The sequence below is a fragment of the Shinella granuli genome (assembly GCF_004341885.1).
GTDB lineage: Bacteria > Pseudomonadota > Alphaproteobacteria > Rhizobiales > Rhizobiaceae > Shinella > Shinella granuli.
On record NZ_SLVX01000011.1, the window covers coordinates 114,452 to 170,268 of the forward strand.

A 55,817-nucleotide genomic window follows, 5' to 3' on the forward strand; every position below is an offset into this window, starting at 1 on the left:
GGGCATGGTCATCGTGGCATAGTCGTAGCCGGTCGTGCCCGACACGAAGCACCAGTTGCCCTGAACGACGGCGCGCGAATAGCCCGCCGTCGCTTCGAAGGGAGAGCCGGACGAGATCAGCCGGCGCATGCTCTTCAAGCCCAGGGGCGCGAGGTCGCGGCCTGCTTCTCGAAAGTGTCGATCGAGGCCGCCTTCTCCAGCGTCAGGCCGATGTCGTCGAGGCCGTTCAGCAGGCAGTGGCGGCGGAAGGCGTCGATCTCGAACGTGATGCGGCCGCCGTCGGGACCGGTGATTTCCTGGGCTTCCAGGTCGACGGTCAGGATGGCGTTGGAGCCGCGGCTGGCGTCGTCCATCAGCTTGTCGAGATCATCCTGGCTGACGACGATCGGCAGGATGCCGTTCTTGAAACAGTTGTTGTAGAAGATATCGGCGAAGCTGGTGGAGATGACGCAGCGGATGCCGAAGTCGAGCAGGGCCCAGGGCGCGTGTTCGCGCGAGGAGCCGCAGCCGAAATTGTCGCCGGCGACGAGAATCGAGGCGTTCTGGTAGGCCGGCTTGTTCAGCACGAAATCCGGGTTGACGCTGCCGTCCTCGTTGTAGCGCGCTTCGGCGAAAAGACCCTTGCCGAGGCCGGTGCGCTTGATCGTCTTGAGGTAATCCTTCGGAATGATCATGTCCGTGTCGATATTGACGACGGGAAGCGGCGCGGCGACGCCGGTCAGCTTGACGAACTTGTCCATGCGAAAATCCTCGAAATGCGATGATGTCGGTTGGCACAAGCGTTTAGATGAGTTTTCCGCGGATTTGAAGGAGAATCTTCCGGAAAGCCGGGCGTCAAACGCAAATGCCGGGCGCGCGAAAAGCGCCCGGGCGTCCCTTTCGGGAGCGAAACCTTCTTAAAGGTCGATGATCGTGCCGCGGCCGTCGTTCCAGATGCGCGGTTCGCGCTGACCGGGCGCCCGGCGGTCATTGCGCGCGGTGGCGCGGACCGGAGCCGGCTGGAGCTTGGCGGCGAGCATGGAACCGAGCATCAGCACGGCGACGATGCCGGCAATGGCAAGGCCCACGGAGGCGGCGAACAGGAAGGTCGCGCCTGCGACAAGCATGGTGAAGACGGTGAAGACGACGGAGCGGATGCGCTGCATTTTGATTTGCCCTTTCTCTATAAAGCAATGTGGGGGGCGAATTTGTTCATTGCAAGGCCGAATGCGCCGGATCCGGTGCGCCAAAGCGTCCTGCGTGCAAGAGCGATGTCGCGGCGCTTGCGGGCCGTGGCAAAGCGCGGCAAAAAGGGCGGATGAACAGGACACCGCATCACCATCCGCTTCGCCTGCGCCGCTCGGTGCTCAGCGTTCCCGCCGTCAACGCGCGGGCGCTCGCCAAGTCGGCCCTGCTTGATTGCGATGCCGTCATCTTCGACCTTGAGGATTCCGTGCTGCCGGAGAAGAAGGCGGAGGCGCGCGCCGCCCTCGTTGAGCACTTCAAGACGCTCGACCGCTCCTCCGGCCAGGAGCACGTCATCCGGATCAACGCGCTCGACGGGCCGGACGGCGTGCTCGACCTTGAGGCGGTGCTCGATTGCATGCCCGATGCGGTGCTGCTGCCGAAAGTCTCCGAACCGCAGGACGTGCTGACCGTCGCCGACTGGTTTTCCGAAGCGGGGGCGGATGACGGTCCGCGCCTCTGGGCGATGATCGAGACGGCGGCGTCCCTCCTCAACCTCGCCGCCATCGCCGAGACGGGCCGCACGCGTGGCGGGCGGCTGGATTGTTTCGTCGTCGGCCTCAACGACCTGCGCAAGGAAACCGGTATCGCGGATGTTCCCGGCCGCCCCTTCCTCGTGCCGCTGCTGTTGCAGGTCGTCGTGGCGGCGCGGGCCTGCGGCCTCGACGTCATCGACAGCGTCTTCAACGATTTTTCCGACGACGAGAATTTCGGGGCGGAATGCCGGCAGGGCCGGCAGATGGGCTTTGACGGCAAGATGCTGATCCATCCCGCGCAGATCGCTGCCGCCAATGAAGCCTATGGCGTCACGGAGGCCGAGGCGGCCGAGGCGCTCGCCATCGTCTCGGCCTTCGCTGCGCCCGACAATGCCGGCAAGGCTGTCGTCTCCCTTGCCGGCCGCATGGTCGAAAAGCTCCATGCCGACCAGGCCGGGCGCATTCTCGCCAAGGCCGACCTGATCAATGACAGAAAGAAGAAAGCATGAAAGTCTACCGCTTCCTCACCGGCCCTGATGATGCCTCGTTCTGCCACAAGGTGACGCTGGCGCTGAACAAGGGCTGGGACCTGCACGGTTCGCCGACCTATGCCTACAATGCCGAGACCAAGCTGATGCAGTGCGGCCAGGCGGTGGTGAAGGATGTGCCGGGCAAGGAATATACGCCCGATATCAAGCTTTCCGAGCAGTAAGCGGGAGAATACGCTCCCGTGCGCTCTATGCCGCCGACGTTCCGGCAGACCTCGCCTCCCTCATCTCCGTCATCCTCGGGTTTAATCCGAGGATGACGTGTGGATGGACGGGTCAAGCCCGACCATGACGAAAGAGACGGCTGCGGTTCGGTGATGGCGGCTCAGCCGGCCGCGATTTCCGCGCTCGCCTCGATGCGTTCCATGTCGTCGTCCGACAGGCCGAAATGGTGGCCGATCTCGTGGATGAGGACATGGGTGACGATGTCGCCCAGCGTTTCCTCGTTCTCCGCCCAATAGTCGAGGATGGGGCGGCGGTAGAGGGTGATGCGGTTCGGCATTTCGCCGGTCTCGACGGTGAAGCGCTCGGTGATGCCGCGGCCTTCGAAAAGGCCGAGCAGGTCGAACGGAGTCTCCAGCGCCATGTCCTCGAAGACGTCGTCGCTCGGGAACTCGGCGATCTCGATGATGAGGTTGCCGGTGAGCGCACGGAACTCTTCCGGCAGGTGGCCATAGGCTTCCACCGCCAGGGATTCGAAGGCGCTGATGGTCGGGGCGTGGCGCGTGCGCCAATCCTCGGTCTGGTCAATGCGGGCCATGGGCTCTCCTTTGCCCGTCATATAGACGATTTCCAGCGTTTTTCGAGGGATGAAATTGCATGTCCCGCGTGCATCGGCGCGCGAGCGCACCGCACTGCCGGTCGATTCGATCCTTCTCTGTCAGGAGCGGAGAACGGCCGGCGCGATGGAATCGGGTCCGGGGCGGTTCTGCAACAAAATGTGATCGGTCAGTTTGCCGCAGCCACGCCGTGTTTCGACGGCACGATCCGGGCCATAAGTCTATGAAAAGACGACATTTATAATCAAGATTAGAATGACTCTAAACTGATGAGTCAACAAGGCTGACCTGTTCATTCTTGACAGTCAGGGTCGTCTTTTGCTTAATCCCGGAAACTCAGTACTTTGCGTATGGCAGGCAAGACGAAATGCTGGTTTGCAGCTGTAACTTCATCACCGAAAAGGAAATCGTTGACGTGATCAACAGCCTCCTCGACGAGGACTGTTGGCAGCTCATCGTGCCCGCAAAAGTCTATCACGCCATGCAGAAGCGCGGCCGCTGCTGCGGCTGTTTCCCCAATGTCGTCGACATCATCATCCGCACGACCGAGCAGTATCACGCCGGCCGCCACTCGACGGATGACGAGATATTTGATTTCATGACCCGCCTCAAACAATTCCACGAAGAAAACAGGAGAGCGGACCTTGAAAGGCGACAAAAAAGTCATCGAGCAGCTTAACGAAGCGCTCTATCTCGAACTCGGTGCCGTCAACCAGTACTGGCTTCATTATCGCCTGCTGGAAGACTGGGGCTACACGCTGCTCGCCAAGAAGGAGCGCGCCGAGTCGATCGAAGAGATGCAGCACGCCGACAAGCTCGTCGCCCGCATCATCTTCCTCGAGGGCCATCCGAACCTCCAGACCGTCGCGCCGCTTCGCATCGGCCAGAACGTCAAGGAAGTGCTGGAAGCCGATCTTGCCGGCGAATACGACGCCCGCACGGCCTACAAGAAATCGCGCGACATCTGTCATGACGCCGGTGACTACGTCACCATGAAGCTGTTCGAGGAGCTGCTGGCCGACGAGGAAGGTCATATCGACTTCCTCGAAACCCAGCTGGAGCTGCTCGGCAAGCTCGGCGAGGAAAAGTACGGTCAGCTCAACGCGGCGCCGGCGAACGAAGCCGAATAAGGCGCAAGCCCTACGCCCGACACAGAAAACCCCGGTCTTGCGACCGGGGTTTTTGCATTTTTCCTGCCGCAATTCCGGAGCGGCTGTCGTCAGGGCGCCAGATGCGCGAAGGCCGCGACGACCTCCTCGTAGACCTTGCGCTTGAAGGGCACGATGAGGTCCGGCAGATCGCGCATCGGCTTCCATTCCCAGGCGTCGAATTCCGCGTCGTGACCGCCCGGCGGTGGATTGATGGCGATCTCGTCCTCCGCGCCCTCGAAGCGGAACGCGTACCAGCGCTGCGTCTGGCCGCGATACTTGCCCTTGAGGCCAACGCCGATCAGGTGGGCGGGCAGGTCGTAATTGATCCAGCGGCCGGCATCGGCGAGCAGCGAGACGTTGCGGATGCCGGTTTCCTCGTAGAGTTCGCGATAGGCGGCCTTCAGCGGGTCCTCGCCCTTGTCGATGCCGCCCTGCGGCATCTGCCAGAGCTGCGGCGAGCCGTCATATTCGGAATTGCCGACGGGAATCCGCCGGCCTGCCCAGACCTTGTTCTCGGCGTTCAGCACCATGATGCCGACACAGGGACGGTACGGCAGGTCCTCGGCCCTGATCCCCTTGTCCTTTTCCTTGCCCATCGAAATGTCCTATTGCTTGGCGGGAACGGCTGCGAGCGACGCGACGCCGACGATCTCGATGCCGCGGCCGCCTGCTTCCTCGCACCATTCGCGGATCGCGTCCACACTTTCATCGAAGGCCGAGGCCATGCCGATCGCCGTGCCGTTGCGCCGGGCGATGCGTTCGAGTTCGTCGAGCTTCCTCAAGATCGCCTCACGCGACAGATCGCCGTCGAGCTGGAGGTCGGCAAAGGCGTGCGGGGCCTCGACGGCGCCGGCAAGGGTGCCGGACAGCGACTGTGCCGAACTGCCGTCATCGAGGAAGAAAAGGCCGCGGCTCGAAATGTCGCGGATGACGGGCTCCAGCGCGTCGGCATCGGACAGGAAGCGGCCGCCCATGAAATTGACGATGCCGGTATAGTTGGTGATCTGCGCCATGGCGCGGTGCAGTTCCGCAAGATTCCCGGCCTCGCCGCGATCGGTGCGCAGCGTATAGGGGCCGGGGTCGTTCTGCGGATAGTCGAAGGGCTCCAGCGGCATCTGCAGCAGGATCTCGTGGCCGCCGCGGCGGGCCTCCTGCATCCAGCGCGACAGGCTGTTGCCGCTGGCGGCGAAGGCGAGTGTCACTTCGCCCGGCAGTTCGCGGATGGCGCGCTGCGTGCCCGTCTGGCTGAGGCCGAGCCCGCCGACGACGATGGCGATGCGCGTGCCGCGCGCGCCGGACCAGGGGCGGGCGTACTGGTCCATCGGCCGCGTGCCATCGAGGCCGATGATCGGGATCCTGCCGTCGGACGTCTCCTCCAGCAGATCCTCGTTCGGGAAGGCGGCGGAGCGTGCGTCCTGGCCGATGCGGTTGGCCTCGATGATGAGCGGGCCGGTGCCGCTGCGCGTGCCGGGCGTGTAGGTGCGCACGACATTGCCGTCGTCGGTCAGCGTTTCCTGGACGCGGGCGCCGGAAAGGCCGTTCGCGCGGCGCACGCCGTCCTTCGCCGCCGCCGTCTTCTGGTCGGCCTTGCCTTCGGCGGTCGTCTGCGCGGCGGTTTCTTCCGTCGGGGGGCTGTAAGGCGTGGTGTCAAGGCCGCTCGGGGCGGTCGCGGTCCAGCTCGAAAAGCCGATGAGACCGATGGCGGCAAGCGTGAACAGGATCGTGCCGGTGGAGAACCGCGACGGTCCCGCCGGTCGGGGCCTTGCCTTGCGGTTCTGGCCGAGAGGTGCGTGAATGTCTGTGCCCAAGGTCAGTCCGCGCCGGCCGCTAGAGCATTTCCAGCCGAAGCGGCACCGCTTCGGCGTCGGAGAATGCGGTAAAACAAGACTCCAGAGCATGTCACGCAAAAGCGTGCGGCGGTTCTGCGATCACGACATGCTTGTGGTGCATGGGGAAATCCGGGCCCGTGCGTCACGGGCCCGGCGGAGGCGGGTTACTTCTTCAGCTCGGCCTTTTCCGGATTGGCCGGGAAGGCCTTGTCGGTCTTCTCGCCGCGCAAGAGTTCCAGCGCGTATTGAAGCTGGAGGTCGTCCTTGGCTTCCGGCGGGACGTAGGCCGAGGAGCCCGAGCCTTCCTGCGTCTCGCTCTGGCCCTGGATGTGGCCGCGCAGGTTGGATTCGCCGGCGGCTTCCAGCTTGCCCTGCAATTCGGGCGGCAGCGGCTGCTCGACGGTGATGTCGGGCGTGATGCCGGTGCCCTGGATCGACTTGCCGGACGGCGTGTAGTAGAGCGCCGTCGTCAGGCGCAGCGCGCCGGCATCGCCCATCGGGATGATGGTCTGGACGGAACCCTTGCCGAAGGAGCGCGTGCCGAGCACGGTGGCGCGGCGCAGGTCCTGCAGTGCACCGGCGACGATTTCCGACGCCGAGGCCGAGCCGCCATTGACCATGACGATGACCGGCTTGCCGTCGGTGATGTCGCCCGGTGTCGCGTTGAAGCGGCGGGTCTCGTCCTCGTTGCGGCCGCGGGTCGAAACGACCTCGCCGCGCTCCAGGAAGGCGTCGGAGACGTTGATCGCCTGGTCGAGCAGGCCGCCCGGGTTGAGGCGCAGGTCGAGCACGTAGCCCTTCAGCTTGTCGGCCGGAACCTCTTCCTTGATCTTGGTGATCGCGGCTTCCAGGTCGTCGTAGGTCTTTTCCGTGAAGGAGATGACGCGGAGATAGCCGACATCGTTCTCGACGCGGGATTTCACCGCCCGCACGGCGATGATGTCGCGCATGATGGTCAGCTCGATCGGCTTGTCGGCGCCCTTGCGGATCAGCGTCAGCTTGATCGGCGTGTTGACGGCGCCGCGCATCTTCTCGACCGCTTCCTCCAGCTTCAGGCCGCGTACGTCCTGGCCGTCGATCTTGGAGATGAAGTCGCCCGCAAGCACGCCCGCGCGGGCGGCCGGCGTGTCGTCGATCGGCGTGATGACCTTGACGAGTTCGTCTTCCATCGTGACTTCGATGCCGAGGCCGCCGAATTCGCCGCGCGTCTGGGTGCGCATGTCCTCGGCGTCCTTGGCATTCATGTAGGAGGAATGCGGATCGAGCGAGGTGAGCATGCCGTTGATGGCATTCTCGATGAGCTGGTCTTCCTTGGGCGGCGTCACGTATTGCGCGCGCACGCGCTCGAAGACGTCGCCGAAGATGGAAAGCTCGCGATAGGTCGACGAGCCGGCGGCTTCGGCCGGCAATGTGGCCGTGTTGATGACGCTCATCGCCGTGGCACCCATCAGTGCACCGACGAGAACAAGAGAAGCCCTACGTATCATTGCGTGCCTTTCCAGAATTTTTAGCGGACCACCACGGCCGGGAATCAACCGGTTTTCCGTTCTTTCGGAATTCAATGTAAAGTGTCGGCTTGTCCGTTTCCAGCGTCAAAGCGTTGACACTCGCCACCCTTTTTTCGCCCATCACGGCGAGCGGTTCTCCCGCCACGACGAACTGACCCTCCCGCACGCTCACCCGGTCCATGCCGGCAAGGACGAGATGGTAGCCCTCCCCGGCGTTCAGGATGATCATGCGCCCATAACTGCGGAACGTGCCGGCAAAGACGATCCATCCATCGGCGGGGGCCGTGACCAGCGCGCCCGGATTGGCCGCCAGCGTCAGCCCCTGCGAATCATGGCCGGTGCCGTCCGCCTCGCCGAATTGGCGCAGAACGTCGCCCGCCACGGGAAAGTCCAGTTTCGCCTGCAGTTCGGAGAATTCATATGCCGGAGCAATGCGGTTTTTGTCGGGCACGCTGTCGCGGGCGAGCGCCCTCGCCTTCTCGCGGTCGGCCTCGCTCTGGCCCCGGCGTTCCTCTTCTTTGGCGCGGGCAAGCGCGGCGGCGTCGCGCACGGAGCCGATGTCGCGCTCCAGGCTGCCGATCAGGCCTTCGAGGCTGGTGGCGCGGGCGGCGAGTTCCTCGGCGCGGCGGCGTTCGGCGGCCAGCGTGCGGCTGTTGGTCTGCGCCAGCGCCTCGTTCTGGGCGACCAGCAGTTCGGAGCGCTTCTCCTCCTCGATGCGCCGCTGCATGGCATCGGTCAGTTCCGTGCGCTCGCGGTCGATGTCGCTCTTGATGTCCATCAGCGCCGTCAGGTCGTCGACGAGATCTTCCGTTTCCTTGCGGATGCCCGGAACGACCGCGCCGAGAAGAATGGCGCTCCTGACCGAGGAGAGGGCGTCCTCCGGATTGACGAGCAGGGCGGGCGGCGGGTTTCGCCCCATGCGCTGGAGCGCGGCGAGAACCTCAGCCAGGAGGCCGCGGCGCTCGTGCAGCGAGGCGCGAACGCCCGCTTCGCGCTCGCGCATGCCCTCCAGCCGCTTTTCGCCGGCAAGGATCTTTTCCTCCATGCTCTTGCGCATGGCGGCCGATTTGACGATTTCCTCGCGCAGGGTCTGGCGGGTCTTTTCCAGCTTGGCGATCTCGGCTTCGAGCTGTTTCGTCTTCTCTTCGGAGACCGTGATGGACTGGGAGAGCGCTTCGAGCTCGCGGCGCGTGCTGTCGCGGCGCAGCGTCAGGGCGGCCGCCGGATCGGGCTCGGCCTTCGGCAGCGATCCCGTTTTTTCCAGCGCGACGCCGGTCTCGTTCGGCTCGGCGGCGATGGGGTGGGGCAGAAGCGCCAGCATCAGGGCAGCACAAAGCCAAGCCGGCCGCAGCAGACGGCCGGCGCCTTCCCCCCGATTGGTTGTCTGGGCTTTCCTCATCGCTCCCCGAACGTCCGTTCTCCCCGCTCTATGCTGATTTGGCGCTTTCGCCAAGAACGTCACTTGGCCAACAAACCGCGCCGAAAATACGGCTGCGGCCCATCCTGCGCCTCCAGCCTTGCGCGGCGGTGACGCCTGCGTCAGCTACGGTGATAGGGGTGGCCGGAGAGAATGGTGACGGCGCGATAGAGCTGTTCGGCGATGAGGATGCGCACGAGCTGGTGCGGCCAGGTCATCTTGCCAAGGCAGAGCGTGGCGTCGGCGCGCTCGTAGAGGGCGGGATCGAGCCCGTCGGCACCGCCGATGGCGATCATCAGCTCGCGCTTGCCGGCATCGCGAAACCCGCCGATGAGATCGGCAAAGGCGGGGGAGTCGAGCGCCTTGCCGCGCTCGTCGAGCAGGATCAGCACGGCGCCGTCGGGCAGCGCCTTCTGCAGCAGGGCCGCTTCCTCGCGCTTGCGCGTCTCGGCATTGCCGGCGCGGCTTTCGCCGACCTCGGCAAGCTTGCCAAGCTCCAGGCCGATCGCGGGGCCGGCCTTGGCGAAACGGTCCATGTAGCGGGCCGCAAGATCCTTCTCAGGGCCGGCCTTCAGCCGTCCAACCGCAAAAAGTCCAACCCGCATCGCCGCAAGCCCTGTCCGTTCGGGTGACGCCTAAGCCGCGCCACCGTTTTTCCTCGCCGGACAGGCGCCCGGCGTCATTTCAATGGACGGTGCCGTCCTCGATCTCGGGAGCCGCCCACATCCGTTCGATGTTGTAGAACTCCCGGACTTCCGGCCGGAACACGTGAACGATGATATCGCCCGTGTCGATCAGCACCCAGTCGCCCGCCTCCAGGCCTTCGACGCGGGCATTGCCCAGGCCTTCGTCCTTGAGATCGGAGATGAGGTGGTCGGCAATCGCCATGACATGACGGTTCGAGCGTCCGGATACGACCACCATGTAGTCGCCCAGCGCCGATTTGCCGGCAATGTTGATGGTGACAATATCTTCTGCCTTCGAGTCCTCGAGGCTTGCGAGGACCAGTTGAAGGGCACGGTCGGCGGCATCGTCGCCCCTTCCCGCGCTCTTTGAGAAAACGCCGATGACGCTTCCCTTCGCGTGCACTGTTGTCAGGTTCGTTCCTTTCTGTGTAACAGGACAAGCACGTCTTGCACCGGCGTGTCGGGCCGGCACCTACCAAATGTAGGCATCAAAGGTTACCACTTTCAAGACGTCACTTCTGAGGGATGGTTTTCTCTAGGGCCGCCTGGCTGCGCAGCGCCGTGGAGCTGAGCGGCGAGCGGGGGCCGTGGATGAAGGTCCAGGCCGGCGCCCGGCGGCCGGCAAGCGACATCGCATCCTCCTCGTCGATGCGTGCATAGTCGAAGGTCTTGGCCATGCGTGAGGAGAGATAGGCGAGCGTCGAGCCCGGCCGGTCGATGACGGCGATGGGGAAGGTGCAGGCGATCTTCTGCCAGTTCTGCCAGCGGTGGAAGGTGCCGAGATTGTCGGCGCCCATGATCCAGACGAAATGGACGCCGCGGTTGAGCGCCTGCACGCGCTGGAGGGCCTTCGCCGTATAGCTCTGGCCAAGCCGCTTCTCGAAGGCCGTCACCTTGACGCGCGGGCCGGGGGCGATGTCCTCGCTGAGGCGGATGCGCTCGGCGAGCGGGGCGAGGTTCCGGTGGTCCTTCAAGGGGTTGCCGGGGGTCACCATCCACCAGAGCTGGTCGAGGCCGAGGCGGCGCAGGGCGATTTCCGCGACCAGCGCATGGCCCTCGTGCGGCGGGTTGAACGAGCCGCCGAACAGGCCGATCGCCATGCCCTTTTCCGCATGCGGCATTCTCAGGTAGCGCTCTGCAACCGCGTCCGACGTCACTTAGGGCCGCACCTGTCCGGTGCCGCGCACGCGGTATTTGAAGGAGGTGAGCTGCTCGACGCCGACAGGCCCGCGCGCATGCATCTTGCCCGTCGCGATGCCGATCTCGCCGCCCATGCCGAACTCGCCGCCATCGGCGAACTGGGTGGAGGCGTTGTGCAGCAGGATCGCCGAATCGATCTCCGTGAAGAAGCGCGCGACGACCGCGGGATCCTCGGCGATCACGGCTTCCGTATGGGCGGAAGACCAGCGGTTGATATGCTCGATCGCGCCGGAAATGCCGTCGACGAGCGTGACGGAGATGATGGCGTCGAGATATTCGGTCGACCAGTCCGCCTCCGTCGTGGAGACAAGGTTTTCGATCCGGGCGCGGATCTCGTCCGTCGCACGCACCTCGCAGCCGGCGGCGCGCAGGCCTTCAAGAAGCGGCGCGAGATGCGTGTCGGCCGCGGCGCGGTCGATCAGCAGCGTCTCCGCCGCGCCGCAGATGCCCGTGCGGCGCATCTTCGCGTTGACGACGATCGTCTTCGCCATGTCGAGATCGGCGGATTTGTCGATATAGATGTGGCAGAGGCCTTCGAGATGGGCGAAGACCGGCACGCGCGCCTCGCTCTGCACGCGGGCGACGAGGCTTTTTCCCCCGCGCGGCACGATGACGTCGATCGTGCCGCCGAGACCGGACAGCATGGCGCCGACGGCGGCACGGTCCGTGACGGGCACGTACTGGATGGCGTGTTCCGGCAGGCCGGCGGCCTTGAGGCCGGCGACGAGGCAGGAATGGATCGCCTGCGATGAATTCACGCTGTCCGAGCCGCCGCGCAGGATCACGGCATTGCCGGCCTTGAGGCACAGCGCCCCGGCATCTGCCGTCACGTTCGGCCGGCTTTCATAGATGACGCCGATGACGCCGAGCGGCGTGCGCACGCGCTCGATATGCAGGCCGTTCGGCCGGTCCCATTCGGCGATGACATCGCCGACCGGGTCCTTCAGGCCGGCAATGTCGCGGAGCGCGCCCGCAATGCCTTCGATGCGCTCGGCCGTCAGCGTCAGCCGGTCGATGAAGGAGGCGGCGACGCCGCTTTCCCGGGCATTGGCAAGGTCGACGGCATTGGCGGCGAGGATGGCATCGCGGCCGGCAAGGATTTCCGCGGCCATCGCGTCGAGCGCATGGTTCTTCGCATCGGCGGTGGCGATGGCGAGCGGCCGCGCCGCGGCGCGGGCATTGCGGCCGATCTCGGCCATCAGGCTGTCGATATCGGTCCTGACCTGGTCAAGCATGGCTGACGTCCTTTTTCGCCTCGGCGGCGAGCGGTGCGGAAAGGCCGGTCACCACGAGGTCATCCCTGTGCACCATGGCGGCGCGGCCGGCATAACCAAGGATGGCGGCGATCTCCGCCGATTTCTTGCCGATGATCATGCGGGCCTCGTCCGCGTCGTAGCCGGCAAGCCCGCGGGCGATCTCGCGCCCGTTCGTGCCGTAGATCGAGACCGTGTCGCCGCGCGAGAACGTGCCCCAGACGCCGCGCACGCCGGCCGGCAGCAGGCTCTTGCCCGAGGTCAGCGCCGTTTCCGCGCCGGCGTCGATCTCCAGCCGGCCGGCCGGCTGGAGCTGCCCGGCGATCCAGGTCTTGCGCGCCGTCACCGGCGAGCCCGAGGGCGCGAACCAGGAGGAGCGCGCGCCTTGCTCGACGGCGCGCAGCGGGTGGTCGACCTTGCCGGAGGCGATGATCATGGCGCAGCCTGCGCCCGTCGCGATCTTGCCGGCATCGATCTTGGTGCGCATGCCGCCGCGCGACAGCTCCGAGGCCGCGCCGCCGGCCATGGCCTCGATCTCGGGCGTGATCGCCGCGATGGTTTCGAGGAAACGCGCCTCCGGGTCGAGATGCGGCGGAGCCGTGTAGAGCCCGTCGATATCGGAGAGCAGGACGAGCAGATCGGCGCCGGTCATGGTGGCGACGCGCGCGGCGAGCCGATCGTTGTCGCCGTAGCGGATTTCCGTCGTCGCGACCGTGTCGTTCTCGTTGATGATGGGCACGGCGCCCAGTTTCAGGAGCTGGTTGATCGTCGCGCGGGCGTTGAGGTAGCGACGCCGTTCCTCCGTATCGCCCAGCGTCAGGAGAATCTGGCCGGCGACGATGCCGTCCATCGAGAGGCTTTCCGACCAGGCGCGGGCCAGCGCGATCTGGCCGACGGCGGCGGCGGCCTGGCTCTCCTCCAGCTTCAGGGCGCCCGAGGGCACTTTCAGCACGGAGCGGCCGAGCGCAATGGCGCCGGAGGAGACGACGAGCACCTCCGTGCCGCCGGCGCGCAGCGCCGCTATGTCCCTGCACATGGCGTCGAGCCAGGCCTTTTTCAGGCCGCTCGCGCGGTCGACGAGCAGGGCCGAGCCGATCTTGATCACAATCCGGCGGTGTTTTCCGAGCGGTTTGCGGTGCTTCGTCATCTCAGTCGTCGGATCCGGAGTTCTTCGCCTCAACGATGATGTCGCGCAGCGCCCGGAGCGTGCCCGTCATGCCGACATTGGCGACGGCGGAAATCTGGAACGGCGTCTGCCCGCTCGCCTTCGCCAGCGCCTTGGTCTTCTTCTTCAACTCGTCCTCGTCGAGCAGGTCGATCTGCGAGAGCGCGACGATCTCCGGCTTGTCGGTGATGCCGCCGCCATAGGCTTCCAGCTCGTGCTTCACCGTCTTGTAGGCCTTGGCGACGTCCTCCTCCTGCGCGGAGACGAGGTGCAGCAGCACGCGCGTGCGCTCGACATGGCCGAGGAACCGGTCGCCGAGCCCGATGCCGTCATGCGCGCCCTCGATGAGGCCGGGAATGTCGGCGAGGATGAACTCGCCGCCGTCGATCGTCGCGACGCCGAGATTGGGGTGCAGCGTGGTGAAGGGATAGTTGGCGATCTTCGGCCGGGCCCGCGTGCAGGTGGCGAGGAAGGTCGATTTCCCGGCATTGGGCAGGCCGACGAGGCCCGCATCGGCGATCAGCTTCAATCGGAGCCAGATGGTCTTCTCGTCGCCCTCCAGGCCCGGATTGGCCCAGTTCGGCGCCTGGTTGGTCGCCGACTTGAAATGCGCATTGCCGAAGCCGCCATTGCCGCCGGCGGCCAGCTTGAAGCGCTGGCCTTCCGTGACGAGGTCGACGATCAGCGTCTCGTTGTCTTCCTCGAAGATCTGCGTGCCGACCGGCACCTTCAACGTCACGCTGGCGCCGTTCGCGCCGGTGCGGTTGCGCCCCATGCCGTGCGTGCCGGTCGCCGCCTTGAAATGCTGCTGGTAGCGGAAGTCGATCAACGTGTTGAGGCCGTTGACGGCCTCCACCCAGACATCGCCGCCACGCCCGCCATCGCCGCCATCGGGGCCGCCGAATTCGACGAATTTTTCACGACGGAACGAGACAGCCCCTGCCCCGCCGTCACCGGACCGGATATAGACTTTTGCTTCGTCCAGGAACTTCATCGGCTCGCCGTTCGCTTTTCTCGTATTTTCATAGTGCCGTCTTCGATATAGCCGCTTCCGTGAGAGGTCAAAGACTATCGTGAAATTCGTCAGCTACAACGTTCAGTACGGCATCGGTCTCGACAACCGGTTCGACCTGCCGCGCATCGTCTCCAGCATTCACGGCGCCGATATCATCGCGCTGCAGGAAGTGACCCGCAATTTCAGCCGCAACGGCCATGTCGACATGGTCGCCGAGCTGCAGACGCTGCTTGCCAATCACTATTCCGTCTTCGGCGCGGCCTGCGATCTCGATGCGGGCTCGGCGATCGAGCAGGGCCGCGTGGTCAACCGCCGCTTCCAGTTCGGCAACATGATCTTCTCGCGCTGGCCGATCCTGTCGACCCGCACCATCCTCCTGCCGCGCACGCGCACCCTCGACAAGCTGAACCTGCAGCGCGGCGCGACCGAGGCGGTGATCGCCACGCCCAGGGGGCCGCTCCGCGTCTATTCCGTGCATCTCGACCACGTGCACCGCGACGAGCGCATCGCGCAGATCCGCACCCTCAAGGATCGTGCGCGGCTCTACCCCGTCGAGGGCGGCGCGATTTCCGGCGCCCATGAATTCGGCCTCGCCGAGCCGCCGGTGCCGGAGGACTACGTGCTGATGGGCGATTTCAACATGGTGCCGGAATCGCCGGAATATTGCGAGATGGTCGGCGGCGTGGATGCGCTCTACGGCCGGCAGATCCGTGCCACCCATCCGGTCGACGCGCTGGCCGGTCTCGGCAAGCGCCATGCCGCCAGCTATAGCTGGGTCGATCCGAAGAACCATGCCGAGCGCCTCTTCCTCGATTACTGTTTCCTCAGCCATGGTCTCGTGGAACGGCTGACGGACGCCTGGGTCGACGAGACCGCCTTCGGTTCCGATCATCTGCCGGTCTGGTTCGAACTGTCGTGACTGTCATGGTCGGGGCGGATCTCTCCGCCCCGCTCTTTTTCAGTGCCGCGGCGCCGCCGGGCGGAAATCGCCCGGCTCCAGCCGCGTCTCGATATGCGGCACCATCGCGCCACGGGCGACGCAGAAGAGATCGCTGCATCCGGTGATGCGGAAGCCCGCCTTCTCCTGTACCCTGAGCGAAGCGACGTTGTCGGCGAAGATGCCGGACCGGATATCCGTGCCGGGCATCCGCATCAGGAACCGCGCCGTCGCCGTATGCACGGCCTCGCTCATATAGCCCCGTCCCCAGTAGAAGCGATTCAGCCAGTAGCCGAGCTCCCATCCGCCGCGGCGGCGCTCGAAGGAGACGCAGCCGATATGCACGTCGTCCCCCGCGGTGATGGCGAAGGCCCAGCCCTCGGCGAGATCGGTGGTGGCGACGGAAAGCCATTCGGCCGCATCCTGCCGGTCATAGGGCGCGGGCACCCGCGCCAGCATGCGCGAGACCTGGAAGTCGTTCAGCGACTGGGCGATCGCCTGTGCATCGGACATGCGGTGCGGGCGCAGGACGAGGCGCGTCGTCGCGACGGTCGGGCAGGGCCCGGGGCCGGCGACGGACGCGCGTTCCATCTGGGTCTGCATGGCGTTCATCGCATGCCTCCCCAGCTCTTCAGCGAGACCCAGGTCTTGCGGTCCAGCCGGTACCATTCGACGGGCACCATGCCGCCGACGGCAAGGCTCTGCACCATGCCGGTCGCCTGGAACTGGAAGCCGCACTTCTGGATGACCCGGCGCGAGGGGATGTTCATGACCCGGCAGCGCGCATCGATCTGCTCGATGTCGCGGGTGCGGAAGGCCATGTCGATCAGCGCGTGGGCCGCCTCGGTGACATATCCCTGGTTCCAGTAGGGCTCGCCTAGCCAATAGCCGAGCTCGACCGTCCGCCCGTCCTCGTGCGGTTCGATCCCGCAGCATCCGAGGAAGGCACCGTTGTCGGCTTTCGTAATGGCATAGACGCACTTGCCAATCGCGCCGGCGCGTGTGCGTCGCACGAAATCGGCAGCATCCGCGACCGTGTAGGGGTGCGGCATGCGGGCGACCATGTTGGCGATATTGGCGTTGTTGGCGAGATGGGCAAGGGCGTCGATGTCGTCTTCGTGCGGGGCTCTCATGACGAGCCTCTGCGACAGCAAGATCGGGCAATCGGTCCTCGACCGTTCAGGCCTCAGCCGTTCCTTGGGAGACCGTGATTGGTCGTCCCTTAACAATTCGGTCTGCATGGTTCAGTCCTCCAGAGCAAAAAGGGGAGATGAGTCTTGCCCCATCTCCCCTTTTTTCTTCAGGCCTGAACCTGCAGCGTCAGCCGGGTCGATGAGACGCCGGCTGTTTTAGAGCGCTACCGGCTTATTCCGCTGCTTCCGCTTTCGGGGCGACAGACACGTAGACGCGACCGTTGGCCTTCGTACGGAAATTCACATTGCCAGCCGTAAGGGCGAAGATCGTGTGATCCTTGCCGAGGCCGACATTGGCACCGGGATGCCACTGCGTGCCACGCTGACGGACGATAATGTTGCCTGCGACGACGGCTTCGCCGCCGAACTTCTTCACGCCAAGGCGCTTGGACTCGGAATCGCGACCGTTGCGCGAGGAGCCGCCAGCTTTCTTGTGTGCCATGGGAGTTCTCCTTTACCTGTCCAGATTATTCGGCTGCGGCTTCAGCGGCGGCTTCGGACTTCTTGGAAGCCTTCTTTGCCTTGCCGGCTGCGGCGATGTCGAGAATGCGGACAGTCGTGTTGTGCTGACGATGGCCGCGCGAGCGCTTCGAGTTCTGGCGGCGGCGCTTCTTGAAGGCGATGACCTTCTTGCCACGGCCATGCTCGACGACTTCGGCGGTCACGACGGCGCCTTCGACGAAGGGCGCGCCGATCGTGGCATCGGCGCCGACGCCGACCATCAGCACTTCGGTGAATTCGATCTTGGCGCCTGCGTCGCCCGACAGCTTTTCAATCGTCAGGACGTCGTTGGCGGCCACGCGGTACTGCTTACCGCCGGTCTTGATGACTGCGAACATATTTTATCCTTTCATGTTCGTGCCGGCTCTTTGCCTCTGAAGGCAAGGCCGTCTTTTTGTCAGTCGGTAATGGCGGTGCATTGGCGCACCGCCGGTTCAAGCGGTTCGTTGCGAGACAGGCGCTTGCAATAGACAAGGCCGGGCGGCGCAAAGAACCAGCGTTGCGGCACGGGTCAGACCTATGCCACTGCACCTTGCGCAATAGGTGAGGCCATGAAAACTGTCAAGGGGATTTCCGTCACCATGACAAATAGATGAACTTTCCGCGCCCCAGCCCCCTTGCAACCCCGCCCGACACCCGCTATGTACCGCCCGCGCTCAAAAGGCGCCGACCTGATGCGGAGAGGTGGCAGAGAGGTCGAATGCACCGCACTCGAAATGCGGCATACCTGCAAGGGTATCGTGGGTTCGAATCCCACCCTCTCCGCCATAAACTTCCTTCTTAGCATTACTGCGTGATTTGCCTGCTTTCCTGCGGCGGGCGCATGGACTTGGTGCGGTGCGTCATGGCATAGGGCGCGGGACACGACGAGGCCCGGTTTTTCATGATCCGCATCGAGAACATCAGCAAGTCCAACAGCCATCGCATCCTGTTCATCGAGGCGTCCGCCGCGTTGAACCGGGGGGAGAAGATCGGGCTTGTCGGGCCGAACGGGGCCGGCAAGACGACGCTCTTTCGCATGATCACCGGACAGGAGACGCCGGACGAGGGGCAGGTCTCGGTCGAGAAGGCGGTTTCGATCGGCTATTTCAGCCAGGATGTCGGCGAGATGGAAGGGCGCAGCGCCGTCACCGAGGTGATGGACGGGGCGGGGCCGGTGAGTTCGGTCGCCGCGGAGCTGCGCGCGCTCGAGGCGGCGATGGTCGATCCGGACCGGCTCGACGAGATGGACGCCATCATCGAGCGGTATGGCGAGGTGCAGGCGCGCTACGAGGAGCTCGACGGCTACGGATTGGAAAGCCGGGCGCGCGAGGTGCTGGCGGGCCTGAGTTTCAGCCAGGAGATGATGGACGGCGATGTCGGCAAGCTCTCCGGCGGCTGGAAGATGCGAGTGGCGCTGGCGCGCATCCTCCTGATGCGGCCGGACGTCATGCTGCTCGACGAGCCGAGCAACCATCTCGATCTCGAAAGCCTGATCTGGCTGGAGCAGTTCCTGAAGGGCTATGACGGCGCGCTGCTGATGACCTCGCACGACCGCGAGTTCATGAACCGCATCGTGACGAAGATCATCGAGATCGATGCCGGCTCGCTCACCACCTATTCGGGCGATTATGCCTTCTACGAGCAGCAGCGGGCGCAGAACGAGAAGCAGCAGCAGGCGCAGTTCGAGCGCCAGCAGGCGATGCTCGCCAAGGAGATCAAGTTCATCGAGCGCTTCAAGGCGCGCGCCTCCCATGCCGCGCAGGTGCAGAGCCGGGTCAAGAAGCTCGACAAGATCGAGCGCGTCGAGCCGCCGCGCCGTCGCCAGACGGTCCTGTTCGAGTTCAAGCCGGCGCCGCGCTCGGGCGAGGACGTCGTCAGCCTCAGGAATGTCGACAAGGCCTATGGCAGCCGGTCCATCTACCGGGATTTCAGCTTCCTCATCCGCCGGAAGGAGCGCTGGTGCGTGATGGGCATCAACGGCGCCGGAAAGTCCACGCTGCTGAAGCTCGTCGCCGGGGCGGCGCGCCCGGATACGGGCAGCGTGACGATCGGGGCGAGCGTCAAGGTCGGCTATTTTGCACAGCATGCTATGGATCTGCTCGACGGGGACCTGACCGTGTTCCAGTGGCTGGAGGCGGAGTTTCCGCGCGCGGGGCAGGGGCCGCTGCGCACGCTCGCCGGCTGCTTCGGCTTTTCGGGCGACGACGTCGAGAAGAAGTGCCGGGTTCTGTCTGGCGGCGAGAAGGCGCGGCTGGTGATGGCGGCGATGCTGTTCGATCCGCCGAACTTCCTGATCCTCGACGAGCCGACGAACCATCTCGACCTCGATACCAAGGAAATGCTGATCAAGGCGCTCTCGGAATACGAGGGCACCATGCTCTTCGTGTCGCACGACCGCCATTTCCTCGGCGCGCTGTCGAACCGCGTGCTGGAGCTCAACGGCGACGACGTGCATCAATATCCGGGCGGCTATACCGACTATGTCGCCCAGACCGGCCACGAGGCGCCCGGCCTTCCGAACTGATCCAAAGGGGCGAGCGGCTGGTTCTCACGCCTTGCCGAGATATTGCTCGTCCGTCACCTGTTCCAGCCAGGTCACGGGCGAACCATCCTGCGCTTCGGCGATGGCGACATGGGTCATCGCGGTCTTGTCCGTCGCGCCGTGCCAGTGTTTTTCGTCGGGCGGGAACCAGACGACGTCGCCCGGGCGGATCTCCTCGATCGGCCCGCCCTCGCGCTGCGCCCAGCCGAGGCCTGATGTGACGATGACGGTCTGGCCCAGCGGATGGGTGTGCCAGGCGGTGCGGGCGCCGGGCTCGAAGGTGACGATGGCGCCGCCGGCGCGGCCGGGCGCTTGCGCCTTGAAGGGCGTGTCGAGGCGGACCTTGCCGGTGAAGTAGTCGGCCGGGCCTGGCGTCGAGGGGCTGGTGCCGTTGCGCTTGATGTCCATATCCGTCTCCTGATTCTGCTGTGCGGATCATATACCGGCAAGAGTGCTGGCGAAGCCGCCGGAGACGATTTATGAGAACGGCGCAGGGTATCAAGGCGGTGCGGAATGGACAAGCGGCGGATCGGGATCGTCGGCGGCGGGCCGGCCGGGCTGATGGCGGCGGAGGTGCTTGCGGCGCGCGGCCATGCGGTGAGCGTGCTGGAAGCCATGCCGACCATCGGGCGAAAGTTCCTGCTGGCCGGAAAGTCGGGTCTCAACATCACCCATTCCGAGCCCTATGACCGTTTCGCCACCCGCTTCGGCGCGGCGGGCGCGCATCTGCGGCCGGCGCTCGATGCCTTCACGCCCGAAGATCTGCGGGCCTGGGCGGAGGGGCTCGGCACGAAGACCTTTGTCGGGTCCTCGGGACGGGTGTTTCCGGTCGCCATGAAGGCCTCGCCGCTGCTGCGGGCCTGGCGGGCGCGGCTGGAAGGGCAGGGCGTCGCCATCCGCGTGCGCCATCGCTGGACGGGGTTTGCGCCGGAAGGGCTGCGTGTCGAGACGCCCGATGGCGCGGTCGTGATGGCGTTCGATGCGGTCCTGCTGGCGCTCGGCGGCGCGAGTTGGCCGCGGCTCGGCTCGGATGCGGCCTGGGTCGATGGCCTTGCGGAACGGGGCGTCGGCATCGCGCCCTTCCGCCCGGCCAATTGCGGTTTCGACGTGGACTGGTCGCCGGTCTTCGCCGAGCGCTTTGCCGGCGCGCCGGTCAAGGGCGTCACGGCGCAGTCCGCGGCGGGCACGATCCCCGGCGAATTCGTCGTCTCGAAGACGGGAATCGAGGGCAGCCTCGTCTATGCCCATGCGGCGGCGCTGCGCGATGCGCTGGAGGCGTCGGACGCGGCCTCTCTCACGCTCGATCTTGCACCCGGGCGCAGCCTCGCGCGGCTTGCGGCCGACCTGGCCCGGCAGGGCGGCAAGGCGAGCTTTTCCAGCCGGCTCCGCAAGGGCGCGGGCCTCGACGGGGTCAAGGCGGCCCTGCTGCGGGAATGTGTCCGTGAGGTCCCGGCCTTGCCGCCCGGCGCGCTGGCCGCGGCGATCAAGGCGCTGCCGGTCCCTCTCGTCCGGCCACGGCCGATCGCGGAGGCGATTTCCGTGGCGGGCGGCATCCGGTTCGATGCCGTCGATGCGGACTATGGGTTGAAGGCCCTGCCGGGCGTCTTCGTGGCCGGCGAAATGCTCGACTGGGAGGCGCCGACCGGCGGTTACCTGCTGACGGCCTGCCTTGCGACCGGTCGGGCGGCGGCCGAGGGTATCGATCGCTGGCTGTCCAATCGGGCGGGTTGAACCCGAGCAGTCAGCCGCGCCTCGGCCGGGTCGGCGCCTGGCTGAGGCTGGCGGCCGCATCCTTCAGGCAGGTGAGGTAGCGATCGCGATTGGCCAGCCCGTCGTCGCGCGGGGTGACGAGGCACAGCGTGGCGGCGGCATGCCCCTCGTCCATGACCGGCACGGCGAAGCAATGGGTGAAGCTGTCGACGATGCTGTTGAAGGTGAAGAAGCCTTCGTGCCCGGCCTGGCGCACCTCGGTGAGGAAGGCCTGCGGGTCGAGCCATTCGCCGCCCGGAAGCTGGAAATCCTGCGGCGGGATGAAGGCGAGGATCTCCTCGTCCGTCATGTGCGCGACGAGCAGGCGGCCGGAAGCGGTCCACGGGATCGGCACCGATTGGCCGATATCGGTGGAGATGCGGAAGGGCCTTGCGCCCTCGCGCATGTGCACGACGGTGTATTTGTTGCCGTCCAGCATGCAGAACTGCGCGGTCTCGCGCGTTTCGCCGGCCAGCCGCTCCAGTGCCGCCTCGCATTCGCGGGTGAAGTCGAAATGGTTCTCGTAGGCCGCGCCGAGGAAATAGAGTTTCCGCCCGAGATAGACGCGGCCGTCGCCGCCGGTGAATTCCAGGATGCCGTTGCGCAGGAGGAGGTTCACCAGCTCGTAGACCGATGAGCGCGGCGCGCCGATCTGCGCGGCGATCTCGTTCGGCTTCAGCGCCTGCCGCTTCTGGCGCAGGAAATCGAGGATCTCGAAGGCGCGATCGAGTCCCCGGGCCCGCTTGCCGCCTGCATCATCCGCAATAGCATCCATCTCGTCTGTTCCTGCCTTCGTCCTCGTCACGCTTCTCCCGCCGCCCGTGCGATCTGTCAATCCGCGGCGGCCGGTCGTCGTCGCATGCGAAATTTTCGACCTCCCCTTGCGGGGCGGAAAATTCGGCATAAGATCACATCGTCCATTATAAGGATCATATGTTCAATATATTGGACATTAACGGATGGCAAGCCCGTATCTGCTGCCGCAAAAAAGGGGAACGACATGAAAACGCTTGAAAACAGCCCGACCGTTTCGCGGCGCAGCCGCCTTCTCGCGGGCGTCGCCGCCGCTGCGGCCATCCTTGCCCTTTCGGCCGGCAGCGCCTCGGCCGCCGCCAATTGCATCAAGGGCGACCGCAAGGCGCCCTATACGGTCGGCTGGGCGAACATCTATTCGGTGCCGACCTGGATGAAGCAGACCGAAGGCACCATTGCCGCCGAGGTCGAGGAACTGAAGACGGCCGGCCTCGTGAAGGACCTGATGATCACGGACGCGCAGGGCAACGCCCAGACGCAGATCCAGCACATCCAGTCGATGATCGACGCCGATGTCGATGCGATCGTGGTCATCGCCGGCTCCTCCAATGCGCTCGACCGCGTCATTTCGGATGCCTGCGACAAGGGTATCGCGGTGGTGAACTTCGACAGCCTCGTCAACACGGACAAGGTGACGGCGAAGATCAACACCGATTCCAGCGAGTGGGGCGCGGGCGCTGCCAAGTGGCTTGCCGACCAGCTCGGCGGCAAGGGCAAGATCATCGTCATGAACGGCCCGGCCGGCATTTCCGTCAGCGATGACCGCCGCAAGGGCGCCCAGCCGGTGCTCGACGCCAATCCGGGCCTCGAAATCATCACCGAGACCAACACGGAGTACAACTCCGCCCCGGCGCAGGAGGCGATGACCAGCCTGCTCTTCGCCAATCCGGAGATCGACGGCGTGCTCTCGCTCGGCGGCGCGATCTCGGCCGGTTCCGTCATGGCCTTCGACCGCCAGGGCCGCGAGCAGGTGCCGATCACCGGCGAGAACGCCCGCCAGTTCCTCGAACTGTGGAAGGAAAAGGGCCTGAAGGGCTGGGCCACCATGCAGCCGAACTGGCTCGGTGCGCTCGCCGTCTACACGGCCGTGCAGGCGCTGGAAGGCAAGGACGTGCCGGCCTTCGTCAAGGTGCCGCTGCCCGTCATCGACGACAGCACCATCGACACCTACCTCGCCCGTGCAGATCAGTTCCCGGCCGACGGCTACATCTACTCGGATTACGACAAGGCGCTGTTCGACAAGCTGCTCGCCCAGTAATTCCGCGAAGGATGCCGTCATGACGGAAACAAGGCCCCTGCTGGAGGCCCGGCAGGTGTTCAAGGGGTTTTTCGGCAATCCCGTTCTGAAGGGCGTCGACATCGCCCTTCACCCGGGCAGGGTCCATGCCCTGCTCGGGGAGAACGGCGCGGGAAAATCCACGCTGATCAATCTCCTTTCCGGCGCTCTCCAGCCGGACAGCGGCACCATCCTCGTCGATGGCCGGCCGGTTGGGCGTTTCAGCCCGGCCGCCGCCCGCGCCGCGGGCATTGCCGTGGTGCAGCAGGAGCTGAGTCTGACCGCCGACCTGTCGATCGCAGAGAATATCGGGCTCGGCGCCTTTCCGCGGCGTTTCGGCCTCATCGACTATGCCGCGCTTCAGAAGGGCGTGGGGGAGGTCTGCGCCATGGTCGGGCTCACCGAGCCGCTCGACATGCCGGTCGCCGATCTTTCGCTCGGCCGCCGGCAGATGGTGGAGATCGCCAAGGCGCTGTTCCGCAAGCCGCGCGTGCTCATCCTCGACGAGCCGACCTCCTCGCTTTCCGCGCATGAGGCCGGCATTCTCGCCCGCCTCATCGGGACGCTGCGCGACCGCGGCACCGCGCTCCTCTACATCTCCCACCGGCTCAACGAGGTGCAGGCGCTCTGCGCCCATGTCACGGTGCTGAAGGACGGCGGCGTCACGGCGGACCAGTCGCTGGCCGGCATCGACGGCGAGGGGTTGGTGCGCCTCATGGTGGGCCGCGAGACGGGCGATCTCTTCCCGCCGCGTTCCGTCAACGTTTCCGGTGCGACACGCATCAGCGTCGAAAAATTCTCGGCCGGCCTCATGCGCGAGATCGGCTTTTCCGCCCGCGCCGGCGAGATCGTCGGCATTGGCGGCCTTGTCGGGCAGGGGCAGGAAGACCTGCTGCTCGGCCTTTACGGCGCCATTCCAGCACGGGCCGACCATGCCGAGGTCTCCGGCCTTCCCCGCCTGCCCGCCCATGTCGGCGAGGCGAATGCCGCGGGCATCGTCTATGTGCCGGCGGATCGCAAGCATGAGGGGCTGGTCCTGCCCCATTCCATCGCCGTCAATCTCATCCTGCCCTCGCTCGGCCGGCTCGCCCGCCGCGGTTTTCGCGACCGCGCGGCGGAGGCCGGGCTGATCGCCGATCTGGCGCGGCGCCTGACGATCAAGGGCGACGTCGCCCGGCCGGTGCAGGCGCTCTCCGGCGGCAACCAGCAGAAGGTGGCGCTCGCCAAGTGGCTGCCGCTCGATCCGTCCATCCTGCTGCTCAACGATCCGACGCGCGGCGTCGATATCGAGACCAAGCGCGAGATCTATCTCATGCTGCGCGCGTTTGCCACCGAAGGGCGGCTCGTCATCCTCGCCAGCTCCGATACGCCGGAACTCGTGCATCTGTGCGATCGCGTCGTCGTGCTGCGCGAAGGGCGCGTCGCGGCCCGGCTTTCCGGCGCGGCGATCAGCGAGGAGGCCATCGTCGGCGCCGCCATGGGCATTCACGAACAGGGAGAGGCCGCATGAGCGCCGTTCCGTCCTCCGGCTGGCTTTACGGCGCCATCCAGCGCGGCCGCAATCGCGGCCTCGGCGGCCTCTACCTGGTCGTCGCCGCCTTCCTCGTCCTCTATGCGGTGCTGTTTCCCGGCATCCTCTCCGTCAGCGGCTTTTCCAAGTTCACGCAGAACTGGTTCCCGCTGGCGCTCGTCACCATGGCGCAGGCGCTCCTGATGCTGAACGGCGGCATCACGCTTGCCATCGGCCCGCTGGTCAGCCTCGGCGCGGTGATCGCGGCGACGACCATGGGCGGTGCGCTGGGCGTTCCCGGCGGCATCCTCGCCGTCGCGCTTGCCGGTCTTGCCATCGGTGCCGTCACCGGCGCCATCGTCGCGCATCTGCGGCTGCCGGCCATCATCGTCACGCTGGCCGGCTCCTTCATCATCACCGGCGTTGCGCTGATCCTCCTGCCGCGTCCGGGCGGCTTCATTCCGGACTGGCTGTCGACGACGCTCGCCGGCCACACGCCGGTCGCCTTCCTGCTGCTCGTCGCCATCCTCCTCGCCTGGAAGGCGTTCCTGGCGACGCCGCTCGGCATCGGCATCTATGCCGCCGGCGACAACCCGATCGGCGCCTTCCGCTCCGGCGTTCCGGTCGAGCGGGTGAAGATCGTCGCCTTCGCGCTGTCCGGCCTGCTGGCGGCGCTGGCGGGCCTCTTCGTCGCGGCGCAGACGGGCTCGGGCGATCCGGTCATCGGCACGCCCTTCACGCTGAATTCCATCGCGGCCGCCGTGCTTGGCGGCGTCGGCTTCCTCGGCGGCAAGGGCACGATGCGCGGCGCGATCTGCGGCAGCCTGCTGCTCTCGGTCATGATCAACGTCATGTTCTTCCTCGGTTTCCCGCCGGTCGCGCAATATGTCGCGCAGGGCCTGATCATCGTCGGCGCCGTGGCGGTGCCGGAACTCTTGAAGCAATGGAGGGCAAGGCGATGAAGGCCGTGAAAGCCGTGTTCCGCAATCCGTCGCTCCTGACCTTTCTCCTGGTGGCGCTCGTCTGGCTCGTCGCCAGCCTCACGCTGCGCGGCTTCGGCGCCTACGGGCACCTGCGCTATCTGCTGGAGCTTGCCGCCGTCATCGGCATCGTCGCGGCCGGGCAGACGCTGGTCATCCTGATGGGCGGCATTGACCTCTCCGTCGGGGCGGTCATCACCGTCACGGCGATCCTGCTGCCGCTGATCTCGCCGGCCGCCGACCCGACCGGCCTCGTCGGCATCGTGCTCGCCCTTGCCCTCGCCACCGGCATCGGCCTCCTCAACGGGGCGGGTGCGGCCTATCTGCGCGTGCCGCCGATCATCATGACGCTCGCCATGGCGACGTTTCTTCAGGGGCTGCTCGTCATCGTCGCCGGCGGCAGCGCCGTCACCGTCAGCAATCCCGCGGTCATCCTGCTCGGCCAAGCCCGTCCCCTCGGCATTCCTGCCGGCATCCTCCTCTGGATCGTCGTCTCGATTGTCGTGCTCCTCATCATCCATCGCATGCCGCTCGGCGCGCGCTTCCTGGCGCTCGGGGCCAATCCGCTGGCCGCGCGGCTTTCCGGCGTCAGCGTGGCCAGGAACACGCTGCTCCTCTATGCGCTGTCCGGCTTCTTCGCGGGGCTTGCCGGCATCCTGGTGCTCGGCATGAACCGGCAGGGCTATGTCGGCATCGGCGATCCCTATCTCCTGATGTCGATCGCCGCGGTCGTGCTCGGCGGCACGTCCATCCTCGGCGGGCGCGGCACCTATGCCGGCACCATTCCCGGCGCCATCCTGCTCGTCACCACCACGGCGCTGATCACCGTCGTCAATGCCTCGCCGGGCTGGCGCTCCATCATGTTCGGCTCGCTGATCCTCGCGCTTCTGCTCATCTCCGGCCGCGAGGCGCGGCGATGACGGTGCGCTATGACGGGCCGGTGATCGACCCGCATCACCACCTCTGGGACCTCTCGCTGAAGCGTCACCCCTGGTTGGAGAGGGCGCGGACAGAGGGCGGGGAAATGGTCTATGGCAGCCTCGCGCCGATCCTGCGGGACTACGGCGTGGAAGACTACCGCCGGGATGCGGCGAACCAGAACGTGGTGGCCAGCGTGCATGTCGAGGCCGGCTGGTCCGATGCCCACCCGCTGGAGGAAAGCCGCTGGCTCGCCGGTCTCGACCGGACGTCCGGCGTGGCGAAGCGCTGCGTTGCCCGCGTTCCGCTCGACAGCCCGGACGCCGCCCGCCTGATCGAGGCGGAGGCGGCCAATCCCGACGTCGTTGGCATCCGTGATATCGTCAGCTGGCATCCGGAGCCGGCAAAGAGCTTCGCCTCCCGCGCCCACCGCATGGCCGATCCCGCCTGGCGCGCCGGCTTGTCCCATCTCGCCCGGCACGATCTCGTCTTCGACCTCATGCTCTATCCCTGGCAGATGGACGAGGCGCTCGATCTCGTGCGCGCCTTTCCGCAGACGCTCTTCGTGCTCAACCATGGCGGCAGCCCGGCCGATCGCAGCGCGGAGGGCATGGCGCTCTGGCGCGGCGGCCTTGCGGCGCTCGGCCGCGAAGAGAATGTGCGGCTGAAGATCTCCGACCTCGTCGCCTATGACAATGACTGGACGCCGGAAAGCCTGCACCCGGTGATCGCGCATTGCCTTACCTGTTTCGGCCCTCGCCGGGCGATGTTCGCCAGCGATTTTCCCGTCGCCGGCCTGCACGCCTCGTTCGACGCGATCTACGCCGTTTTTCGCGCGGCTGCCGAACCGCTGTCGCTCGACGAGCAGCGTGCCCTCTTCTTCACCACCGCCAACGACACCTATCGCCTCGGGATCGCCGATCCCGTCGCGGCCAGGGGAGAAAATCATGCCTGACCTTTCCGTGACCGGACCGGACAATCCGGTGATCGACGACCGTATCCGCGGCTTTCCGCCGGGCCATGCGCCCCTGCCGCTCGATGCCGTCGGCAGGCAAGGCTGGAAGCCCTATGACGGCGCGATGGCGCTGCCGCTGATCTCGCTCGACCAGGCGGCTTTTGCCGGCAATGTCGCGCTGATGATGGATTATGTGCGCGATCACAGCGTTGCCATCGCGCCCCATGCGAAGACGCCGATGTCGGCGGCGCTTGCCGGCGCGCTGCTGGCGGCCGGCGCCTGGGGCACCACGGTGGCTGATATCCGCCAGGCCGCCGTGCTGCTGAAGGCCGGCCAGCGCCGGCTGATCCTCGCCAACGAGATCGGCGGTGCGGCGGCCGCGCGTCGGCTCGCGGCGCTTGCCGCAAACTATCCCGATGCGGAACTGCACGTCTTCGTCGATTCGGTCGATCTGGTCGAAGCCCTGCGGGCCGCCTGGCAGGGGCGCAAGGGTCTCCCGCCGCTCGGCCTCCTCGTCGAGCTCGGTGCCGGCCGTGCCGGGGCACGCAGCGCCGAAGCGGCGGGCGCGATCCTCGATGCCATCCTTGCCGCGGAAACGCCCGCCTTCCGGCTCACCGGCATCGCGACCTATGAGGGCGCCGCCGCAACGGCGGACGCGGAAGAGACCCTGCGCCGGATCGACGGGCTGGTGGCGCTGACGGCGGCCTTCCTGCCTGGGGTCCGCGCCCGTGTCGGCGGTGCGCGGCCACTGATCGTCACGGCGGGGGGCTCGGTCTTCTTCGACCGGGTGGTGGCCGGCCTCTCCGCCGCCGTCGCCGCCGATTCCGACAGCCGGCTCGTGCTGCGCAGCGGCGCGATCTTCTTCCATGATCACGGCGTCTACGAGCGCGGCCTTGCCGGGCTGGACGCCCGCGCGGGCTTCAGCTTCGGCGGGCAGGTCCGCTCGGCCGGTAGCGGCTTCAGGCCGGCGCTGCGGGTCTGGGCCGAGGTGCTCTCGCTGCCCGAGCCGGGCCTTGCGATCTGCGGCATGGGCCTGCGCGATGTCGCGATGGACCAGGGCCTGCCGCGGCCGCTGGCGCTCTATCGCGACGGGGCATTGCTCGGCGGCCTTGCCGGGGCCGACGTGCTCCGCCTCAACGATCAGCATGCCTTCGTTTCGCTTCCCGCCGGCAGCGATATGCGTATCGGCGACGTGGTCGAGTTCGGCATCTCGCATCCCTGCACCTGCCTCGACCGGCACGCGATCCTCTATGGCCTTGCCCCCGACCACACGGTCACGGCGGCCTATCCCACCAGCTTCGGCTGATCCTCCCACGAAGAAAGGAAAATACCCCATGATCCAGCGTTACCAGAAGGGTTCGCGCATGAGCCAGGCCGTCAGCTATGGCGGGCTCGTCTATATTGCCGGCCAGGTCGCGGAGAACCGCAAGGCGGGCCTCGAGGACCAGACGCGCGACGTGCTCGGCAAGATCGACGCCCTTCTGAAGGAAGCCGGCACGGATCGCTCGAAACTGCTCGCCGTCAATGTCTTCCTGCCGGCGATCGTCGATTTCGAGGCGATGAACGGTGTCTACGATGCCTGGATCGACCCGGAGAACCCGCCGGCCCGCGCCTGCGTCGAGGCCCGCCTTGCCGATCCGGACCTGCGCGTCGAAATGACCGCCGTCGCCGCGCTCTGACATCCGCGCCCGAACTGGAGCCACCATGCACAGCGGCCTCGTCAATCCGATCGATCTTTCCCGGGACGGCCGGCAGGCCGGGCATCTCGCCATCCCCTATTCGGTCGACCGCTCGCCCTATTACCAGATCCGCATCCCCATCCTGCGGCTGAAGAACGGCGAGGGGCCGAGCCTGCTGCTGATGGCGGGCAATCATGGCGACGAATACGAGGGTGAGCTCCAGCTCGGGCGGCTGATGCGCCGGCTCGACATCACGAAAATCCGCGGCGCCGTCACCATCCTGCCAATGGCCAACCTGCCGGCGGTGATGGCGGCGAAGCGCTGCTCGCCCTTCGACGGCGGCAATCTCAACCGCGCATTTCCCGGCGATCCGGCCGGCACGCCCACGGCGCGGCTGGCGCATTTCCTCGAACACGATCTCTTCCCGCGCCATGACGCGGTGCTCGACCTGCATTCGGGCGGCACCTCCATGGCGCATCTGCCCTGCACGCTGATCGAGCGGCAGGCAAATGCCGCGCGCTTTGCGCGCTCGGTCGCGCTGATGCGGGCGATGGGCGCCGCGCATGCCTTCATCGCCGACAACGGACCGGCGGCGCCGACCTCCATGGGCGCGGCGGGACGGGCCGGCACGATCGGCCTTTCCGGCGAATTCGGCGGCGGCGGCACGGTGACGCCGGAGAGCATGGCGTTCACGGCGGCGGCGATCGACCGGCTGCTCATGGCACTCGGCATTGCGGATGCGCCGGTGCTGTCGCGCGTGCCGCTCGCCGCCCCACCGGCCCTGCAGCTCCTGTCGCTGTCGCGGCACAGCCAGGGCATCCATGCGGACCGGCGCGGCTGGTTCGAGCCCGCCGTGCCGCTCGGCGCGACCGTCTCTGCAGGCGATCTTGCCGGCTGGTATCACGATCTCGAACGGCTGGAGCAGCCGGAGGAGGAGCTGCGTTTTGCCGAAAGCGGCATCGTCATCTCGCATCGGCTGCATTGCGACAGCCAGGCCGGCGACTGCCTGATCCAGGTCGCCGAGCCGATCGACGGTTGAGACCTCAGGTGATCGCGCTGACGGTTTCCTTCACCCAGTCGAGGCGCTTTGCCGGAATGAGCCCGTAATTGTAGAAGTTCACGCCGTCGGCACCGGCCTCGACGGCGGCCTTCGCACGGGCGGAAAGGATGGCCGGGCCATCGACCTCGGGATAGAAGACGCGCAGTCCCAGACCCAGGAACTTGTCCGGGCCGAGCATCGCCCGGCCGGTGCGGATGACGTCGCCGACGGCCTCCGGCGCCATGTCGTAGCAGCAGAGGATCGCGCCGTCGCAGAGCTTCCCGACTGATTCGAGGTCGACGCCGCCGAGCCAGCCGTCCTTCAGGTCGATCAGCACGATGCGCGTCGCCGGGTCGGCGGCCGCCTTGATCTCGCCGATCAGGCTCGTCACCGGCTCGGTGCGCCAGGCGAGGAAGGCGTGCAGGTCGGGGTGATCGCGGAAGGCATCGATGCCGGCGGCAGGGAAATCGGGGAACTGCTTTTCCGGCACCGCGCGCTCGCACAGTTCGGCGATGAAGCGCGCCACCGTTTCCTGCGCGCCGTCCACCGGCACGCCGGCCTTCCGGGCGCGCGCGGTGCAATGATCGCAAAAGCAGAGCGACAGGAGGAAATCGTCCTCGGCATTGAGGCCGACGCCGTCCTTCTCATGGTGGTATTCGTGGGCGAAGCCCATGAAGTTCGGGCTTTCCAGCTCCAGCATGTCCGGCCTGTGGTTCACCGTTATGTCGCGGACCAGCGTAACGACATAATCGCGCGCCGCCGGGCTGGAGGGGCAGAGGTTGTAATGGTTGGCATTGCCGAAGGCGTTGCGGGTCACATGGTCGGGATGCAGCATGCCGAGGCGACTGTTGTGCAGGCAGACCGTCCAGCAGGAGACGGCAAGGCCGGTCGTCGCGCGCGCTTTTGTCAAGGCGTCCAGCATGTCGCCGCGGTCGGTGACGTTCTGCGCCATCAGGGGGCGGATTTCTTTGCCCTGCCACAGCGCTTCGTCCGGCCGGAAATAGACGGTGCCGTCTTCCGGGAAATAGGCCTTCTGTCGCGGGCTGCGCGGCTGGAGGAAGCGGCCGGCATGGTAGGCGGTCGCAAGGCTCACCGTGTTGAGGCCGGCGCGGCCGGAAAGATCGGCGGCAAGTGCCTCCAATCCCTGGTCCTGGATGTCCCAGGGATAGGTCCACATGGAAAGATGCATGGCGTGCTCCCGGCGAATCTGTCCATTTTATAGAACATGTGTCCATAATAGTGTCTAGACGGATTTTTGTCCGTCACGCGCGGCCTTGCATCGCTGAAAGATTCGTTCGCCGTCCCCGTCAGGCCGGATCATGCGTGACGGCGCGGAACCGGTGGAGTGGGCCGTGAAGGCCCCACTTGGCAGTTTCGACGCATTGGATGTCGCGAACCGGAGGGATTCCTTGCAAGAGCCGGCGTAGCTTCTGGCCATTGCAGGGCTTGCGCAGAGGCAAGCGGCCTGAAATATGCGCCAAGCCGTGAGTGCGGCCCGCAGACAAGGGGATCGCCGGTGCTTTGCCCCTGCACCGGCCGAACGCGAGAAACGAACCGATGAAAAGCCACGTCCTGACCGTATCCTGCCAATCGACCCGCGGCATCGTCGCCGCGATCACCGGCTACCTCGCCGAAAAGGGGTGTTACATCTCCGACTCGTCGCAGTTCGACGACCTGGAGACGGGCCTGTTCTTCATGCGCCTCACCTTCCTTTCCCAGGAAGGCGTGTCGGAGGAGGACATCAAGGCCGGTTTCGCCCCGGTCGCCAAGCCCTTCGGCATGACATACCGCTTCAACGACAGCGACGAGCGCATGAAGGTGCTGCTGATGGTCTCGCGCTTCGGCCATTGCCTCAACGACCTGCTCTACCGCTGGAAGATCGGCGCGCTGCCGATCGACATCGTCGGAGTGGTCTCCAATCACTTCGATTACCAGAAGGTCATCGTCAACCACGACATCCCCTTCCACCACATCAAGGTGACGAAGGAGAACAAGCCGCAGGCCGAGGCGCGGCTGATGGAAGTGGTAGAACAGTCCGGCGCCGAGCTGATCGTTCTTGCCCGCTACATGCAGGTCCTGTCGGATGCCGTCTGCAAGAAGATGTCGGGCCGCATCATCAACATCCACCACTCGTTCCTGCCGTCCTTCAAGGGGGCCAACCCCTACAAGCAGGCTTTCGAGCGCGGCGTGAAGCTGATCGGCGCGACGGCACACTATGTCACCGAGGATCTCGACGAAGGCCCGATCATCGAGCAGGACGTCGCGCGCATCACCCATGCGCAGTCGGCGGAAGATTATGTCTCGATCGGCCGCGACGTGGAGAGCCAGGTTCTCGCCCGTGCCGTGCACGCGCACATCCACCATCGCGTCTTCATGAACGGCAACAAGACCATCGTCTTCCCGCCGAGCCCGGGTTCCTACAAGTCCGAGCGAATGGGCTGATCCCCGAACAAAAAGGCCGGCGAAAACGCCGGCCTTTTCAGTTTCGTCTCAATGTTGTCCCGGCAGGCGGGGCAGGAAGATCGTCAAAATGCCGAGCAGCGGCATGTAGGAGCAGATCTGGTAGACGAAGTTGATGCCGTGGCTGTCGGCGAAGATGCCGAGCACCGCCGCGCCGAGGCCGCCCGCCCCGAAGGCGAAGCCGAAGAAGATGCCGGCGATCATGCCGACGCGGCCCGGGATCAGCTCCTGCGCGAAGACGACGATGGCGGAGAAGGCGGAGGAGAAGATCAGCCCGATCAGCACCGTCAGCATGCCCGTCCAGAACAGGTTCGCATAGGGCAGCATCAGCGCGAAGGGGATGACGCCGAGGATCGAGAACCAGATGACGAAGCGCGCGCCGAACCGGTCGCCGATCGGCCCGCCCATGAACACGCCGAGCGCCGAGGCGCCGAGGAAGAGGAACAGCATGAGCTGCGCATCGCGCACGCCAAGGCCGAAATTCTCGATCGTATAGAAGGTGAAATAGCTCGATATGCTGGCGAGATAGGCGTTCTTAGTCGTCGTCAGCAGAACCAGAACGGCAAGCGCCCAGGCGACCTTTCCGCGCGGCAGCGGCAGCGCGCGGCTGACGGCGGGCCGACCGGCGGCCAGGCGCCGCTCGCCGGCATACCAGTTGCCGACCCAGCTGAGGATGACCATGCCGAGGAGCGCGACCACCGAGAACCAGGCGACGCTCGTCTGGCCGAAGGGCAGCACGATGAAGGCGGCGAGCAGCGGCCCGATCGCCGTGCCGGCATTGCCGCCGACCTGGAACATCGACTGTGCAAGCCCGTGGCGGCCGCCGGAGGCAAGGCGGGCGACGCGCGAGGATTCCGGATGGAAGATCGCCGAGCCGAGGCCGATCAGGCAGGCGCCGAAGACCAGAACCGGGAAGCTGTGCGCATAGGCGAGCATGATGAGGCCGACGAAGGTGCTGCCCATGCCGACCGGCAGCGAGAAGGGCATCGGCCAGCGGTCCGTCACGATGCCGACGGCCGGCTGCAGCAGCGAGGCGGTGACCTGGAAGGCCATGGTCAGAAGGCCGATCTGCACGAAATCGAGCGCGTAGTTTTCCTTCAGCAGCGGGTAGAGCGACGTCAGCAGCGACTGCATGATGTCGTTCAGCATGTGGCAGGCGCTGACGGCGACGATGATGGAATAGGTGGTGGTGGCGGCGCTGCGGGGCGCCGCGGGAACGACTGTCGACATGATGGCCTCGAATGATACGCGCGAATTCCGCGTCATGGCTGCTTCCCATACAGGGATTGCCAGCGGCCTGCTTTCGTGCTGAGGTCCATTTCTTACGCGAGTGGGCCAAAGATGGAAAAACTGACCGATGAGCGCCGCAAGGCGCTTGATGACGATCACATCCGCAACCTTTCCCGCATGGAACAGGCGAATACGGATGTCCTGGTCCACAGTTCGGAGATTCCGGGCGGTTATACGGTGCCGCCGCACCGCCATCGCCGCACGCAGTTCCTGTGCGTCTTCGCCGGCGTGGTGCTGGTGGGGACGGAGCGCGGGCGCTGGATGATCCCGCCCGGCCATGCGCTGCTCATCCCGCGCGGTCTCGAACATTCCGTCGAGATGCTCAGCGATGTCAGCATGCGCTCGGTCTATATCTATTCGCCGGAGGGCCGGGCCGCCTCGCTGGTCCCCACCGTGCTGGAGGTCACCGACCTTGCCCGCCAGCTCATCACGGAAACCGTCCGGCAGGACGACCTGGCGGAGGATCGCGGGCGCAGCGAACTCGTCATGGCGCTGCTGCTCGACGAGATCGGCCGCCTGCCGGAGCGCCGGCTCGGCCTGCCCTTTCCGGCAAGCGGCCGGCTGGCCGAACTCTGCCGGGATTTCGTCGAACAGCCCTCGCCGGTCGCCAAGATCGATGATTGGGCATGGCGCTTGAACATGAGCCGGCGCACCTTCACGCGCTTCTTCCGGCAGGAGACGGGCGTCAGCTTCGTCACCTGGCGCCAGCAGGCCTGTCTTTTCGCCTGCCTGCCGCGCCTTGCCGCCGGCGAGCCGGTGACACGCGTGGCGCTCGATGCCGGTTATGAGAGCGTGCCGGCCTTCACCACCATGTTCAAGCGCATGCTGGGAACCTCGCCGCGCGCCTATCTGACCAGCCGCGCGGCCGCCTGAGTCTCAAAAAGACCGGCAAAGGACGCGATCCGGGGACTGTTTTCCGCCGGCTTTTGGGATTAGGAAGAGGTGCGGGACCCAAGTCGGGCCGCGAACCGGGAGCGCGGGGTCGCACGGGAGACGGACTTTGAGAAAGATACTGGTCATCGGGATCGGCGCGGGCAATCCCGAGCACATGACCGTTCAGGCAGTGGCTGCGCTGAACCGGGCGGATGTGCTGCTCATTCCGACGAAGGGCGACGAAAAGGCCTTTCTGGCCGATGCGCGCCGCGAGATCTGCGACCGGTTCCTCGAGAATGCGCGCTGCCGCATCCTCGATTATGCCGTGCCGGTGCGCCGCGCCGACGGCAGCTACGAGGACGGCGTCAACGACTGGCACCGCGCCATCGCCACTATCTACGAACGCACCCTTCTTGATGACGTCGGCAAGGACGAGACGCTCGGCCTGCTCGTCTGGGGCGATCCGATGCTCTATGACAGCACGCTGCGCATCGTCGATCATGTGCGCACGGCCGGCCGCGTCGCCTTCGAGATCGAGGTCATTCCCGGCATCACCAGCGTCCAGGCGCTCTGCGCCAGCCATGCCATCACGCTCAACCGCATTGGCCTGCCCGTCGAGATCACCACCGGCCGCCGCCTCGCCGAGGCCTGGCCGGGCGTTGCGCGCGATGCGCTCGTCATGCTCGACGGCGTCGAGGCCTTCCGCAGGGTGGAGGACCCGGAGGCGGACATCTGGTGGGGCGCCTATCTCGGCACGCCGCACGAGATCCTGCTGTCCGGCCGGCTTGCCGATATCGCCGACACCATCAGCGAGACGCGCCGCAAGGCGCGCGCGGCGCACGGCTGGATCATGGACACCTACCTGATCCGCCGCCCGGCACCCGAGGCTGAGGAGGGCGCGGCATGACGGCGACCTGCGTATTGCCCCCGGGCGAAGCCGGTGCGTTGCGGCGCGGCGCGTGCCCCTCCATCGCCGCCCCGATGCGGACCGGCGACGGCCTTCTGGTGCGCCTGCGCCCCGTCGCGACGGCCCTGACGGCACAAGACCTCCTCGCCCTTGCCGATCTGGCGCGGGCGCACGGCAACGGCCTCATCGAGATCACCGCGCGCGGTAATCTCCAGCTTCGCGGCCTCACCGAAGCCTCCGTTCCGCGCCTTGCCGCCGGCCTTGCCGCGGCCGGCATTACCCCGCAGACGGGCGTCGCCATCGAGGTGCCGCCGCTCGCCGGCATCGAGCCGGCCGAGCTTGCCGATGCCGTGCCGCTTGCCGATGCGTTGCGCGCGGCCCTTGCCGACGCCGCCCTTTCCCTGGCGCCCAAGCTTGCCGTCGTCGTCGATGGCGGGGGCGTGCTTTTCCTTGCCGACATGGTCGCCGATATCCGCCTCGATGCCGTCGCCGGTGCACAGGGCCTCGCCTGGCGGCTTTCCGTCGGCGGCGATCGCGCCACGGCGCGGGCCGTTGCGCTGCTGCCCGGCGAAAGGGCCGTCGAAGGCGTGATGACGGTCGCCGCCGCCCTTGCCGCCATCGGGCCGGCGGCGCGGGGGCGGGATCTTGATCCGGCGCTGCTGGCGGCCGCGCTCGGTGCGGATCCGGTTCCGCCGCTTTCCGCCGCTTCGCCCGTTCATCCGCTCGGCGCGCACCGGATCGGCACCGAAACGGTGCTGGGGCTCGCCCCGGCCTATGGCCAGATCCATGCCGACCGGCTTGCCGCGCTGGTGCGCGCGCTTGCCGGCTGCGGCGCGACGGAATTCCGCCTTGCGCCGCACCACACGCTGCTGGTGCGCGGGCTCCGTGCGCAGATGCTTGCCGCCGCGCAGGCCTGCGCGATGCGGGAACGCGTCTGGAGCACGCAGGATGCGCCCGGACGGGCCGTCTCCGTCTGCGCCGGCGCCGCCGGTTGCGCCGCGGCCAGCTTCGATACCCATGCCGCCGCCGATGCCCTTGTGGCGGAGGCGGGCGATCTCCTGGACGGCTCCTTCGACGTGCATGTCTCCGGCTGCCCGAAGGGTTGCGCCCATCCGGCCGCCGCCGCCGTCACGTTGTGCGGCACCGCCGCCGGTGTCGGCCTTATTCTTGGTGGACGCGCGGGCGATGCCGCCGCGGCGATCCTGCCCGCCGATGCGCTGCGGCCCGCCCTCACCCGTCTCGGCGCCCTCCTGCGTGCGCGCCGTGCAGAAGGCGAGACGGCCGGAAACCTCATCGACCGCACCGCGCCCGCCACCCTTGTTTCCGCTTATCAAGGCCAACAATGACCGATTACGACTACATCAAGGATGGCACGGCCATCTATGAGAAATCCTTCGCGATCATCCGCGCGGAAGCCGATCTCTCGCGCTTTTCCGAAGAGGAGTCGGATGTCGCGGTGCGCATGATCCATGCCGCCGGCCTCGTCGAGGCGGCGGCGCATTTCGTCTTCTCGCCCGGTTTCGTCACGGCGGCGCGCGGTGCGCTCCAGGCCGGCGCGCCGATCTTCTGCGATGCCGAGATGGTCGCGCGGGGCGTTACCGCCGCCCGGCTGCCGGCCGGCAACGACGTGCTCTGCATGCTGCGCGATCCGCGCACGCCTGACATCGCCCGGGACATCGGCAACACGCGCTCGGCCGCGGCCATCCGCCTCTGGCTCGATCGCCTCGCCGGCTCCGTCGTCGCCATCGGCAATGCGCCGACGGCGCTGTTCTACCTGCTCGAACTCCTGCGGGATGGCGCGCCGAAACCTGCGGCGATCCTCGGCATGCCGGTCGGCTTCGTCGGCGCCGCGGAATCCAAGGATGCGCTCGCCGAGAATTCCTACGGTGTGCCCTTCGCCATCGTGCGCGGGCGCCTCGGCGGCAGCGCCATGACGGCGGCGGCGCTCAATTCGCTGGCGAGGCCGGGACTGTGAACATGGTGGCGACGGTGACGGGACGACTTTATGGCGTGGGTACGGGACCGGGCGATCCGGAACTCCTGACCCTGAAGGCGGTGCGGGCGATCGGCGAGGCGGATGTGCTCGCCTATTTCGCCAAGGCCGGCCGCGCGGGCAATGGACGGGCGATCGTCGAGGGCCTGTTGAAGCCCGGCATGGCGGAGCTGCCGCTCTACTATCCGGTGACGACGGAAATCGACAAGGACCACGACGAATACAAGCGCCAGATCACGGCCTTCTACGATGCCTCGGCCGCCGCCGTCGCGCAGCACCTTGCCGCCGGCCGCACGGTCGCCATCCTCTCGGAAGGCGATCCGATGTTCTACGGCTCCTACATGCACCTGCATGTGCGGCTCGCCGATCGCTTCCCGACCGAGGTCATTCCCGGCATCACCGCCATGTCCGGCTGCTGGTCGCTGTCGGGGCTGCCGATCGTGCAGGGCGACGACGTGCTCTCCGTGCTGCCGGGCACGATGGGCGAGGCGGAACTGTCGCGCCGCCTCGTCGACACCGAGGCCGCCGTCATCATGAAGGTCGGCCGCAACCTGCCGAAGATCCGCCGGGCGCTGGCGAGCGCCGGCCGGCTCGGCGAGGCGATCTATGTCGAGCGCGGCACCATGCCGGCCAGCCGGTCCATGCGGCTTTCCGAAAAGCTCGACGACACCGCGCCCTATTTCTCGCTGGTCCTCGTGCCGGGCTGGAGCGGCCGCGCATGACGGGCCGGCTTTTCGTGATCGGCACCGGACCGGGCAATCCGGACCAGATGACGCCGGAAGCACGGCAGGCGGTCGAGGCCTCGCGCGAATTCTTCGGCTATTTTCCCTATATCGACCGGCTGAACCTCCGGCCGGACCAGATCAAGGTCGCCTCCGACAACCGCGAGGAGCTGAACCGGGCCGAGGCCGCGCTGAGACGGGCGGCCGAGGGTGTCGATGTCTGCGTCGTCTCGGGCGGCGATCCCGGCGTCTTCGCCATGGCGGCCGCCGTCTGCGAGGCGATCGATGCGGGGCCGGACGAATGGAAGAGGGTGGATCTCACCATCGTGCCCGGCGTCACCGCCATGCTGGCGGTCGCCGCGCGCATCGGCGCGCCGCTTGGTCACGATTTCTGCGCCATCTCGCTTTCCGACAACCTGAAGCCCTGGGAGGTCATCGAGACGCGGCTGCGCCTCGTGTCCGGGGCCGGCCTTGTGATCGCGCTCTACAATCCGATCAGCAAGGCGCGGCCCTGGCAGCTCGGCCGGGCCTTCGAGATCCTGCGCGAGACGCTGCCGGCCGCAACACCCGTCATCTTCGGCCGCGCCGCGGGCCGGCCGGACGAGCGCATGCTGGTCATGCCGCTCGGCGAGGCCGAGGCGGAACGTGCCGACATGGCGACCTGCGTCGTCATCGGCTCACCGGCAACGCGCGTCATTTCCCGCCCGGGCCTGCCGGACCTCGTCTATACGCCGCGCTTCCTCGAAGAGCCGACGAGATGATCGGCGAGCCGCACCGCATCCTCGACGGTTCCCGCGTGGTGGCTATCGCGCGCTTCCGCCCGCTCGACCAGAACGACGGGCAGGCCGAGAATGCGCGCGGCGACGATCTTGCCATAGGTGGCATCGCCGCCGGAATTCTTGCTGACGACGACATCGATGCGATGGTCGCGCAGAAGTTCGACCTCCGCTTCCACGGCAAACGGGCCGCGGGCGAGCAGGTAGGCGACGTCGGGGGCGGCAAGCGGCGGGTCGACGGGATCGACGCTGCGCACGAGATAATGGTGCTGCGGCGCGGCGTCGAAGACCTTCGCCTCCTGGCGGCCGATGGCAAGGAACACCCGGCGCGGCGTTTCGCCGAGCGCGCTGACGGCCTCGGTCACCGTGGCGACACATGTCCAGCGGTCGCCCTCCACCGCATCCCAGCCGCGCCGCTCCAGCCGCAGCAGCGGGAGGCCGGTCGCCGCGCTGGCGGCGCGGGCATTGGCGGAGATCTGCCGGGCGAAGGGATGTGTCGCGTCGATCAGGAGATCGATGGAATTCTCGCAAAGATAGGCCGAAAGCCCCTCGACGCCGCCGAAACCGCCGGTGCGGACGGGCACTGGCTGCGGCGCGGGATCGAGCGTGCGGCCGGCGAGCGACAGCGTGACGGCAAGATCGGTCCTGCCGGCGAGCGCACCGGCAAGGTCGCGCGCCTCCGCCGTGCCGCCCAAGATGAGAATGCGTCGCTTGTCCACGCCTGATCAGCCCCTTTCGACAGCCGCCCCCTGGCTTTCCATCGTCGGGATCGGCGAAGACGGTCTAGCGGGTCTCGGCGACGAGGCCAAGACCGCGATCGGTCGCGCCGAAATCGTCTTCGGCGGCGCGCGGCACCTGGCGCTTGCCGATGCGGCGATCCGCGGCGCGCGCCACGGCTGGCTCAGCCCCTTCGAGCGCTCCGTGGAGGCGGTTCTGGCCGCGCGGGGCCGGCCTGTCGTCGTGCTCGCCTCGGGCGATCCGTTCTTCTACGGCGTCGGCGTCACGCTTTCCCGGCGCATCGCGCGGGCGGAGATGCGCGTCTTCCCGGCGCCCTCCGCCTTCAGCCTTGCCGCATCGCGCATGGGCTGGGCCCTGCAGGACACGGTCTGCGTTTCGCTGCACGGCCGTCCCGTCGATCTCATCCGCCCGCACCTGCATCCCGGTTGCCGTATCCTGGCGCTGACCTCGGACGGCGACGGGCCGGCGGCGCTTGCCGCGCTGCTGGCGGAAAGCGGTTTTGGCGGCTCGGCGCTGACCGTGCTCGAGGCGCTCGGCGGCGCGCGGGAGCGGGTGAGCCACCATCAGGCCGGGCGGTTCGCCCTCGACGGGGCCGACATGCTGAATGTCTGCGCGGTGGAGGTTGTCGCCGGAGATGGCGCGCGGGTGCTCGCCTATACGCCGGGCCTCGACGACGGGCTGTTCGAGCATGACGGCCAGATCACCAAGCGCGAGGTCCGTGCGCTGACGCTCTCGGCCCTTGCGCCGCGCCGCGGCGAGCTTCTCTGGGATATCGGCGCCGGCTCGGGCTCGATCGGCATCGAATGGATGCTGGCCGACCCGTCGCTCCGGGCCATCGCCATCGAGGGCCATGCGGAGCGCGCTGCCCGCATCCGCCGCAATGCCGGGCGCTTCGGCGTGCCGGGCCTTGCCGTGGTCGAGGGGGCGGCGCCGGAGGCGCTTGCGGGACTGGCCGCGCCGGACGCGATCTTCATCGGCGGCGGCGGCAGCGAGGCGGGCGTCATGCCGGCGGCGATCGACGGCCTGAAGCCAGGCGGCCGGCTTGTCGCCAATGCGGTGACGACGGAAATGGAAGCCGTGCTCCTCGCCCAGCATGCCCGGCTCGGCGGTTCGCTGATCCGGATCGACATCGCGCGCGCATCGCCCGTCGGGCAGATGACGGGCTGGCGGCCGGCCATGCCGGTCACGCAGTGGGCCTGGCTGAAGCCGGCGCAACCTATCGAGGACGAGGAATGACCGTTCACTTCATCGGCGCCGGCCCCGGCGCTGCCGATCTCATCACCGTGCGCGGCCGCGATCTCATCGGCGCCTGCCCGGTCTGCCTCTATGCCGGCTCCATCGTGTCGCCGGAGCTTCTGCAGTATTGCCCGTCGGGTGCGCGCATCGTCGATACGGCGCCGATGTCGCTCGACGAGATCGAGGCGGAGTACCTGCGCGCCGCCGCGGCGGGCGAGGATGTGGCACGGCTGCATTCCGGCGATCTCTCCGTCTGGAGCGCCGTCGCCGAGCAGATCCGCCGGCTGGAAAAGCATGGGCTCGCCTACACGCTGACGCCGGGCGTGCCCTCCTTTGCCGCCGCCGCCGCCGCGCTCGGCCGCGAGCTCACCATTCCCGCCGTCGCGCAGAGCCTCGTGCTCACCCGGGTTTCCGGCCGCGCCTCGCCGATGCCGAACCGCGAGACGCTCAAGAATTTCGGCGCGACGGGGGCGACGCTGGCGATCCACCTTGCCATCCACGCGCTGGACAAGGTCGTCCTGGACCTGACGCCGCTCTATGGCACGGATTGCCCGGTGGCGATCGTGGTCAAGGCCTCTTGGCCCGATGAGCGCGTGGTGCGCGGCACGTTGGCCGATATCGTGGCGAAGGTCGCCGAGGAGCCGATCGAGCGCACGGCGCTGATCTTCGTCGGCCGCACGCTTGGCGCGGAGGATTTTCGCGAAAGCTCGCTCTATGATCCCGCCTACCAGCGCCGGTTCCGGGGACGCGACAGGCTTTAGGCCAATAGGGCTTCGAAGGCGAGCGAGGCCCTTGAGCGGTAGCGCTCCTTGTGGCGGAGCAGGCGGAAGGCGCGTTCCGGCAGGTCGAAGGCGATGCGCGCCATGCGGCCGGCGGCAAGGTCGTCCTCCACGACGAATTCGGAGACCGCGGTCAGCGTCTGGCCGGCGAGCACGGCGCTGCGCACGGCCTCGTTGGAGGGCAGGGAAAGCGCGATGTCCAGCGCTTCCTCGGGCAGCGCCGCCGTCAGGGCGCGCCGCGTGCCCGAGCCTGGCTCGCGCAGCACCCAGCGGGCAGCGGCCAGATCCTCCGCATCGATGCCGGGCTTGCCGGCGAGCGGATGGTCCGATGGTGCGACGATGACCACCCGGTCGCGCGCAATGATGCGCTGGGCGAGGGCGGGATGGTCGATCTCGCCTTCGACGAAACCGAGTTCCGCCCGTCCGTCGAGAACCGCCTCGGCAGCTTCGTCGGTATTGCCGCCGGTCAGGCGGATATCGATCGCCGGATAGGCGTCGCGGAAATGCATGAGACGCGGCGGCAACCAGTAGCCGGCGACTGTCTGGCTGGCGGCGAGCGTCAGTGCGCCGCGTTTCAGGCCGCCGATCTCGGTGAGGAAGAGGTCCGCGCTGCCCGCCCGTGCCAGCGTGGCCCGCGCCTCCGGCAGGAAGGCCTCGCCCGTCTCGGTCAGCTCGATCCGCCGCCCCGTGCGGTGGAACAGCGCGATGCCGTAGCGCTCCTCCAGCACGCGGATCGCCGAGCTGACGGCCGAGGGGGTGAGGTTCAGCGCATCGGCGGCCTTGGTCAGATGCTCTCGTTCCGCCACGGCGACGAAGATCCGGAGCTGTTCCAGCGTCATCATCTGTTCGATCCAGTCGAATGAAATGTCCGATATTTACCGATGGATCGAATAGGTTTTCAAGCGCATCGTCCGCGCATGGAAAATTCACCTAACAAACCAGCAATCCTTGGAATTCGCGTACTTCTGCCCGGCGTGCTCCTCTCCGGCTTCGTGTCAGGCCTCGCAGCGCTCGCCGAACGGCTGGAAATACGGCTTGCCGGCGGGGCGTGGATCGAGGCGCTCGTGCTGGCGATCCTCCTCGGCGCCGCCTGTCGGCTGCTGCTGAGGCGGCCGGCTGTGTTCGATCCCGGCATCGCCTTCTCCGCGAAATACTTCCTCGAGATCGCCATCGTGCTTCTCGGCGCGGGCGTCAGCGCCACGGCGATCGCCGGCATGGGCTGGCCGCTGATCGGGGCGATCGCGGCGGTGGTGGGCGTGGTGCTCCTGGCAAGCTATGCCATCGGGCGCGGCCTCGGCCTTTCCCGCACCGTCGCGCTGCTGGTCGCCTGTGGCAATTCGATCTGCGGCAATTCCGTAATCGCCGCGACGGCGCCGGTCATTCGCGCCGATGCGGAGGATGTCGCCTCCTCCATCGCCTTCACCGCCGTTCTCGGCATGGTCACGGTGCTGCTGTTGCCAGTGCTGGTGCCGCTGCTCGGCCTGTCGGCGACGGGCTACGGCGTGATGGCGGGCATGACGGTCTATGCGGTGCCGCAGGTGCTGGCGGCCACCGCCCCGGTTTCCGCGCTCAGCATCCAGATCGGCACCTTCGTCAAGCTCGTGCGCGTGTTGATGCTGGGGCCGGTGATCTTCCTCCTCTCGCTCGCCGCGGGCAAGGAGAGCGGGCCGTCGCCCGGCGCTGCACCGGCTGGTGCCGTGGTTCATCCTCGGCTTCCTCGCCATGCTCGCCGCGCGCAGCTTCGGCGTGATCGATGCGGGGCTTGCCGAAGGCATGGCGCGCGCCGCGACCGTGGTGACGATCCTCTCCATGGCCGCCCTCGGCCTCGGCATCGACCTCAGGCGCGTGATGCGGGCAGGTCCGCGGGTGACGGCCGCGGTCGTCCTGTCGCTCGGCGTGCTGGTCGTCGTGAGCTACGGGATGGTCGTGCTTCTGAACCTCGCGACGGCCTGGGGAAGCTCAGGCCGCGTTTTCCCGCGCGGTTACAGGCACATAGTTGAGCACCGGGCCGAGCCAGCGCTCCACCTCCGTGACGGCCATGCCCTTGCGGCGGGCATAGTCCTCCACCTGGTCCCGTTCCACCTTCGCGACGCCGAAATAGTAGCTTTCCGGCGAGGCGATGTAGAGGCCGGAGACGGAGGAGCCGGGCCACATCGCATAGCTTTCGGTGAGCTCGACGCCGATTTCCCTTTCGGCATCGAGCAGGCGGAAGAGCGTCGTCTTTTCCGTATGGTCCGGCTGGGCGGGGTAGCCCGGCGCGGGGCGGATGCCGGCATAGGGCTCGCCGATGAGGTCGGTGGGCGAGAAGGTCTCCTCCGCCGCATAGCCCCAGAGCTCCTTGCGCACATATTCGTGCATGCGCTCGGCGAAGGCCTCGGCGAAGCGGTCGGCGAGCGCCTTGACGAGGATCGAGTTGTAGTCGTCGTTCGCCCGCTCGAAGCGCTCGGCGATGGCGATCTCGCCGATGCCCGCCGTCACGACGAAGCCGCCGAGATAGTCGTGCTTGCCGCTGTCGATGGGCGCGACGAAATCGGAGAGCGCTACGTTCGGCCGCCCGTCGCGCTTGGAAAGCTGCTGGCGCAGCGTGAAGAAGGTGGCAAGTTCCTTGCTTCGCGTCTCGTCGGTGAAGAGGCGGATGTCGTCGCCGACCGTGCCGGCCGGCCAGAAGCCGACGACGGCCTTCGGCGTGAACCATTTCTCCAAAATGATCTTCTCCAGCATCGCCTGGGCATCGGCAAAGAGCTGGCGGGCGGCGGGCCCCTGCTTCTCGTCGTCGAGGATCTTCGGATAGACGCCCTTCAGCTCCCAGGTCTGGAAGAACGGGGTCCAGTCGATGTAGCGGGCAAGCTCCGCCAGGTCCCAGTCCTGGAAGACGCGGGTGCCGAGGAAGGAGGGCGTCTTCGGCTCATAGGTGGACCAGTCCGCCCCGAAGGCGTTGGCGCGGGCCCTGGCGATCGGCAGGCGCTGCTTTTCCGCCTCGCTGCGCGCATGCGCATCGGCGACCTTGCGGTATTCGGCCTTCAGCGTCTCGACATAGCCGGGCTTCATCTCGGCCGACAGCAGGGAGCCGACCACGCCGACGGCGCGGCTGGCGTCGGTGACGTAGACCGCCTGGCCGCGGTCGTAGCGCGGATGGATCTTCACCGCCGTGTGCACGCGGCTCGTCGTCGCCCCGCCGATGAGGAGGGGGATGTCGAAGCCTTCGCGCTCCATCTCCGAGGCGACATGCACCATCTCGTCGAGCGAGGGGGTGATGAGACCGGAGAGGCCGATGATGTCGACCTTCTCGGCCTTCGCCGTTTCGAGGATCTTCGTCGCCGGCACCATGACGCCGAGGTCGATGATCTCGTAATTGTTGCAGGCGAGCACGACGCCGACGATGTTCTTGCCGATGTCGTGCACGTCGCCCTTGACGGTCGCCATCAGGATCTTGCCCGCGCTCTGCCGTTCGCCGCCGCCGCCATTGGCGAGCTTTTCGGCCTCCATGTAAGGCAGCAGCACGGCGACGGCCTGCTTCATCACGCGGGCGGATTTGACGACCTGCGGCAGGAACATCTTTCCGGCGCCGAAGAGGTCGCCGACGACGTTCATGCCGGCCATCAGCGGGCCTTCGATGACATGCAGCGGGCGTTCGGCGTTCTGCCGCGCCTCTTCCGTGTCGATCTCGACGAATTCGGTGATGCCGTTGACGAGGGCATGTTCGAGGCGTTTTTCCACCGGCCAGTCGCGCCAGGCGAGGTCGCGTTCCCTGGCTTCCTTGCCGGCCGCACCCTTGAAGCGTTCGGCGATGTCGAGCAGGCGCTCGGTGGCGGTGCCGCCGGCCTTCGGCACGCGGTTCAGCACCACGTCCTCGCAGGCCTCGCGCAGCTCCGGCTCGATCGTATCGTAGACGGCGAGCTGGCCGGCATTGACGATGCCCATGTCCATGCCGGCCTGGATGGCGTGGTAGAGGAAGACGGCGTGCATCGCCTCGCGCACCGGCTCGTTGCCGCGAAAGGAGAAGGAAAGGTTGGAGACGCCGCCGGACACATGGACATGCGGCAACGTCGCGGTGATCTCGGCCGTCGCCTCGATGAAGTCGACGCCGTAATTGTCGTGCTCCTCGATGCCCGTCGCGACGGCGAAGATGTTGGGGTCGAAGACGATATCTTCAGGCGCAAGGCCGGCGACTTCGGTGAGCAGCCTGTAGGCGCGGGTGCAGATCTCCACCTTGCGCGCCTTCGTGTCGGCCTGGCCCTTCTCGTCGAAGGCCATGACGACGACGGCGGCGCCATAGGCGCGCACGAGTTTCGCATGGTGCAGGAAGGCCTCCTCGCCCTCCTTCAGCGAGATCGAGTTGACCAGCGGCTTGCCCTGCACGCATTTCAGGCCCGCCTCGATCACCTCCCATTTCGACGAATCGATCATCACCGGAACGCGGGCGATGTCGGGCTCGGCGGCGATGAGGTTCAGGTATTCCACCATCGCCCTTGTGGAATCGATCAGGCCCTCGTCCATGTTGATGTCGATGACCTGCGCGCCGTTCGCCACCTGGTCGCGCGCGACATCGAGCGCCGCGGCATAGTCGCCCGCGGTGATCAGCTTGCGGAATTTCGCCGAGCCGGTGACGTTGGTGCGCTCGCCGACATTCACGAAGGGAATGGCCTCGGTCAGCGTGAAGGGTTCGAGGCCCGAGAGGCGCATGTGGCGCGGGATGTCGGGGATTTCGCGTGGCGCGTGGCGCGCGGCGGCCGCGGCGATGGCGCGGATATGGTCCGGCGTCGAGCCGCAGCAGCCGCCGACGATGTTGACGAGGCCATCGCGCATGAAGCCCTCGATCTGGGCGGCCATTTCCTCGGGCGTTTCGTCATATTTGCCGAAGGCGTTCGGCAGGCCGGCATTGGGATAGGCGCAGACGAAGGTCTGGGCGACGGACGAGATCTCCGCGAGATGGGCGCGCATGGCATTGGCGCCGAGCGCGCAGTTGAGACCGATGGAGAAGGGCTCGGCGTGGCGCACCGAATTCCAGAAGGCCTCCGGCGTCTGGCCGGAGAGCGTGCGGCCCGAGAGGTCGGTGATCGTGCCCGAGATCATGACGGGCAGTTCGATGCCCTTTTCCTCGAAGACCGCGCGGGTGGCGAAGATCGCCGCCTTGGCGTTCAGCGTGTCGAAGATCGTCTCGATGAGGATGATGTCGGCGCCGCCGTCGATGAGGCCGCGCACCTGGTCGGCATAGGCGATGCGCAGATCGTCGAAGGTGACGGCGCGGTAGCCGGGATTGTTGACGTCCGGCGAGATGGAGGCGGTGCGGTTCGTCGGGCCGAGCGCGCCGGCGACGAACCGGCGGCGGCCGTCCTTCTCGGCGGCCCTGAGGCTGGCGCGGCGGGCAAGGCGCGCGCCGTCGCGGTTGAGTTCGTAGACCATGTCCTCCATGCCGTAGTCGGCCTGGGCGATGGTCGTGGAGGAGAAGGTGTTGGTTTCCAGGATGTCCGCGCCGGCAAGCGCATAGCGGTAGTGGATGTCCTCGATCGCCGCCGGCTGGGTCAGCGTCAGGAGATCGTTGTTGCCTTGCTGGTGGCAGGCGCAGTCGCCGAAGCGCTCGCCGCGGAAATCCTCCTCCACCAGCTTGAGCGTCTGGATTTCCGTGCCCATGGCGCCGTCGAGCACGAGGATGCGCTCGCGCGCGGCGGCCTGGAGGGCGGCGAGAATCTCGCGTCCGTCGCGCGGCGGCAGTTCGGGGCCGAACAGGGTGTCCAGGTGCGATTTGGCCATGGCAAAGCCCTCCGGTGCAATAATCCTGCACCGGAGATCACATAAAGATATCTTTATGTCAATATGTCTTTATGCAGCCATGATCAGTGCACCAGCCGATCCGACCCCGCCAGCGAGGCGAAAAGCGCCTTCAGGCGGGCGATATCGGGATCGACCTTCTCGTAGCGCGAAAGTTTCTGCACCTCCTTCAGCGCCTCAACGGCAAGGTCGGCGCCGCGTGGCTGCCAGAGCAGCCAGGAGATGAAGATGGATTCCGGCTTTCCGGTGCCGGAAGGACCGTCATTGGTGATGGCAAGCATTTTCTTCCCCAATCGGAAAATTGGGGGATGACCGGACGCACGCTGCTGGAACGTCGCCACGAGGCGACAAGCAAGCGCACCACTGGGACACCCCGCCCATGGACGTTACGACTGTCAGGGCAGGTCTCCTGGCTTGCGGGTCATCGCGTCTGTCTCGCCTTCCCGGTGATATCCACCAGTGGCCTGGAGCGACAGCAGCTCGCCGTTCACAGTTGCGGGGGCAGCGCCGGTCTTGGCGCTCCTTTCGGAGCATCGCACCGGCTTCCCTCTTAGCCTCCGAGCCGATCGACTCGGAAGACCCTGACGCCGGCAGACTGGCTTGGGCGAGGCTGCAAGTCAATGGCGGGATCGGTCATGCACAGGCGCGACAGGGGCGTCGGGAACTTTTGTCGACCTCGGGCATTTCGCATCCACCCGTTCTATGCGCCCCCTCGCCCCTTTACGCGGGGCGGGCGATTCACCAAAACCGCAAATGAGGGTCAATGCTGTGCCATCCGGTCCTGTTGACATGTTGCAAGTCTCTGTCCTTACGGCTAAAAAATGCCGTTTTCATGCACCACGCGGCCAGGATGCCTACCAGCGTGTCGCCTGAGCCATGTCCACCCCATCCGCGCCGTCGGGGCGCTGCTTGGTCGCATGGCTGATCGCGGCACCGAGATGAAGCCTGTCCGCAAGAAACCGTTCGGCACAAAGGCCGTTGCCGGATGGTTCAACATGGCCGGATCCAGAATCAGAAACATGCCCCTTCACAATACGCCGCAAGCCGCCTCGCGCGATGCTGACGCCAAGCAGATCGACTATAACGATTCGATCCGCGCCACCTATCTGACGCTGGAAGAGCTGGCCGAATGCGGTGAGGCCCTGGCGCGCGACAAGAGCGCGCCGTTGCCCGGCTTCCAGCCCTTCGAGTTCCGCGCCCGGCACAAGGAAAACGAGAAGGAAATCTTCCGCGTCTATCGCGCGACGGCCAAGGATGTCGAGGCGGGCGCCCAGATCACGCCGGCGGCCGAATGGCTGCTCGACAACTACTATGTCGTCGAAGAGGCGATCCAGGAGGTCCGCCGCGATTTCCCGCGCCGCTTCTATCGCCAGCTTCCGACCATCGAGGTCGAAGGGCAGGTGATGCCGCGCACGCTGGCGCTCGCCTGGCTCTATGTCGCGCATACCCATAGCGGCGTCTCGCACGAGGGCCTGACGGCCTTCGTCCAGGGGTTCCAGAAGGTCGACGCGCTGAAGATCGGCGAACTCTGGGCGCTGCCCTCCTTCATCCGCTTCGTGCTGCTCGAAAACCTCCGCCGCATTTCCAGCCGCGTCGAGCGTTCACGGAAAATGCGCTTCAAGGCCAACGAGGTGGCCGATGAGCTGATCCGCCTCAACGATCCGGAAAAGTCCATCGCGCATCTCCAGTCGCTGGAGAGCTTCATCGACGACAACACCTTCGTCATTCAGCTCCTCTATCGCCTGCGCGATGGCCTGACGGCCTCCGGCGCGGTGATCCAGTGGCTGGAGCGCAAGATCGAGAGCCGCGGCAGCGACCTCGAAGAGCTGATCGTCGCGGAGAACAACCGCCTGTCCTCCGGCAATGTGACGATGAGCTCGCTCATCAAGAGCCTGCGTGCGGTGGACGACACGGAATGGCCCGTCTGGTTCGAGAGCGTCAGCCGCCTCGACGAGGCGCTGCGCCAGGGATCCGACTACAGCGACCTCGATTTCGGCTCGCGCAACAAGTACCGAAACACGATCGAGCGTTTCGCCCGCCGCTCCGGCAAGACCGAGCTGGAGGTGACCGAGACGGCGCTGGCGATGACGGCGGAAGATGCTGCCGCCCACGCGGAAGACCCCGACTACGAGGCCAATGTCGCGGCCTTCCTCGTCGGCAAGAAGCGCAAGCTGCTCGAAAAGCGCATCGGCTACCGCCCGTCGATCGTCCAGCGCATCGTGCGCTTCGGCCGCAAGCTCGACTGGTTCGCCATCGCCGGTCCGAACATCCTGCTGACGCTCATGGCGATGATCGCGGTCTATTATTTCCTCGACCAGCTCGATATCCCGGATGGCGCCTGGCTGATCATGCTGGTGCTTTTCGCCCTGCCCGCTTCGGAGGGGGCGACGGGTCTGTTCAACACGCTCGTCACCTTCTTCGTCACGCCCTCGCGCCTCGTCGGCTACGAGTTCAAGGACGGCATTCCCGAGGATGCGCGCACGCTCGTCGTCGTGCCCTGTCTGATCTCCAAGCGCGACCATGTCGACGAATTGGTGCGCAATCTCGAAGTGCACTACCTCGCCAATCCGCGCGGCGAGATCTATTTCGCGCTGCTCAGCGACTGGGCCGACAGCCAGGTGGAGGAATCTCCGGCCGACCTCGACGTGCTCGACTACGCCAAGCGCGAGATCGCGACACTCTCCGCGCGCTACGCCTATGACGGCCGGACGCGTTTCTACCTGCTACACCGCCGCCGCCTCTACAATCCCTCCGAAGGCTGCTGGATGGGCTGGGAGCGCAAGCGCGGCAAGCTGCACGAGCTGAATCTGCTCTTGCGCGGCGACGGCGACACCACCTTCCTGCCGGGCGCCAACATCGTGCCGGCGGACGTGAAATACGTCATGACGCTCGATTCCGACACACGCCTGATGCGCGATGCGGTGACGAAGCTCGTCGGCAAGCTGCACCACCCGATCAACCGCCCGGTGATCGACGCGGAAAAGGGCGAGGTCATAGCCGGCTACAGCATCCTGCAGCCGCGCGTCACCCCCTCGCTGACGACGGGCAAGGAAGCCTCGACCTTCCAGCGCATCTTCTCCGCCGACCGCGGCATCGACCCCTATGTCTTCACGGTCTCCGACGTCTACCAGGATTTCGTCGGGGAAGGCACGTTCACCGGCAAGGGCCTCTACCATGTCGATGCCTTCGAGACGGCGGTGAAGGGCCGGATCGAGGAGAATTCCGTCCTCAGCCACGACCTGCTCGAAGGCTCGCTCGCCCATTGCGCGCTGGTGACGGATGTCGAGCTGGTCGAGGACTTCCCGACGCGCTACGGCACCGAAACCTCGCGCCAGCATCGCTGGGCGCGCGGCGACTGGCAGCTCATCCCCTATATCTTCGGCCCGTCGAGCGGCATTTCCATGCTCGGCCGCTGGAAGATGTACGACAACCTGCGCCGCAGCCTCATCCCCGTGGGCTGGCTCGTCGCCTCCGTCATGGGCTGGTACTACATGGAGCCGCGCCAGGCGCTGATCTGGCAGCTCGTGCTGATCTTCCTGCTCTTCGTCGCCCCGACGCTCTCGCTGATTTCCGGCATCATGCCGCGCCGCAACGACATCGTCGCGCGTGCCCATGTGCACCGGGTCATCTCGGATATCCGCGCGGCCAATGCCCAGGTCGCGCTGCGCATCGCCTTCATCGCCCATTCGGCGGCCCTGATGGCCGATGCGATCGTCCGCTCGCTCTACCGCACCATTGTCAGCCGCAAGCTGATGCTGGAATGGCGCACGGCCGCGCAGGCCGACAGCGCCGCGCGCGGCGGCATTCTCGCCCATTACAAATCGATGTGGCAGGCCCCGGCGCTCGCCGCGCTCTCCGTGGCGCTCGCCATGGTCTCGAAGACGGGCTTGCCTTTCATCGGAATTCCCTTCGCCCTCGTCTGGGCGCTCTCGCCGGCCATTGCCTGGTATGTCAGCCAGACGGCCGAGACCGAGGACCAGCTCGTCGTCTCCGACCATGTCGCGACGGAACTGCGCAAGATCGCGCGCCGCACCTGGCGCTATTTCGAAACCTTCGTCACCGCCGAGCAGCATTACCTGCCGCCGGACAATTTCCAGGAAACGCCGCAGCCGGTGCTCGCCGAGCGCACCTCGCCGACCAATATCGGCGTCTACCTGCTTTCGGTGATTTCCGCCCGTGATTTCGGCTGGATCAGCTTTGAGGAGACGGTTCGCCGTCTCGAACAGACCATCGCCACCATCGACGGCATGCCGAAATATCGCGGCCACCTCTACAACTGGTATCGCACCAATACGCTGGAAACGCTGGGCCCGCGCTATGTCTCGGCGGTCGACAGCGGCAACCTTGCCGGCCATCTCATCGCCGTCTCCTCCATGTGCCGTGAATGGGCGGAGGCACCCTCGGCCCATCTCCAGGGCAGCCTCGACGGCATCGGCGACGTCGCCTCGATCCTTTCCGAGACGCTGAAGCAGCTTCCCGACGACCGCAAGACCGTGCGCCCCCTGCGCCGCCTCATCGAGGAGCGCATCGCCGGCTTCCACAATGCGCTCGCCGCCGTCAAGCGCGAGCACGAATTCGCCTCCATCCGCGTCATCAACCTCGCGGTGCTGGCGCGTGACGTCAACAAGCTGATCGTCAACCTCGACCACGAGATCAAGTCGGCCGAAAGCGGGGAGCTCGCCAGATGGGCCGGCGCGCTGGTTGCGACCTGTGAGGCGCATATCGCCGACAGCGTCTTCGACCTCGGCAGCATCGAGGGCCTGCGCGAGCGCCTCGTCGTGCTGCGCGACCGCGCGCGCGACATCGCCTTCTCGATGGATTTCGGCTTTCTCTTCCGCCCGGAACGCCGCCTGCTCTCGATCGGCTACCGCGTCGAGACCAATGAACTGGACGAGGCCTGCTACGACCTGCTCGCTTCGGAAGCCCGCCTGACGAGCCTTTTCGCCATCGCCAAGGGCGACCTTCCGACAGAACACTGGTACAAGCTCGGTCGCCCGGTCGTGCCGGTCGGCTCGCGCGGCGCGCTGGTCTCCTGGTCCGGCTCGATGTTCGAATACCTGATGCCGCCGCTCGTCATGCAGGAGCGCCAGGGCGGCATCCTGAACCAGACCAACAACCTCGTCGTCGTCGAGCAGATGAACCACGGACGCCGCCTCGGGACGCCCTGGGGCATTTCGGAAGCGGCTTTCAACGCTCGCGACCACGAGCTGACCTATCAGTACACCAATTTCGGCGTGCCGACGCTCGGCCTGAAACGCGGTCTCGGCCAGAATGCCGTCATCGCGCCCTATGCCTCGCTGTTGGCGACGCAATATGCCCCCAAGGCGGCGCTGGAAAACCTCGAACGTCTGAGAAAACTCGGCGCGCTCGGCGTCTACGGCTTCCACGATGCCGTGGACTTCACGCCGACCCGCGTGCCGGAGGGCAAGACCTGCGCCGTGGTGCGCAACTACATGGCGCACCATCACGGCATGTCGATCGCCGCGGTCGCCAACGTCGTCTTCAACGGTGCGCTGCGCGAGCGTTTCCACGCCGATCCCGTCATCGAGGCGGCCGAGCTGCTCCTGCAGGAGAAGGCGCCGCGCGACATTCCGGTCATCAACGCCAAGCGTGAGCCGGAGACCGTCGGCAGCACCCAGGCCGACCTGCTGCGCCCGGAAATCCGCATCATCAAGGAACCCTTCTTGAAGGAGCGCGAGACGGTCTTCCTGTCGAACGGCCACTATGCCGTGATGCTGACGGCGACCGGTGCCGGCTATTCGCGCTGGAACGGCCAGTCCGTCACGCGCTGGAAGCCCGATCCGACGGAAGACCGCTGGGGCTCCTTCATCTTCCTGCGCGATACGGCGACGAACGACTGGTGGTCCGCTACCGCCGAGCCGAAGCGTGCGGAAGGCGAGGTGACGAAGACCCAGTTCGGCGACGACAAGGCGGAATTCATCAAGACCGTCGGCACGCTGACCAGCGAGGTCGAATGCATCGTCGCCACCGAGCACGATGCGGAAGGCCGCCGCCTGACGCTGCTCAACACAGGGCCGGAAGACCGCTTCATCGAGGTGACCTCCTATATGGAGCCCGTCATCTCGACGGACGAGGCCGACAATGCCCACCCAATGTTCTCGAAGATGTTCATCCGGACGGAGATCGGCAAGCGCGGCGACGTCATCCGCGCCGAGCGGCAGAAGCGCAATCCGAACGAGCCGGACATGGCGATCGCCCACCTCATCGTGGACAATGCCGGGCCTTCGCGCCGCACCGAGGTCGAGACGGACCGTCGCCGCTTCATCGGCCGCGGCCGCGCGCTGACCAATGCCGCCGCCTTCGATCCGGGCGCGCAGCTTTCCGGCACGGACGGCTTCACGCTCGATCCGGTCATGGCGCTGCGCCGCGTCGTGCGCGTGCCGGCGGGCAAGAAGGTCAAGGTCATCTTCTGGACCATTGCCGCGCCGAGCCGTGCGGAGGTGGACGCCGCCATCGACCGCTACCGCCACCCGGACAGCTTCAACCACGAGATGATCCATGCCTGGACGCGCTCGCAGGTGCATATGCGCCATGTCGGCGTCACCTCGCAGGAGGCGGCGAGCTTCCAGATGCTCGGCCGCTACCTCACCTATCCGGACATGCACCTGCGCGCCGACACCGGCACGATCGAGAACGGCCTCACCGCCCAGTCGGCGCTCTGGCCGCTGGCGATCTCGGGCGATTTCCCGATCTTCGTGCTGCGCATCAATGACGAGATCGACGTGGAAGTCGCCCGCGAGGCGCTGCGCGCGCAGGATTACCTGCGCCATCGCGGCGTCATCGCCGACCTCGTCATCCTCAACGAGCGCGCCGCCTCCTATGCGCAGGACATGCAGCACACGCTCGACCATATGTGCGAGAACCTGCGCATCCGCAGCCAGTCCGACGGCGCGCGCCAGCATGTCTTCACGGTGCGCCGCGACCTGATGGACGTCACCACCTGGCAGGCGTTGCTGGCGACGGCCCGCGCGGTCTTCCACGCCCGCAACGGCACGCTCTCCGACCAGATCGCCCGCACGGTCTCCCTCTTCGCGACGCCCCGCGGGGAGGAGGAGGCAAAGACCGAGACGACGCCGGCGCCCGCGCCGAAACTGCCTGCTCTCGTTGGCGAACCGGTGGAGATCGACGGCAAGGGTCTCACCTTCTGGAACGGTTTCGGCGGTTTCAACGAGGAGCGCCGGGAATATGCCGTGCGGCTTCGCGGCGGCGAGGCGACGCCCCAGCCGTGGATCAACGTCATCGCCAACCCGCATTTCGGCTTCCACGTCTCGGCGGAAGGCGCAAGCTACACCTGGAGCCGCAATTCGCGCGACTTCCAGCTGACGCACTGGACGAATGATCCGGTCATCAACCGGCCGGGTGAAGCGTTTTACGTGCGGGATCGCGAGAGCGGCGCCGTCATCGCGCCCTTCGCCGCCCTCTCGCGCAAGAAGTCGGTCAAGTTCGAGGCCTGGCACGGCCTCGGCTATTCCGCCTTCCGTAGCTGGGAGGACGGTATCGAGCTCGACCTCGTGCAGACGGTCGACCCGGAAGAGCCGGTCAAATATTCCCGTCTCGTCCTGAAAAACACCGGCGAGACGGAACGCAGCCTGACGGTCTACGGCTATGTCGAATGGGTGCTCGGCAACAATCCGGCGAAAACCGCGCCCTTCGTTTTGACCAGCCATGACGAGGAGAGCGGTGCGCTCTTCGCCACCAATCCCTACAGCTTCGACTTTTCCGGCCGGACCAGCTTCTTCGCCGTCGACGAGCCGGTGGCGGGCTTTACCGCCAGGCGCCGCGAATTCATCGGCCGCGGCGGCGATATCGTGTTGCCGGCCGCCGTTGCGGCTGGGCAGGCGCTTTCGGGCTCGGCCGAGGGCATCGGCGATCCCTGCGCGGCCCTCGCCGTCGAGATCGTCCTGAAGCCGGGCGAAAAGCGGGAACTC

Annotated in this window: 51 protein-coding genes, 1 tRNA gene, 1 pseudogene and 1 riboswitch (2 of these 54 running past the window's edge); of the genes and pseudogenes, 27 read left to right on the forward strand and 26 right to left on the reverse strand. The window is 66.6% G+C overall.

The window, feature by feature from the left end; translation table 11 throughout:
- The 3 genes from EV665_RS18010 to EV665_RS18020 form a co-directional block, all read right to left on the reverse strand.
- On the reverse strand, window positions 1–129 hold the 5' portion of the coding sequence (locus EV665_RS18010) for a RidA family protein (RefSeq protein WP_064331948.1). 252 nt of this gene lie to the left of the window's left edge; the window shows 129 of its 381 coding nt (coding positions 1–129); it begins with the start codon at window positions 127–129; the stop codon falls past the left edge of the window.
- A 5-nt stretch (window positions 130–134) separates the two neighbouring features.
- Complete coding sequence (leuD, locus tag EV665_RS18015) at window positions 135–740, reverse strand: 3-isopropylmalate dehydratase small subunit (protein ID WP_064331947.1); 606 nt, start codon at window positions 738–740, stop codon at window positions 135–137.
- 156 nt (window positions 741–896) lie between these two features.
- Window positions 897–1,145 (reverse strand): hypothetical protein, encoded by a 249-nt coding sequence (locus EV665_RS18020; RefSeq protein ID WP_133035155.1) that lies wholly within the window; start codon window positions 1,143–1,145, stop codon window positions 897–899.
- A gap of 152 nt (window positions 1,146–1,297) precedes the next feature.
- Between EV665_RS18020 and EV665_RS18025 the strand changes: the two genes are divergently transcribed.
- Window positions 1,298–2,209: an HpcH/HpaI aldolase/citrate lyase family protein gene (locus tag EV665_RS18025; RefSeq protein ID WP_133035156.1), complete on the forward strand. Its 912-nt coding sequence runs from the start codon at window positions 1,298–1,300 to the stop codon at window positions 2,207–2,209.
- Window positions 2,206–2,412: a DUF1737 domain-containing protein gene (locus tag EV665_RS18030; protein WP_023517284.1), complete on the forward strand. Its 207-nt coding sequence runs from the start codon at window positions 2,206–2,208 to the stop codon at window positions 2,410–2,412. The genes EV665_RS18025 and EV665_RS18030 overlap by 4 nt, the downstream gene beginning before the upstream one ends.
- A gap of 161 nt (window positions 2,413–2,573) precedes the next feature.
- Here EV665_RS18030 and EV665_RS18035 read toward each other — a convergent pair whose 3' ends face one another.
- Window positions 2,574–3,008: a metallopeptidase family protein gene (locus EV665_RS18035; protein WP_064331944.1), complete on the reverse strand. Its 435-nt coding sequence runs from the start codon at window positions 3,006–3,008 to the stop codon at window positions 2,574–2,576.
- Window positions 3,009–3,394: 386 nt separating this feature from the next.
- Between EV665_RS18035 and EV665_RS18040 the strand changes: the two genes are divergently transcribed.
- Together EV665_RS18040 and bfr are read left to right on the forward strand one after the other, a co-directional pair.
- Window positions 3,395–3,706, forward strand: coding sequence for a (2Fe-2S)-binding protein (locus EV665_RS18040; RefSeq protein ID WP_064331943.1), 312 nt, complete (start codon window positions 3,395–3,397; stop codon window positions 3,704–3,706).
- Entirely contained in the window at window positions 3,672–4,157 is a 486-nt protein-coding gene (gene bfr, locus EV665_RS18045; RefSeq protein WP_064331942.1) for a bacterioferritin, read from the forward strand. The genes EV665_RS18040 and bfr overlap by 35 nt, the downstream gene beginning before the upstream one ends.
- A gap of 89 nt (window positions 4,158–4,246) precedes the next feature.
- On the opposite strand, the gene EV665_RS18050 is transcribed toward bfr, so the two are convergent.
- From EV665_RS18050 to obgE, 10 genes are all read right to left on the reverse strand, one after another.
- Entirely contained in the window at window positions 4,247–4,774 is a 528-nt protein-coding gene (locus EV665_RS18050; RefSeq protein ID WP_064331941.1) for an RNA pyrophosphohydrolase, read from the reverse strand.
- Window positions 4,775–4,783: 9 nt separating this feature from the next.
- A complete protein-coding gene (locus EV665_RS18055) occupies window positions 4,784–5,986 on the reverse strand; it encodes a divergent polysaccharide deacetylase family protein (protein WP_133035157.1) in 1,203 nt (400 codons plus the stop codon).
- A gap of 185 nt (window positions 5,987–6,171) precedes the next feature.
- Window positions 6,172–7,494 carry a S41 family peptidase gene (locus tag EV665_RS18060; protein WP_064331939.1) on the reverse strand — a complete coding sequence of 441 codons (1,323 nt, stop codon included), beginning with the start codon at window positions 7,492–7,494 and terminating at the stop codon, window positions 6,172–6,174.
- Window positions 7,484–8,836 carry a murein hydrolase activator EnvC family protein gene (locus tag EV665_RS18065; protein WP_245507754.1) on the reverse strand — a complete coding sequence of 451 codons (1,353 nt, stop codon included), beginning with the start codon at window positions 8,834–8,836 and terminating at the stop codon, window positions 7,484–7,486. Before EV665_RS18065 ends, EV665_RS18060 begins: the two co-directional genes overlap by 11 nt.
- Before the next feature lie 218 nt (window positions 8,837–9,054).
- Entirely contained in the window at window positions 9,055–9,537 is a 483-nt protein-coding gene (gene rlmH / locus EV665_RS18070) for a 23S rRNA (pseudouridine(1915)-N(3))-methyltransferase RlmH (protein WP_064331937.1), read from the reverse strand.
- 79 nt (window positions 9,538–9,616) lie between these two features.
- Entirely contained in the window at window positions 9,617–10,090 is a 474-nt protein-coding gene (gene rsfS / locus EV665_RS18075) for a ribosome silencing factor (RefSeq protein WP_064331936.1), read from the reverse strand.
- Between the two features lie 40 nt (window positions 10,091–10,130).
- Complete coding sequence (locus EV665_RS18080; RefSeq protein WP_133035192.1) at window positions 10,131–10,739, reverse strand: nicotinate-nucleotide adenylyltransferase; 609 nt, start codon at window positions 10,737–10,739, stop codon at window positions 10,131–10,133.
- Window positions 10,740–10,775: 36 nt separating this feature from the next.
- Complete coding sequence (locus EV665_RS18085) at window positions 10,776–12,053, reverse strand: glutamate-5-semialdehyde dehydrogenase (RefSeq protein ID WP_133035159.1); 1,278 nt, start codon at window positions 12,051–12,053, stop codon at window positions 10,776–10,778.
- Window positions 12,046–13,218, reverse strand: coding sequence for a glutamate 5-kinase (gene proB / locus EV665_RS18090; protein WP_064331933.1), 1,173 nt, complete (start codon window positions 13,216–13,218; stop codon window positions 12,046–12,048). The genes EV665_RS18085 and proB overlap by 8 nt, the downstream gene beginning before the upstream one ends.
- A 1-nt stretch (window position 13,219) precedes the next feature.
- A complete protein-coding gene (gene obgE, locus EV665_RS18095; protein WP_133035160.1) occupies window positions 13,220–14,230 on the reverse strand; it encodes a GTPase ObgE in 1,011 nt (336 codons plus the stop codon).
- Between the two features lie 79 nt (window positions 14,231–14,309).
- Here obgE and EV665_RS18100 point away from each other — a divergent pair, with 79 nt between their 5' ends.
- Entirely contained in the window at window positions 14,310–15,170 is an 861-nt protein-coding gene (locus EV665_RS18100) for an endonuclease/exonuclease/phosphatase family protein (RefSeq protein WP_133035161.1), read from the forward strand.
- A 39-nt stretch (window positions 15,171–15,209) separates the two neighbouring features.
- Here the strand turns inward: EV665_RS18100 and EV665_RS18105 are convergent, their stop codons facing one another.
- From EV665_RS18105 to rplU, 4 genes are all read right to left on the reverse strand, one after another.
- Window positions 15,210–15,800, reverse strand: coding sequence for a GNAT family N-acetyltransferase (locus EV665_RS18105; protein WP_133035162.1), 591 nt, complete (start codon window positions 15,798–15,800; stop codon window positions 15,210–15,212).
- Window positions 15,797–16,429, reverse strand: a complete 633-nt coding sequence (locus EV665_RS18110) for a GNAT family N-acetyltransferase (protein WP_133035163.1) — start codon at window positions 16,427–16,429, stop codon at window positions 15,797–15,799. Before EV665_RS18110 ends, EV665_RS18105 begins: the two co-directional genes overlap by 4 nt.
- A 124-nt stretch (window positions 16,430–16,553) precedes the next feature.
- Window positions 16,554–16,823: a 50S ribosomal protein L27 gene (rpmA, locus tag EV665_RS18115; protein ID WP_064331928.1), complete on the reverse strand. Its 270-nt coding sequence runs from the start codon at window positions 16,821–16,823 to the stop codon at window positions 16,554–16,556.
- 25 nt (window positions 16,824–16,848) lie between these two features.
- Window positions 16,849–17,220: a 50S ribosomal protein L21 gene (gene rplU, locus EV665_RS18120; protein ID WP_064331927.1), complete on the reverse strand. Its 372-nt coding sequence runs from the start codon at window positions 17,218–17,220 to the stop codon at window positions 16,849–16,851.
- A 340-nt stretch (window positions 17,221–17,560) separates the two neighbouring features.
- On the opposite strand from rplU, the gene EV665_RS18125 reads away from it, so the two are divergent.
- Window positions 17,561–17,650 (forward strand) — tRNA-Ser (locus EV665_RS18125).
- A gap of 115 nt (window positions 17,651–17,765) precedes the next feature.
- Window positions 17,766–19,388: an ABC-F family ATP-binding cassette domain-containing protein gene (locus EV665_RS18130; protein ID WP_133035164.1), complete on the forward strand. Its 1,623-nt coding sequence runs from the start codon at window positions 17,766–17,768 to the stop codon at window positions 19,386–19,388.
- Between the two features lie 24 nt (window positions 19,389–19,412).
- Here the strand turns inward: EV665_RS18130 and EV665_RS18135 are convergent, their stop codons facing one another.
- Window positions 19,413–19,814, reverse strand: a complete 402-nt coding sequence (locus EV665_RS18135) for a (R)-mandelonitrile lyase (RefSeq protein WP_133035165.1) — start codon at window positions 19,812–19,814, stop codon at window positions 19,413–19,415.
- A gap of 105 nt (window positions 19,815–19,919) precedes the next feature.
- On the opposite strand from EV665_RS18135, the gene EV665_RS18140 reads away from it, so the two are divergent.
- Window positions 19,920–21,137, forward strand: a complete 1,218-nt coding sequence (locus EV665_RS18140; RefSeq protein ID WP_133035166.1) for a TIGR03862 family flavoprotein — start codon at window positions 19,920–19,922, stop codon at window positions 21,135–21,137.
- Between the two features lie 10 nt (window positions 21,138–21,147).
- Here the strand turns inward: EV665_RS18140 and EV665_RS18145 are convergent, their stop codons facing one another.
- Window positions 21,148–21,930 carry an IclR family transcriptional regulator gene (locus EV665_RS18145; RefSeq protein ID WP_064331923.1) on the reverse strand — a complete coding sequence of 261 codons (783 nt, stop codon included), beginning with the start codon at window positions 21,928–21,930 and terminating at the stop codon, window positions 21,148–21,150.
- Between the two features lie 225 nt (window positions 21,931–22,155).
- Here EV665_RS18145 and EV665_RS18150 point away from each other — a divergent pair, with 225 nt between their 5' ends.
- The 8 genes from EV665_RS18150 to EV665_RS18185 are packed head-to-tail and all read left to right on the forward strand — an operon-like array spanning window position 22,156 to window position 30,325.
- On the forward strand, window positions 22,156–23,226 hold the full coding sequence (locus tag EV665_RS18150) for an ABC transporter substrate-binding protein (protein ID WP_133035167.1): 1,071 nt from the start codon (window positions 22,156–22,158) through the stop codon (window positions 23,224–23,226).
- Between the two features lie 19 nt (window positions 23,227–23,245).
- Entirely contained in the window at window positions 23,246–24,754 is a 1,509-nt protein-coding gene (locus tag EV665_RS18155; RefSeq protein ID WP_133035168.1) for a sugar ABC transporter ATP-binding protein, read from the forward strand.
- Entirely contained in the window at window positions 24,751–25,716 is a 966-nt protein-coding gene (locus EV665_RS18160; protein ID WP_133035169.1) for an ABC transporter permease, read from the forward strand. Before EV665_RS18155 ends, EV665_RS18160 begins: the two co-directional genes overlap by 4 nt.
- A complete protein-coding gene (locus EV665_RS18165) occupies window positions 25,698–26,654 on the forward strand; it encodes an ABC transporter permease (RefSeq protein ID WP_380686589.1) in 957 nt (318 codons plus the stop codon). Before EV665_RS18160 ends, EV665_RS18165 begins: the two co-directional genes overlap by 19 nt.
- Complete coding sequence (locus EV665_RS18170) at window positions 26,651–27,607, forward strand: amidohydrolase family protein (protein WP_133035171.1); 957 nt, start codon at window positions 26,651–26,653, stop codon at window positions 27,605–27,607. The genes EV665_RS18165 and EV665_RS18170 overlap by 4 nt, the downstream gene beginning before the upstream one ends.
- A complete protein-coding gene (locus EV665_RS18175) occupies window positions 27,600–28,913 on the forward strand; it encodes an alanine racemase (protein WP_133035172.1) in 1,314 nt (437 codons plus the stop codon). The genes EV665_RS18170 and EV665_RS18175 overlap by 8 nt, the downstream gene beginning before the upstream one ends.
- Window positions 28,914–28,941: 28 nt before the next feature.
- Window positions 28,942–29,286: a RidA family protein gene (locus tag EV665_RS18180; protein WP_023514656.1), complete on the forward strand. Its 345-nt coding sequence runs from the start codon at window positions 28,942–28,944 to the stop codon at window positions 29,284–29,286.
- A 25-nt stretch (window positions 29,287–29,311) separates the two neighbouring features.
- The gene (locus EV665_RS18185) at window positions 29,312–30,325 is read left to right on the forward strand and encodes a succinylglutamate desuccinylase/aspartoacylase family protein (RefSeq protein ID WP_133035173.1); all 1,014 of its coding nucleotides are present in this window, start codon (window positions 29,312–29,314) and stop codon (window positions 30,323–30,325) included.
- Window positions 30,326–30,329: 4 nt separating this feature from the next.
- Here the strand turns inward: EV665_RS18185 and EV665_RS18190 are convergent, their stop codons facing one another.
- Complete coding sequence (locus EV665_RS18190) at window positions 30,330–31,514, reverse strand: hypothetical protein (protein WP_133035174.1); 1,185 nt, start codon at window positions 31,512–31,514, stop codon at window positions 30,330–30,332.
- Window positions 31,515–31,882: 368 nt separating this feature from the next.
- Between EV665_RS18190 and purU the strand changes: the two genes are divergently transcribed.
- On the forward strand, window positions 31,883–32,767 hold the full coding sequence (gene purU, locus EV665_RS18195) for a formyltetrahydrofolate deformylase (RefSeq protein ID WP_064331915.1): 885 nt from the start codon (window positions 31,883–31,885) through the stop codon (window positions 32,765–32,767).
- Window positions 32,768–32,815: 48 nt separating this feature from the next.
- Here the strand turns inward: purU and EV665_RS18200 are convergent, their stop codons facing one another.
- A complete protein-coding gene (locus EV665_RS18200) occupies window positions 32,816–34,015 on the reverse strand; it encodes an MFS transporter (protein WP_133035175.1) in 1,200 nt (399 codons plus the stop codon).
- A 111-nt stretch (window positions 34,016–34,126) separates the two neighbouring features.
- Here EV665_RS18200 and EV665_RS18205 point away from each other — a divergent pair, with 111 nt between their 5' ends.
- The 6 genes from EV665_RS18205 (at window position 34,127) to EV665_RS18230 (ending at window position 39,331) form a co-directional block, all read left to right on the forward strand.
- Complete coding sequence (locus EV665_RS18205; protein WP_064331914.1) at window positions 34,127–34,948, forward strand: AraC family transcriptional regulator; 822 nt, start codon at window positions 34,127–34,129, stop codon at window positions 34,946–34,948.
- A gap of 127 nt (window positions 34,949–35,075) precedes the next feature.
- Window positions 35,076–35,855: a precorrin-6A synthase (deacetylating) gene (gene cobF / locus EV665_RS18210; RefSeq protein WP_133035176.1), complete on the forward strand. Its 780-nt coding sequence runs from the start codon at window positions 35,076–35,078 to the stop codon at window positions 35,853–35,855.
- Entirely contained in the window at window positions 35,852–37,201 is a 1,350-nt protein-coding gene (cobG, locus tag EV665_RS18215) for a precorrin-3B synthase (RefSeq protein WP_245507755.1), read from the forward strand. The genes cobF and cobG overlap by 4 nt, the downstream gene beginning before the upstream one ends.
- Complete coding sequence (locus EV665_RS18220) at window positions 37,198–37,830, forward strand: precorrin-8X methylmutase (protein WP_064331911.1); 633 nt, start codon at window positions 37,198–37,200, stop codon at window positions 37,828–37,830. Before cobG ends, EV665_RS18220 begins: the two co-directional genes overlap by 4 nt.
- A gap of 2 nt (window positions 37,831–37,832) precedes the next feature.
- Window positions 37,833–38,570 carry a precorrin-2 C(20)-methyltransferase gene (locus tag EV665_RS18225; RefSeq protein WP_064331910.1) on the forward strand — a complete coding sequence of 246 codons (738 nt, stop codon included), beginning with the start codon at window positions 37,833–37,835 and terminating at the stop codon, window positions 38,568–38,570.
- Window positions 38,567–39,331, forward strand: coding sequence for a precorrin-3B C(17)-methyltransferase (locus EV665_RS18230; protein WP_133035177.1), 765 nt, complete (start codon window positions 38,567–38,569; stop codon window positions 39,329–39,331). The genes EV665_RS18225 and EV665_RS18230 overlap by 4 nt, the downstream gene beginning before the upstream one ends.
- Here the strand turns inward: EV665_RS18230 and EV665_RS18235 are convergent.
- Window positions 39,295–40,065 carry a cobalt-precorrin-6A reductase gene (locus tag EV665_RS18235; RefSeq protein WP_133035178.1) on the reverse strand — a complete coding sequence of 257 codons (771 nt, stop codon included), beginning with the start codon at window positions 40,063–40,065 and terminating at the stop codon, window positions 39,295–39,297. The two genes, EV665_RS18230 and EV665_RS18235, sit on opposite strands and share 37 nt — an antisense overlap.
- Between EV665_RS18235 and cbiE the strand changes: the two genes are divergently transcribed.
- Both cbiE and cobM read left to right on the forward strand, forming a co-directional pair.
- Window positions 40,049–41,320, forward strand: coding sequence for a precorrin-6y C5,15-methyltransferase (decarboxylating) subunit CbiE (cbiE, locus tag EV665_RS18240; protein WP_133035179.1), 1,272 nt, complete (start codon window positions 40,049–40,051; stop codon window positions 41,318–41,320). The two genes, EV665_RS18235 and cbiE, sit on opposite strands and share 17 nt — an antisense overlap.
- Complete coding sequence (gene cobM, locus EV665_RS18245) at window positions 41,317–42,081, forward strand: precorrin-4 C(11)-methyltransferase (RefSeq protein ID WP_133035180.1); 765 nt, start codon at window positions 41,317–41,319, stop codon at window positions 42,079–42,081. Before cbiE ends, cobM begins: the two co-directional genes overlap by 4 nt.
- Here cobM and EV665_RS18250 read toward each other — a convergent pair.
- Window positions 42,078–42,938, reverse strand: a complete 861-nt coding sequence (locus EV665_RS18250; protein ID WP_133035194.1) for a LysR family transcriptional regulator — start codon at window positions 42,936–42,938, stop codon at window positions 42,078–42,080. The two genes, cobM and EV665_RS18250, sit on opposite strands and share 4 nt — an antisense overlap.
- Window positions 42,939–43,016: 78 nt before the next feature.
- Between EV665_RS18250 and EV665_RS18255 the strand changes: the two are divergent.
- Window positions 43,017–44,043 (forward strand): annotated as a pseudogene (locus EV665_RS18255) (YeiH family protein); the annotation flags it as partial.
- 15 nt (window positions 44,044–44,058) lie between these two features.
- On the opposite strand, the gene metH reads toward EV665_RS18255, so the two are convergent.
- Window positions 44,059–47,850 (reverse strand): methionine synthase, encoded by a 3,792-nt coding sequence (gene metH, locus EV665_RS18260; RefSeq protein ID WP_133035181.1) that lies wholly within the window; start codon window positions 47,848–47,850, stop codon window positions 44,059–44,061.
- 83 nt (window positions 47,851–47,933) lie between these two features.
- Entirely contained in the window at window positions 47,934–48,149 is a 216-nt protein-coding gene (locus EV665_RS18265) for a hypothetical protein (RefSeq protein ID WP_064331903.1), read from the reverse strand.
- Between the two features lie 101 nt (window positions 48,150–48,250).
- A riboswitch (cobalamin riboswitch) is annotated at window positions 48,251–48,467 on the reverse strand.
- A gap of 420 nt (window positions 48,468–48,887) precedes the next feature.
- Here EV665_RS18265 and EV665_RS18270 point away from each other — a divergent pair.
- On the forward strand, window positions 48,888–55,817 hold the 5' portion of the coding sequence (locus EV665_RS18270) for a glycoside hydrolase family 94 protein (protein ID WP_380686605.1). 1,569 nt of this gene lie beyond the right edge of the window; the window shows 6,930 of its 8,499 coding nt (coding positions 1–6,930); its start codon is at window positions 48,888–48,890; its stop codon lies off the right edge, out of view.

What these genes read in the sequence shown, in the direction of transcription:
- leuD (WP_064331947.1), bottom strand. Translation starts at nt 740, where the DNA reads ATGGACAAGTTCGTCAAGCTGACCGGCGTCGCCGCGCCGCTTCCCGTC.
- EV665_RS18020 (WP_133035155.1), bottom strand. Translation starts at nt 1,145, where the DNA reads ATGCAGCGCATCCGCTCCGTCGTCTTCACCGTCTTCACCATGCTTGTC.
- EV665_RS18025 (WP_133035156.1), top strand. Translation starts at nt 1,298, where the DNA reads ATGAACAGGACACCGCATCACCATCCGCTTCGCCTGCGCCGCTCGGTG.
- EV665_RS18030 (WP_023517284.1), top strand. Translation starts at nt 2,206, where the DNA reads ATGAAAGTCTACCGCTTCCTCACCGGCCCTGATGATGCCTCGTTCTGC.
- EV665_RS18035 (WP_064331944.1), bottom strand. Translation starts at nt 3,008, where the DNA reads ATGGCCCGCATTGACCAGACCGAGGATTGGCGCACGCGCCACGCCCCG.
- EV665_RS18040 (WP_064331943.1), top strand. Translation starts at nt 3,395, where the DNA reads ATGCTGGTTTGCAGCTGTAACTTCATCACCGAAAAGGAAATCGTTGAC.
- EV665_RS18050 (WP_064331941.1), bottom strand. Translation starts at nt 4,774, where the DNA reads ATGGGCAAGGAAAAGGACAAGGGGATCAGGGCCGAGGACCTGCCGTAC.
- EV665_RS18060 (WP_064331939.1), bottom strand. Translation starts at nt 7,494, where the DNA reads ATGATACGTAGGGCTTCTCTTGTTCTCGTCGGTGCACTGATGGGTGCC.
- EV665_RS18065 (WP_245507754.1), bottom strand. Translation starts at nt 8,836, where the DNA reads ATGCTGGCGCTTCTGCCCCACCCCATCGCCGCCGAGCCGAACGAGACC.
- rlmH (WP_064331937.1), bottom strand. Translation starts at nt 9,537, where the DNA reads ATGCGGGTTGGACTTTTTGCGGTTGGACGGCTGAAGGCCGGCCCTGAG.
- EV665_RS18080 (WP_133035192.1), bottom strand. Translation starts at nt 10,739, where the DNA reads ATGCCGCATGCGGAAAAGGGCATGGCGATCGGCCTGTTCGGCGGCTCG.
- EV665_RS18085 (WP_133035159.1), bottom strand. Translation starts at nt 12,053, where the DNA reads ATGCTTGACCAGGTCAGGACCGATATCGACAGCCTGATGGCCGAGATC.
- proB (WP_064331933.1), bottom strand. Translation starts at nt 13,218, where the DNA reads ATGACGAAGCACCGCAAACCGCTCGGAAAACACCGCCGGATTGTGATC.
- obgE (WP_133035160.1), bottom strand. Translation starts at nt 14,230, where the DNA reads ATGAAGTTCCTGGACGAAGCAAAAGTCTATATCCGGTCCGGTGACGGC.
- EV665_RS18105 (WP_133035162.1), bottom strand. Translation starts at nt 15,800, where the DNA reads ATGAACGCCATGCAGACCCAGATGGAACGCGCGTCCGTCGCCGGCCCC.
- EV665_RS18110 (WP_133035163.1), bottom strand. Translation starts at nt 16,429, where the DNA reads ATGCAGACCGAATTGTTAAGGGACGACCAATCACGGTCTCCCAAGGAA.
- rpmA (WP_064331928.1), bottom strand. Translation starts at nt 16,823, where the DNA reads ATGGCACACAAGAAAGCTGGCGGCTCCTCGCGCAACGGTCGCGATTCC.
- rplU (WP_064331927.1), bottom strand. Translation starts at nt 17,220, where the DNA reads ATGTTCGCAGTCATCAAGACCGGCGGTAAGCAGTACCGCGTGGCCGCC.
- EV665_RS18130 (WP_133035164.1), top strand. Translation starts at nt 17,766, where the DNA reads ATGATCCGCATCGAGAACATCAGCAAGTCCAACAGCCATCGCATCCTG.
- EV665_RS18135 (WP_133035165.1), bottom strand. Translation starts at nt 19,814, where the DNA reads ATGGACATCAAGCGCAACGGCACCAGCCCCTCGACGCCAGGCCCGGCC.
- EV665_RS18140 (WP_133035166.1), top strand. Translation starts at nt 19,920, where the DNA reads ATGGACAAGCGGCGGATCGGGATCGTCGGCGGCGGGCCGGCCGGGCTG.
- EV665_RS18145 (WP_064331923.1), bottom strand. Translation starts at nt 21,930, where the DNA reads ATGGATGCTATTGCGGATGATGCAGGCGGCAAGCGGGCCCGGGGACTC.
- EV665_RS18150 (WP_133035167.1), top strand. Translation starts at nt 22,156, where the DNA reads ATGAAAACGCTTGAAAACAGCCCGACCGTTTCGCGGCGCAGCCGCCTT.
- EV665_RS18155 (WP_133035168.1), top strand. Translation starts at nt 23,246, where the DNA reads ATGACGGAAACAAGGCCCCTGCTGGAGGCCCGGCAGGTGTTCAAGGGG.
- EV665_RS18160 (WP_133035169.1), top strand. Translation starts at nt 24,751, where the DNA reads ATGAGCGCCGTTCCGTCCTCCGGCTGGCTTTACGGCGCCATCCAGCGC.
- EV665_RS18165 (WP_380686589.1), top strand. Translation starts at nt 25,698, where the DNA reads ATGGAGGGCAAGGCGATGAAGGCCGTGAAAGCCGTGTTCCGCAATCCG.
- EV665_RS18170 (WP_133035171.1), top strand. Translation starts at nt 26,651, where the DNA reads ATGACGGTGCGCTATGACGGGCCGGTGATCGACCCGCATCACCACCTC.
- EV665_RS18175 (WP_133035172.1), top strand. Translation starts at nt 27,600, where the DNA reads ATGCCTGACCTTTCCGTGACCGGACCGGACAATCCGGTGATCGACGAC.
- EV665_RS18180 (WP_023514656.1), top strand. Translation starts at nt 28,942, where the DNA reads ATGATCCAGCGTTACCAGAAGGGTTCGCGCATGAGCCAGGCCGTCAGC.
- EV665_RS18185 (WP_133035173.1), top strand. Translation starts at nt 29,312, where the DNA reads ATGCACAGCGGCCTCGTCAATCCGATCGATCTTTCCCGGGACGGCCGG.
- EV665_RS18190 (WP_133035174.1), bottom strand. Translation starts at nt 31,514, where the DNA reads ATGCATCTTTCCATGTGGACCTATCCCTGGGACATCCAGGACCAGGGA.
- purU (WP_064331915.1), top strand. Translation starts at nt 31,883, where the DNA reads ATGAAAAGCCACGTCCTGACCGTATCCTGCCAATCGACCCGCGGCATC.
- EV665_RS18200 (WP_133035175.1), bottom strand. Translation starts at nt 34,015, where the DNA reads ATGTCGACAGTCGTTCCCGCGGCGCCCCGCAGCGCCGCCACCACCACC.
- EV665_RS18205 (WP_064331914.1), top strand. Translation starts at nt 34,127, where the DNA reads ATGGAAAAACTGACCGATGAGCGCCGCAAGGCGCTTGATGACGATCAC.
- cobG (WP_245507755.1), top strand. Translation starts at nt 35,852, where the DNA reads ATGACGGCGACCTGCGTATTGCCCCCGGGCGAAGCCGGTGCGTTGCGG.
- EV665_RS18220 (WP_064331911.1), top strand. Translation starts at nt 37,198, where the DNA reads ATGACCGATTACGACTACATCAAGGATGGCACGGCCATCTATGAGAAA.
- EV665_RS18225 (WP_064331910.1), top strand. Translation starts at nt 37,833, where the DNA reads ATGGTGGCGACGGTGACGGGACGACTTTATGGCGTGGGTACGGGACCG.
- EV665_RS18230 (WP_133035177.1), top strand. Translation starts at nt 38,567, where the DNA reads ATGACGGGCCGGCTTTTCGTGATCGGCACCGGACCGGGCAATCCGGAC.
- cbiE (WP_133035179.1), top strand. Translation starts at nt 40,049, where the DNA reads ATGCGTCGCTTGTCCACGCCTGATCAGCCCCTTTCGACAGCCGCCCCC.
- cobM (WP_133035180.1), top strand. Translation starts at nt 41,317, where the DNA reads ATGACCGTTCACTTCATCGGCGCCGGCCCCGGCGCTGCCGATCTCATC.
- EV665_RS18250 (WP_133035194.1), bottom strand. Translation starts at nt 42,938, where the DNA reads ATGACGCTGGAACAGCTCCGGATCTTCGTCGCCGTGGCGGAACGAGAG.
- metH (WP_133035181.1), bottom strand. Translation starts at nt 47,850, where the DNA reads ATGGCCAAATCGCACCTGGACACCCTGTTCGGCCCCGAACTGCCGCCG.
- EV665_RS18265 (WP_064331903.1), bottom strand. Translation starts at nt 48,149, where the DNA reads ATGCTTGCCATCACCAATGACGGTCCTTCCGGCACCGGAAAGCCGGAA.